We start from the raw sequence: 57,671 nt of genomic DNA, 5'->3' as shown, positions 1-57,671 counted from the left end.
CTGAACAGAATGCTCCCCTGGCCCGTGCCGTAATCGGTGGCCTGATTATCGCTACCCTCTTTACCCTTTTTGTGGTGCCTGTTGTGTATGCAGGTCTGTATAAAGGTAAGGCAAAAGCGAAAGTAAGCTTATTGGAAGACCAGGAAGAAAACACCCATGTAGTGGCCTAAAACAAAACCTAAAATATAACTGACATTTAAAAAACAATTAAATATTATGAAAAATCAACAAAATCTTCGCCGAATCGGATTATTAGCTATCGTCTTGGTAGTCGTCGGGATTTTTGTGATAAGCTGCACCGGTGGTTCTGCTGAGCCTCCTGCTACTGCCAAATCTGAAGGAATAACGGTGAGCACTACTACCATCAGTCAGCAAAAATCAGGCAGAACCCTCATGCTTTCTGCCGAAGCGCGTCCTTACCAATCAGTAACGCTGTATGCCAAAATAAGTGGCTATCTACAAAAACTGTACGTAGACAAAGGACAAGATGTAAAGGCGGGCCAAACTATTGCCATCATCGAGTCGCCGGATTTAGAGCAGGAGAAACTGGCGCTAGAGGCCGACTTGAAACAAAAACAAAGCTATTTGCAAAGAGTAGAATCATTATTGGCTAAAAAATATGTAACCGACCAGGAAGCAGATAAAGCCCGTGCAGATGTAGAAATGGCCAAGGCAAGAGTAGACGCACAAAAAGAGAAATTGTCTTATACCACTATCAAAGCACCTTTTGCCGGAAATGTATCGGCGCGTTATGCTGATGTAGGTGCTTTATTACAGGCTGCCACTTCTTCGCAAAGCAGTGCTTTGCCTGTAGCTACTATCTCTCAGGTAAATCGTTTAAGGATTACTATCTTTATTGAACAGGCTGATGCCGGAACAGTTCGTCCGGGAACACCTGTGGATATGTTGGTACCGGGTTCAGCAGATACACTGCATGCCAAAATTACGCGTATGACAGGTGAACTCGATGCCCGTACCCGTATGATGCTGGCAGAAATTGAGTACAACAATGCGAATAATCAAATTTTAGCTGGTAGCTTCCTGAAAGTATTGATTCACTTACCGGCACAGGAATTTATCAGCATTCCGGCTCAGGCATTAGTAGTAAAAGGAGATAAATATTTTGCCCCTATCATCAAAGACAATCGTGTGTATTACCGACCAATTAAGATTGGCGCAGGCGACGGACTACAATACAGAGTCTACTCAGGTCTGAATGAAGGAGACGTTGTAGCACTCAACGTCGGTAATTCATTGATTGATAGTTCACTTGTAAAAGTGGCAAACAAACCGGTAACGAAATAATGAAAAAAATACTATTATTTTTAAGTACGCTGTGCTATGGGTTAAACCTTTCGGCACAAACCAAAGTACTCAATTTTCAGGAAACCCTGCAAATGGCTATACAGCAGAATGTAGGTATCCGCAAAGCACAGAATACTATTGAGTCGGCTAAGTGGGATGTATACGGCAGCAAGAATATGTTTCTGCCCAATGCTACTTTTAACGGAGGTTTCAACTTTCAATCAGGAAGTAACTTATTGACTGTGGCAACTCCCTCATTGGTAGCCAGTACATTTACAGGTCTGAGCTTTCAGGCCAATAGTAATTATGTGCTAGCTGATGGAGGTGCCCGTAAATCGCAGGTACAGGTTTCTGAAAAAATAGGAGAAGCCGCCAATTCTCAGTTAAGGTTCACCCGTCAACAAGTAGTGAATGACTTGAGTCTGGCTTTTTTACAGTTATCATTAGACAGAAGACTGATTGAAATTACTACCCAGAACTGGCACCTATCGCAAGAGCGTGATACAATTTTAACGGGCCTGGTAAAAGCAGGTTTGAGACTATCCAATGAACTATTTCAGCAACAAGCGCAAACGCGACTGGATGGGCAACAGGTAATAGCAGCGAAAAACGCTTTGCAAAACCACAAGATTTTCCTAATTCGTCGTTTAAACCTCCCGGCAGGAGATTATGATTTTCAGGAGTTACCCGAAGAAGGGTTAACTAATTATTCAGGTCAGGATTTAGTGGCTTCGGCTTATACCAAACGTTATGATTTGTTGACATTGAAACAACAACGAGAAGCCATTGCGCTTAGAGCCCCGATTATCCAGTCTGCCTTAAAACCTCAATTAGTAGCGTCAGGAGGATTTACTACTGCCGGAAGACATTTGTTTCAGCAGAATATCAATGGAAACGATGTATTGAAAACCATTGAGCAGCGAAACATTGTCAGACAATTGGGGAATCAGATTAACGTGTATGCAGGTTTAAACCTGGTCTGGAATATATTTGACCGTAACCAAACCAAAACTGCGCTGGCTAAAAACCGGATTGAAGAAGCCAATCGTGAATTGGATATAACCGACAAACAAGACCAGATACGCGCCGAAATAAACCAGGCCCTGACCGACTACGAAACTGCTCAACAACAATTTACTACCGCCCAGGCACAGCTATCTGCCGCACAGGCAGCGTTTGAATTACAGGAGGGTCGCTTCCAGAATGGCTTAGCCCCTTTGGTAGATTTATTTGTGGCCCAGAGTGCATTGGCCTCAGCTAAAATCAATGTAGCACGGGCAGGTATTCAGTTACGTTATCAACAGAAACTCATACAGTTTTATGTTGGGGATGGACAGGAATAAGATAATACGTTTATATTCAAAGGGAAGCAGTTGCTTCCCTTTTTTATTGCTGATATGTTTAAGATTATTCCTTTGTCAGGACAAGACAACTCAATCATTCCCCAACAGTTTGATTATATCAAAAATCTCCTCAAACCCTTTGAAAGTACCATCCAAAACCGGAAATTTAGGGAACGCCCGGCCAGACGCCGAGTATTGCATTACAATTCACATAAACACTATTATTATGCCAAATATAAAAGGAGACGGAAGCCTATTTAAAAGAGCAATTGGCTATACTTCCCAACAGGTTGCCAAAATAGCAACCACTAAAAAGAAGCCAGAAAAGGTTACCAATATGGTGGGAACCTTTTTGAAAGAAAACAACATCGGAAGCCTGTTTAAAATAGCAATTGGCTATATATCAGTAAGTTATCAAAACAGCGACTACTAAAAACGGGACCTGAAAAGGTTACCAATTGGTGGGAACCTTTTTGAAAGAAGACAGTACCAGAAGCCTGTTTGAAAGAGCAATTGTCTATATATCAGCAAGTTATCAAAACAGCGATTACTAAAACAGAGCCGGAAAAGGTTACCAATACGGTAGGAACCTTTTTGAACGAAAGCAACACCGGAAGCCTGTTTAAAAGAGCAATTGGCTATACTTACCAGCAGGTAGTTTCGGAGTGTTATTGAGGTCTACTAACAAGCACTCCTAAACGCCTCATTATCAAGATTTATCTAAATTTCTTTGAAGTTTCTACTATTGAACTTAGATTTAAATATTAGTGCTATGATTTTTCTTTATATTCACACACCTTACGATTTCAGAAAACCAATCAACCTTAATTATTTAATTCAACGATGAAAAAAGTTCTTTTTTCGTTGCTACTCGCATCTGCAAGTGCGGTGGCACAAAATACGGCTTCTTCAAAAGACGGCTCACCACCTTTGGTAACTTTTACCGACCAGCAGATGCGTGATAATATGATGCAGCAATTAGGCATCAAACGCATGAGGCCGGGCTATAGTGGAAATGAATCTGACCCGAATCATGCCAACTATGATGAATCAAAGGCAAACCCCTGCCCTACTTTACCCGATGTTCTGGTACTTAAAAACGGCAAAAAAGTAAGCAATGCCGATGACTGGTGGAATAAACGCCGCCCGGAGTTAGTAGAAGATATAGAAAGAGAATTGTATGGCAGACTTCCGAAAAATATACCTAAGGTAACCTGGACAGTTAAAATCACGGATAAGGAGGTTGTGGGTAGAACGCCAGCCGTGGCCAAGCAATTGATAGGTCATGTCGATAACAGTGAGTTTCCCTTAATCAATGTTGATATTAATATGATGCTGGTTGTGCCTACCAATGTAAAAGGCCCGGTTCCGGTATTGATGATGTTTGGCAGGCCCTCATTTCCTGCACCTGCACAACCGAGTCCTGAACACATGGAAAAGCTTAATGCCTCATTCAAAGAGATGATGATTAAGCATGACCCATCTTTGAAAGCCATATTCGACCAGTATCCTGCCTATACACCTGTCACCCGATTACCCGGCCCGAATTTCTTTGCACCGGCTACTAATGGAGAATCTCCTTCAACTGAACAATTGCTTGCCGCAGGTTGGGGATATGTAACCATTGACCCATCAAGCATTCAGGCCGATAATGGAGCAGGTTTAACCAGAGGAATTATCGGCTTAGTAAATAAAGGTCAGCCTAGAAAACCCGAAGACTGGGGTGCCTTAAGGGCTTGGGCCTGGGGAGCAGCACGTGCCCTTGATTATCTGGAGACCGACCCATTGGTTGATGCCAAACGAGTAGGTATTGAGGGTGTATCCCGTTATGGCAAAGCAGCTTTGGTTACTATGGCTTTCGAACCACGTTTTGCTATAAGTCTGATTGGTTCATCGGGTAAAGGAGGAGCTGCCCTACATAGGAGAGTATTTGGTGAGGGGGTTGAAAACCTAAGTGGTGGATTCCATTACTGGATGGGTGGCAACTATATGAAATATGGAGCAGAAGAAGCAGACTTCGGCAAAAAAACGGGTTGCGATTTACCTGTCGATTCGCATGAACTTATTGCTCTTTGCGCGCCAAGACCGACTTTTATCAGCTATGGTCTCCCCGAAAAAGGCGATGCTAAATGGCTCGACCAACAAGGGAGCTACATGGCGACAGTAGCGGCAGGCGCGGTATTCAAATTATTAGGCGTTAAAGACATAGGCGTTTCTAATGATTATCTGACAGAAAAAATGCCCCCTTATAATACAGATATGTTAACCGGACAGCTGGCCTGGCGCCAGCATGATGGCGGCCATACCGATTGGCCGAATATGCAACATTTCATTCCTTGGGCAAGTAGGGTTCTGAAATATGAAAAGTAAGCTTTCATTATGTTAGATATAGTTAAGCAAAGCCTCTGGAACCAGATGGGAGCAAGCATAGATATGCTTGAAGATTCAATTGTACTTTGCCCTGAAGAAGAATGGGATACAGATCTGAAATTCTGGTATCAGGCTTTTCATGCCTTGTTTTTTCTGGACTATTATCTAACCATGGAGCCAAAGGATTTTATCCCGCCTCAACCATTTACCGAATCAGAATTTGAGGATAGAATGCCTGAAAAAACTTATATAAAAACCGAGCTGCTTAACTATTTATATTTTTGCAGAGAGAAAGGCAAAAATCTTATAGAGCATCTGACAGAACAACAGTTAAAATCCCGGTGGATCAATTTATCAGGTTCTATGAATTATTCAGTTCATGAAATAATTCTCTATAATATACGGCATCTGCAACACCATGTAGCACAATTGAATTTACACTTGCGGCAAACTATTAAAGATGCTCCTGAATGGCTTTTTCAGGCAAAATGAGGGTATGATTGAATCAATCATACCCTCATTTTGACATATAGATTCTTAATCTGTTCGTTTCACTTAACTACTATCTTATACTTTAACAGTGTCGGGATAAAATCCCACTAATTGGGGTACATATATCAATTCGGGATAGGATATTTTTGTAATAAAAGACTTTACTATGAAAAAGCTAAAAATTACAATATTTCTAACTCTGACCTTAGGTTTAGGAATAGCCCTGTCCAAACCTACACCCTATTTCGGTTTACCTGCTCCGGGCAACGAAGCACAGGTTTTTGCTAAAGGAATTGTAAGTGCTGATGCCCTAGAACATAGTGCCCCGGCTATTTCGAAAGAAAATGATGTGGTACTCTGGTGCTTGTTAGATAGCCCCATGTATATATTGGAATCCAGAAAAGTCAATGGGAAATGGACAAAGCCTGCGCGCCCATCATTTTCATCAGAAAACTCTGATGATGTCTACCCCAGATTTTCGCCTGATGGTAAAATACTCTATTTTTCTTCACGCCGACCACTACCGGACGGTTTTCCAAAACTGGAAGATATGTGGATATGGAAAGTAGAAAAAACGAAAGATGGTTGGGGCAAACCAGTTCCCTTAGACCCATCTGTTTGCAATGGTGCAGCTTATGCACATTCTATTACCTCTTCCGGGCATTTGTATTATTCATATAGAAAAGCCGGAGCCAAGATGCTTGATATAATGGCTGTTTCGGTTAATACTCCCTCCGAAAAGTTAGTTACAGCAAATCTGAATACTGAGAATTATGAAGATGGCCCCTTAATTTCTCACAAAGAGGACTTTATCATATTTGAGTCAGACAGGCCTGGTAGCTTAGGTGGAACTGATTTGTTTATCTGTTTCAATCAAAATGGTCAATGGACAGAAGCGATTAATATGGGTACAAAAATAAATACCGAAGCTTACGAACGGTTTGCCGGGCTTTCGCCTGATGGTAAATATCTGTTCTGGGGTAGTTCCAGAAATGCCGATAATAATATCTATTGGATTGATGCCTCGGTAATTGACGAACTACGGCCCGGCTATGTATCAAAAAACATCCCTGCCAAGCGGGCACATCATGAGTTAGTTTATGATGAGAAAAGTAATACTGTCATGCTTTTTGGGGGAAGCTCACCCATTGACGGTGGCAAGACTATTCCGTTCTTTAACGATGTGTGGTCATACAATGGCAAAGCCTGGAAAAAGGTAGGAAATATAGGCGATGAACGTAGCGGTATGAAAATGGCTTATAATACCAGACAACAAAAAATCTATTCATTTGGTGGTTTTGCTAACAATAATTCATTGGCTGATCTTCGGGTTTTCGAAAAAGGGCAATGGATAACAATCAATGAATTGCCTGAAATGAAAGCTACAGAACCCGGTTTTGTATATGATAGTAAAAGAGACAAATTTGTTTTATTTGGGGGAATGGCAGACCGGGATTTGTTCAATAATGCAACCTACGAATGGGATGGGAAAACCTGGAAAAAATTTGAGGGTATTTCTCCACAAGGCAGAAGTAACTTTGCTATGATTTATGATGAAAAACGAGGCAAGACTGTCTTATACGGAGGTATGAACGATGGTATCTGGGAATTTGATGGCAGTAGTTGGGTAAATATCAAACCTGAGGGCGAAAATCCCGGGGAAAGAATAGCGGCAGGTTATTGCTACGATAGCAAACGAGGAATGATGATATTTTCAGGAGGTATGTCAAACGGCAAAAGAGTAAACGATACCTGGGGATGGGATGGCGTGAAATGGCATAAATTATCAACAATGGCTCCTATGAAACGAGCAATGGGGTATATGGTATATGACAAAAAACGCGATAAAGTGGTGCTGTTTGGTGGCAGAATAAGCTGGCCTATTGATGAGAACGATACATGGGAATGGGATGGTGAAACATGGAAGAAAGTCTTGTAGATAAATAAATATTGTGAAAAGAGAAATTAGTTCAGTAAATAATGTGTAAGTATATACGAGAGGGTGGCATAGTTTTTTAGGCTTTAAGGTAAGTTAAGCGTATTGACAATAAGCGTTTAATTACAGCTTATTTATTCCACATAATACTTAAAATTTACATTTATGAACCTTAAAAGAACCTTTGGAGCTATACTTACTGTGTTAGGTATAGTTGGTCTTATTTATTCAGCTATGATATTTGTTAATACCTCAGGCGGTGCTAAGAATATCAAGTCTCTGATTATTTATGGTATTATTGGCTTTATCTTTTTCCTTTCAGGTATCAATCTGATACGTACCACTAAAGACGAAGCCTGACGACTGTTATTATAATTTACTAGTCTAATACCTCGAAGGTATAATTGAAAGGTCTCATAGTCTATTGATTATGAGACCTTTTTCGTTTGTGCACTACATCTTACTTTTTGTATAAGACTAAAGCACTAACTTTAAGTTTTATCTTTTAAAGCATTGATCAAAGTATTTACTTAAATATTCCTACTTAGGTTATTCCATTTATCTTGCTTTCACTGATACAACTATGTTTTCTTTGATTAATAGTTAATTATTCCGAAAATATACTTTATTTGTACCCCTGGTATCTCAAATTATAATGTGAAGTATCAATGAATTCTTAAATATTACACGTTAATGTATAACCTATTCTCAACTCTGCCAACAGTTGAAAAACGGGAGTGAGCTTGCATTGGGAAAACTAATCAAAAAGTACTTCAGTCTCCCATACAAGCTTCACTACCATTAACAATCCTCTTAAAAACTACCCCTCATGAATAGACGGACATTTGTACATACAGGTTTTCTTTCGGTTTGTTCAGTATCCTTTTTTACAATTAATACTCTCCCTGCAAAATTTGAGACCAAACCAGCTTGGCTATTGGAATGGATAAAGATACATGACCAACAAATCTCGAATTTTAAATTGATTAAAGTAACCGATGTTAAAAGCAAGTATTTCGGAGGATATATGGATGGTGTAGAAATACCGAATCCGCATTCAACCAGTAGTTTTGTGATGAAAGCCTGTATGTTGATTTCCTGTCCTGAATCAGCCTATTATCAATCAAGAAAAGTATTGCGTGACGTGGAAGATGCCGCTAATGCCATGCTCAAATTCCAGCATGCAGATGGTACTATTGACCTATTGGCTACTAACTTCCATTCAACACCCGATACTGCCTTTGTACTAGAAAATATAGTCCCGGCCTATAAATTTCTTAAGCAATCTCAGACAAAAGGTTCAGAGAAAGCATTGGAGCTACTGCAGAATTTCTTAAAAAATGCAGGTGAAGCGCTAATTACAGGGGGTATTCATACTCCTAATCACCGATGGGTAGTGTCGGCGGCGCTAACCAAATTAAATGAGCTATTTCCCGACAAACGTTATACTGATCGAATTAATCAATGGTTAGCCGAGCATATAGACCTTGATCCGGACGGACAATACACCGAAAAAAGTACCAATACTTATTCCCCTATCGTCAATCGTTCGCTAATAATTATGGCGAAAGGTCTCAATAAACCTGAATTATTAGATGCTGTCCTGAAAAACCTGGAGATGACGCTTTACTATGTTCATCCGAACGGTGAAGTAGTTACCGAGGCCTCTAACCGTCAGGATAAAGGTACTATAGGCAATATGTCTAAGTACTACTATTGCTACCGCTTCATGGCTATTCAAAAAAACAACGGCGAAATGGCCGCCATGTGCCGACAAATTGAAAAAACAAGCACAAAAAATGAATTGGCTGGTTATCTCGATTACTTTTTAGAAGATCTTTCTTTATGGAAAGAACTACCTGCCGATAGACCTTTGCCAACCAGTTATGCGAAAGCCTTTCCGTATTCAGGTGTAGTTAGAATCAGAAGGGGCAACTGGGATTCTACAATTTTATCAAATAATCCCGGTTGGCTCACTTTTCATAAAGGCAATGCAGTCTTGCAGGCCATGAGGGTAGCGGCATCTTTCTTTGGTAAAGGACAATTCCAGTCTGAAAAAATAGAAAAAGAAGGGAATGCCTGGGTATTAAGAAGTCATCTGGATGGGCCTTATTATCAACCGCTCGATAAAGACAAAATCTCTGCCGATGGTGATTGGGAAAAAATGCCAAGAACGCTCAGGAAGCAAAGCGAAATCCAGGAACTTGATACGAGCATAAAGATTCAGGAAACCAATAATGGTTTAGAAATAGAAATCAATATGGCGGGAACTGAAGGCGTTCCCGTTTCACTCGAATTGATTTTCAGGCCGGGTGGGACATTCACAGGAGTCACTAATCATCTTACCACTCCTAAAGCCTTTCTTTTCTCAGGTCAGAATGGTTCTTATTCTGTTGGAAACGATACACTAAATTTTTCATCGGGCAGAGTCGAACATAAAAATATCCAGTTGCGAGGCGCATTACCTGCAATGGATGCACCAACTGTGTATGTAACAGGCTTCACACCCTTTAAACATACCATTAAATTATCATAAATCTGATTCCATACTTAAACTTGATTACTTGTGTTTACCTTATTTGGCATTTCGATAATTTGATTCCATTTTCCTAACAGCATTTTTCCCGAATTCTTCATCTGCAGGGCATAAAATCTTAAAAACGGCCAATCATAATATCAAATGTAACGAGTAACAAGTAATAAATAAAAATATCCAATGATAGCACAGGTTTTTACCCTGCCCAATTCTCTCTATCCAGACTTCTGAATTGGATGGCCTCTGCCAGATGTTCAATGCGAATTTCTTCCGAATCTGCCAAATCGGCTATGGTACGTGATACTTTCAATATCCTGTCATAAGCTCTGGCGGATAAGCCCAGACGTTCCATCGCCTTTTTCAATAAGGCTTTGCCTGCTTCCCCAATATCACAGATTTCTTTTACCATTTCAGGTGGCATCATGGCATTGCAATGAATATCCGGAAAATTTTCAAAACGTTTTGTCTGGAGTTCACGAGCTTTTACTACCCTTTCTCTTATAGTTGAAGAAGATTCATTTTTTCGGGTAGAAGATATCTGGTCAAAACTTACGGGCGTAACCTCTACATGCAAGTCTATTCGATCTAATAAAGGACCTGAAATTTTATTAAGGTATTTGCCAACGGTGCCGGGTGGACAGGTACATTCTTTCTCCGGATGATTATAGTAGCCGCAAGGGCAAGGATTCATGCTAGCTATCAACATGAAATTGGCCGGAAATTCAACCGCTTGTTTTGTGCGGGAAATGACCACCTTTCTTTCTTCTAAAGGCTGGCGCATTACCTCTAATACTGTTCGTTTAAATTCAGGTAATTCGTCTAAAAACAAAACGCCATTGTGTGCTAATGAGATTTCGCCAGGCTGAGGGAAACCGCCTCCCCCTACCAGAGCTGCATCAGAAATGGTATGGTGGGGAGCCCGGAAAGGTCGACGGGCAATCAAAGATGCTTTTACTCCCAATTTTCCTGCCACCGAATGAATTTTGGTCGTTTCCAGAGCTTCATGTAAGGTCAAAGGCGGTAATATGGATGGTATACGCTTGGCAAGCATGGTTTTACCTGCACCCGGCGGACCAATCATGATTACATTATGGCCGCCCGCTGCTGCGATTTCCATCGCTCGCTTGATATTCTCTTGGCCTTGAACGTGCGAGAAATCAGCTTCATAATCATTAATGGCACTATAAAAAATATCTCTGGTATCAGTAACTAATGGTTCTATTGCTTTTGCTCCCGTCAGAAAATCAATAGCTTCTGTTAAACTCTCTACCCCTATCACGTCTAAATTATTTACTATAGAAGCTTCAAGCGCATTTTCAACTGGAAGAATAAAACCTTTCAACTTAGTACGACGGGCTTCTATGGCAATAGGTAAAACTCCTTTGATAGGTCGAAGCATACCATCTAGCGCCAACTCACCCAAAATCACATATTCTTCTAAATTTTTAGCAGGCTTGATATGGTCTCCGGCTGTCAGTATGCCAATAGCCATTGGCAAATCATAGGCCGAGCCCTCTTTACGAATATCAGCCGGAGCTAAATTAATAACAGTCTTTTGTCGGGAAATCTGGTAATTACAATATTTAAGAGCAGCATCAATTCTTTGTTGACTTTCTTTCACAGCTCCGTCTGGTAGCCCTACAATCGCCATACCCAAGCCTTGCATGACACTTACTTCAACTGTTATCAAGGTGGCATTTACCCCATACACAGCAGCACCAAAGGTTTTTGATAACATATAATATTCTATTTGTTCTACTAAGTTAAAACTTCCAATCAGTATTTTACAAAACTACAATATTTCGTCTATTCGTATTTATTCCTTTGCAAAAAGTATGATTAACATCTGCCTTATATTTTCCTTTTGTAGAAAATTGATGTTAAAATAAGTTCAAACGAATTTTCGTCCAATTTTATATTGATAGCCAGCATGAATCCCTGAGGATTCGGTTACTTTTCCCGTCTTGAAAAAAAATATACTTGTCTACTTATATGTAGAATAGCTTTTAAAAAGACAATTTAACCCACTATCTATAAATAAAAGAATCCCTCACTAAGTGAGGGATTCTACTCTACTATCAAGATCTTATTGTTCCCAACGCCAGTCTTTACCGATAATCAACTCATTTTTGAGGTTTTGTTTGATCAAAAACTCTCTCGTATCATTATCGTTCATTTTCTTTACTGGTAGCGCATCTGCATTGGCTAAAGCGTAGAGCATCATGGCAGTAAAGCGTACATTATTGTTGATTTGCTTTTTGTCTATCAAATCAAAACGGTCGCAGTTGGCATGATAGCAATTATAAGCTTTTATAGGGAAGCTGCCTGATGGTGAACATACCGGAACACCTTGTATCATAAATGGCTGATGGTCTGAATGCAGGCCTGCCGAATTAGGATTAGTATTGGTAAAGGTCGAATCAATATTTTTGATTTTTTTACCGATTTCATCAAAGAACGAACGTAATTCAGGGCGGCCCATCGCATTAAATCCTTTGGCATTGTTTACCATATCTAGATTCATCATTAATTGAACCTGATCTAGTTTACCCTCATCTTTATATTTTTTCACCAGAGCTTTAGAGCCTAACAAGCCTTGTTCTTCACCCATAAACATCACAAACTCTATCGTGCGTTTTGGTTTTAATTTTAAAGCCTGAAAAACCCGGGCCACATCTAATACCGTAAAAGAGCCAATACCATTATCCATCGCCCCGGTAGCCAAATCCCAGGAATCCAAATGACCACCAATCACAATTTTATCGTTGGCATGTTTTCTGGAACTACCCGGTAGCGTAGCAATCACATTTCTGGCTCTGATAGGTCGGCTGAAATTCTGCATATCAATCACGGCCCAGATATTCTTTTCTTCGTTCATCCACTTGCGGATTGACTTCCCGCTCTCTACCGATACACATACGGCAGGAATAGGAATTAAAGCTCCCGTAACCGAAGCTGTTCCGGTCAATAGTACCCCTCCCTCCACTGCATTAGCAATAATTACTCCGGCCGCACCATACTTAATAGCCAAAGCTGTTTTTTCAGAGCGGTGCAAGTTTTTCTTACCCTTATTTTCCGGTGATTGAAGATTGATATTGAATAATGCTATTTTGCCTTTTACTTCATCTTTTACTTTCTCAAAATCAGCTTCTATCCCATCGCCACAATCAACAATAGGGCCTTTAATATGTGACGATACCGGAGAATGCGCCAAAGCCACTACCTCTACATCGCGAAAATTATCGCTTCCCTTAGGTACAATTGCTAAGCTTACCGTATCTCTTGCCCATGATTCTACTTCGAAAGGCATATATTTTACATCGGTATAGCCATATTCTTTTAATAGTTTGTAAGCAAAGTCTTCTGCCTTTTTTCCATTCGGGCTGCCTGTTAGTCGATGGCCGATTGTAGAGGTGGCTTCTCCCAGAGTTTCGTAGGCACGTCCCCGACTTAAAACGTCTTCATTAATTTTCGCAAAAAGGGCTTCCAGATCGTCAGCCGGAGAGGTAAACGCCGAAAATAAGGCAATGCTAATACCCAGTGTTAAAAATAAAATTCTCTTTCTCATCTCCCTAATAATTATGTTGTTGGGCCAATTTAGTTTAGGCATGTAATAATAATGTAAAAATCGTTATTTTTTTCATTCTAAACAAAATGTGCCTTTATTTTGGTCATTGTTAATCTTTTTCAAGATTCAACTCTTTAAAAATATTGAACAGCCTTCTTACAATCTTTCAAAAAGGTTCCCACGATATTGGTCACCTTTTTGGGTTCTGTTTTATCTAACTATCTGGAAACTACTCCTGTCATTGGTCAAATAGGTTCCCACCATATTGGCTACCTTTTCTGGTGGTCTGCGAGTGGCTGGTACTCGGAAACCATCACTGCCCTCTTCCAAAAAGGTTCCCACCATAATGGTAACCTTTTTCGGTTTCGTTTTTGTGGCTGCTCCTTGGAAACTATCGCTGTCCCCCTTTCAAAAAGGTTCCTACTATATTGGTAACTTTTTCCGGTCCTGATTTCGTATTTGGTACCTTTCCAGACTCCGAAACTACCTGCTAGTAAGTTTACTGCATGTCAATAGTTGTTATGCGGATGGCCCGTTGTGAATTGTTGTCCAAGACTAGGCGTCTCCGACTGAGCGTCCCAACTGGGCGTCCCCTAAATTTCAGATTTAGAATTGTGTTGTCAAAGTATTTGGAGAAGTTTTTAGTATAATCATACTGTTGGAGAGAGGGGATATAGTGAAGGAGCGGACAGCTAGCCTTGTTAGACGAACTTCAAAAATTTCCCTAAAGTCACCGTCGGAACTAAAGTTTCGACAGATAATACTTTTTTGTTTAATAGTTTATTTTAATCCTTTGTTTATATATACTATCAATGCTTTGTTAGGTGATTTTGCATTGCTTTGTTAAATGCTTTATCAGATTTTGACAGGGTAATTGTTAAAAATAAAGGATTGTATAGTTTAATATTTTTTCATTAATTTTTGCCTGCAAGATAATTTCCAACAATATTGGCAAAAAAACGCTTTCTTTGTTACCCTTCCCCATCAGGCTTAGGCTTCTATTAAAAACAAGTTTCAGAAGATTTGAATGATTAGATAATATGAGTATTAAACAATTAATGAAGCACGACGGTATTGCTACACCCATCGTACAAACACAACCTAAAGAATTATCGATTCACGGGCATACCCGCATTGATAATTATTACTGGCTTAATGAAAGAGAAAATCCTGAAGTATTGGCCTATCTGAATGCAGAAAATCACTACCTGGATCAGGTAATGGCACCAATAAAGCCTTTTGAAGAAAAGCTTTTTCAGGAAATGAAGAGCCGTATTAAAGAGCAGGATGAGTCGGTGCCCGTAAAAGATGGCAACTATTTTTACTATGCCCGATTTATTGAGGGAGGTGAATACCCGATTTATTGCCGCAAAAAGGGAAGTTTTGATGCGCCAGAAGAAATTCTGTTAGATGGTAACAAGCTAGGCAAGAATAAAAAGTACTTCAATATTGGTGGCTATGAAATAACAGATAACGAAGAAATAATGGCCTATGGGGTTGATACCGTAAGTCGCAGGAATTATACAGTAAGATTCAAAAACCTGCAAACGGGTAAACTATACAAAGAGCAGATAAAAAATACTGAGGGCGGTAGCTATGCCTGGGCAAGTGATAATAAGACCTTCTTTTATATTTTAAGAGACCAACAAACGCTATTGGGCTATCAGGTCTGGCGACATATTTTAGGGACTGATGTAAAAAGTGATGTATTGGTTTATGAGGAAAAAGACAATCAGTTCTATATGGGATTGGGCCGAATGAAATCGAAAAAGTATATTGCCATTGGTTGCGATCATAACGGCGTCTCTACTGAGTACCGATTGTTAGATGCTGCAAAACCAATGGGTGAGTTTAAGGTATTTTCAGAAAGAGAAAGGGGACATGAGTATAGTATCGAGCATTTTGAAGATAAATTTTATATCAAAACCAATCAGGATAAAGCTATTAACTTTAAACTGATGGAAGTAAAAGAAAATCAGGTAGCAGATAAAACTAAATGGAAAGAAGTGATACCCCATAGAAAAGAAGTTTTGCTTGAATCTATCGAGGTTTTTGAAAATCATCTCGTGTTGCAGGAAAGAAAAGAGGGCTTGATTCAACTGAGAGTTATTAATCAAACAACCAAAGAAGAACATTATGTAGATTTTGGCGAGCCTGCTTATGATGCCTACATTGGTGCCAACCACGAGTTTAATACCAATATTCTGCGGTTCATTTATACCTCATTGACTACCCCTGGTTCGACTTTTGATTATAATTTAGATACCCAAGCTAAAGAATTAAAAAAAGAACAAGCAGTAATTGGTGAATTTAATAAAAACAATTATGTGTCTGAAAGAGTTTTTGTTATTGCAAGAGACGGAGTCAGGATTCCCCTATCTATTGTATATAAGAAAGGCACACAACTTGATGGCAAAGCACCACTGCTACAGTATTCGTATGGTTCTTATGGATACTCTACAGATGCTACCTTCAGCTCTGTTCGTTTAAGCCTGCTCGACAGGGGATTTGTCTATGCTATTGCGCACATCAGGGGTGGTCAGGAGATGGGTCGCGAATGGTATGATAACGGTAAAATGTTTAAGAAGATCAATACCTTTAACGATTTTATCGACTGCTCTGAATTTCTGATTGCCAACAAGTATTGTAGCCCGGATAAACTATTTGCGATGGGTGGAAGTGCCGGCGGATTATTGATGGGTGCCATTGCCAATATGAGGCCGGATTTGTATAGAGGAATAGTAGCCTCGGTTCCGTTTGTAGATGTAGTAACAACGATGCTGGACGAGAGCATTCCCTTAACAACAGGAGAATTTGACGAGTGGGGAAATCCTAAAAACAGAGACTCTTATGAGTATATGCTTTCGTATTCACCTTACGATAATGTGGAGAAAAAAGACTATCCTAATATGCTCGTAACCACTGGTTTACACGACTCACAGGTACAATATTTTGAGCCTGCGAAGTGGGTTGCCAAGTTACGTACGTTTAAAACCGATAGCCATTTATTATTGATGTATATAGATATGGAAGCAGGTCATGGTGGAGCCTCCGGACGCTTTGCTTCCTTGAAATTAATTGCGAAAGAATATGCATTTATTTTAGATTTAGCCAATATTTTGGGCTAAAACATTTCTGTACTTTTATTAGTTTATGTTTTTGGCTATTAAAAACACACTGTTAAGGTTTCAATTTTACCGATTAATCATATTCGTAAAAAAAATGAACCTTTTTTTTAGAAATTTATAACATTTTGTTTTTTCTTTGCCAAATATTCCGAACAGATTGTGACCCAAAATGCTTTATTTAGTCCAATTTTTACATTGTTTTATTTGATATAACATAAAAATTCCCCAACATGAAGAAGGCAATACTATTATTTGCGGCGTTATTTACAATCTCGCTGGCGTCGCAAGCCCAAGACACCTGTAGAGTTTGTAAACCATATAAGTGGGAAGTCGGTCTCCTACTCGGCGCTAATCAATATTTTGGTGATATGCACTGTAGCAAAGCATATCTTTCAGAAAACCGCCCAATGTTTGGTGCGTTTGTGCGCAGACACTTCGGTAACTATTTTGCATTAAGAGGTCAGGTAATGGTAGGTGCTCTCGCCGGAAATGATTTGGATCAACCTGAAGGAAGATGGGATTACCGTCGTCTTAAATTTAGTTCTTCATTAATAGAGGTAGCTGTACTAGGTGAGTTGTATCCTTTTGGGGAACGTTTTTACTATTGTGACGGGACATTCAAGAAAACAGTAAAACCTTATATCTATGGTGGTGTTGGTGGCGTGTTCACTAACCCGACTTTTGAGGTTCAACCAGGTGGTGCCTTCCCTCCATTGCAGCGATTAATGGATGAGGACAGAGCCAATCTGAAAAAAGCAGCTTTCATGTTACCATTCGGCTTAGGTGTTAAATGGAATTTAGCTGAAAGATGGACGCTTGGTTTAGAAGCCGGCTACCGTTATGTTTTCTCTGATTACCTGGATGGTACACACGCCTCTACTACAAGTTTAGAGACTGGTGTGCCTAAAAATGATGGTTATGCAGTAGTAAACTTATTAGGTTCATATAGATTTGGTGATAAAGATAGCGACAAAGACGGTGTTGTTGACCGTTGTGATGCTTGTATCAACGAAAAAGGTTTACGCAAATTCCAGGGCTGTCCTGATACTGATGGTGATGGTATTCCTGATAAAGATGATGCTTGTCCTACTCAAGCCGGACCAATGGCATTACAAGGTTGCCCGGATACTGACGGTGATGGTATTGCTGATAAAGATGATGCTTGCCCTACAGTAGTTGGTCCTGCTTCATTACAAGGTTGCCCTGATAAAGATAAAGATGGTGTAGCAGATAAAGATGATGCTTGTCCGGATGTACCAGGTTTGAAAGCTTTGAGAGGTTGTCCTGATACAGATGGTGATGGTATCACAGATAAAGACGATGCTTGTCCAAACGAGCCTGGCCCTGCTTCATTGAATGGCTGTCCTGATTCAGATGGTGATGGTGTAGCTGATAAAGATGATGCTTGTCCTAACCTGGCAGGTGTAGCTTCTGCGAAAGGTTGTCCTGACAAAGACGGTGACGGCGTAGCTGACGACAAAGATAAATGTCCTGATTTACCAGGATTACAAACTAACGATGGTTGTCCTGAAGGATACGTAAATGGTATAGCTCCGGGTTATAGAACATTGAGTGGTTGTATGATTTCTAAAGCTGAGCTAGACGAATTAAGCTTTGCAGCACAAGGTATCGAGTTCTACAATGGTACAAACAAATTGAAACCAAGTTCTTACAAAAAGCTGGATCGTGTTTGTTCATTATTACAAAGATGCCCTGATAGCATTCTTAATATCGTAGCTTATAACGATGGTTCAAGCACTTCTGCAAATCTTCGTTCAGCTAAATTACGTTCATGCGCTATCTACGCTTACTTCCTGAAGAAAAAATGTATCAGCAAAGCACGTATGACTTATGAAGGAAAACCAGATGAAGACCCATCTTCTTCTTACATGACACCAGACGGCAAAAAAGCTAATACCCGTGTAGAATTCCAATTGAAATAATCTTCAGATTTGAGTTATAATAGAAGAGCAGAACCAAAAAGTTCTGCTCTTTTTTATTCTCTAATATATCAACTTCAATATTTTTATCTTAAAATTTTTCCATTGAAAAACCACGAATTAGCACAAACTTTGCCATTAAATAAAAACAGGAGTAGCATTTTCGGGAAAAGTTGTAACTTTATGCTAAAAATTCGCCACGCTTAGGTTACTTCAATTATTTTTTCACATTTATTTCATCAAAAGCATGAAACTAAATCTAAAACATACGAGCGTCTATATTTGTCTGGGAACAATCTTATTATTCGCCTCTTCTTGCACCGCTCAATTAGACATTGTTAATCCTACCAGCAAATGTCTTGAAACCAAGTATACTTTCTCGAGACAAGGGAAAGTTGAACAGCAATTCGTTAAACAATATGATGCACAGGCAAGACTACAGAACGAAACCAATACTTATTCGAGTCAGTTCTCGGGTAACTATACCGAATCATATGCGTATGAATATGATACTAAGGGCAACAATACCAAGATAACTTATAGCCATAACAATGTGGTGAAAAAGGTAACCAAGAAAGAATACAGCCTCCTGGGGCAGCTGACGCAGGAAGTTATTTCTACTGATGGCATTTCGAGCCCTCTTACCAGAACCTTATTTACTGAATCAGGATCAACACAAATCTTTTATGATAAAGATGGTGTTACCGAGACTGTCAGAGAAATAATCGGCCTTGATTTGAATGGACAGGTTATTACCAAAGAAGTAGTAAGTGCCAATGGCGTGTTAGCTTTCTCAGATAAATATACTTATGCGCTTCTGGGTAAAGTAAGCCGCTGGGTACATTATGATGCCGCCGATAAAATGACTACCATTACCAATTACGAGTATAATTCAGGCGGTAACCTGACTAAGGAAACTACTACGCGCAATGATGTTTTATTTGCCTCAACCGTTAATACTTATAATGCTCAGGGGGTACTAGAAAAGAGAACCCGCCTGAATGGCAACAATCAGGTTGATTACTACTTTACTTACGAACACAATAGTAAAGGATTAATGGTAAAAGAGAACTATTTTTACAATAATCAGATTTTAAGTACAAGAGGCTTTGAGTACGATGCAAAGGGCAATCAGGTAAAAGAATTATTCTCTGACTCAAAGGGTACAACAACCTCTTTGAAAGAATGGGAATTCCTATGCAATTAAGCCTTGGGTCTCATACATTTTTATTGACAGTTATTTAGAAAATTAACCAAAATGGTAAAAGAAGGTATTGATCTGGTAGCTGAAATAGCTCGCCTGAAGAAAGAGAAGAACGCTGTTATTTTGGCGCACTATTATCAGGTGGCTGAAATTCAGGATATTGCCGATTACATAGGCGATAGTTTGGGCCTTTCGCAACAAGCGGCTAAGACAGATGCTGATATGATTGTTTTTGCAGGCGTACGTTTCATGGCCGAAACCGCAAAAATATTGTCTCCACAAAAGAAAGTGGTACTGCCTGATATGAACGCAGGTTGTTCATTAGAGGAATCTGCCCCGGCTGATGTATTTGCGGCTTTCAAAGCAGAACATCCTGACCATATTGTCATTTCTTATGTAAACTGTTCGGCTGCACTAAAAACACTGACCGATGTGGTTTGTACAAGTAGCAATGCCGTGAAAATTGTTGAGAGTTTCCCGAAAGACCAGAAGATTATCTTTGCCCCTGATAAAAACCTGGGTGGATATATTAACCGCGTAACAGGCCGCAATATGGTATTGTGGGATGGTGCCTGTATGGTTCATGAGACTTTCTCAGGCAAAATGATTCAGGATTTAAAAGATAAGCATCCGAATGCAAAAGTTGTGGCTCACCCTGAAAGCGAGCAACCTGTTTTGCAATTGGCTGACTATATTGGTTCGACAACAGGTTTATTAAAACACGTAATCAATAGCGCAGATAAAGAGTTTATTGTAGCTACTGAATCAGGTATTTTGCACCAGATGAGAAAAGCTGCACCAGATAAAAAATTTATTGTGGCACCTACTTCTCGCAATGGTCATGCCTGTCAGGCTTGTTCTGATTGTCCGCACATGAAACTGAACACAATGGAAAAACTCTATTTGTGTTTAAGAGACGAAACACCGGAAATTACACTGCCGATGGATGTAATAGAAGCAGCCAGAAAGCCTATCGAAAAAATGCTTGAGTTATCGGCTAAGTTTGGTTTGTAATAAAACTAAAAGAAGCCTAATGAATTAATGATATGATTAGATTTCAATTGCATCAATACATTGTGTTGATGCAATTACTCTAAAATGGTCATTGAGTATACTTCTAAATTAGAATTGACAATACATAGGGAATGATAAAAAGCAATAGGATTCCTGATACAAAAAAAATAATAACTGCTCTCTTTCTTGTATAAGTACTTGATTCTTCAATATCAATAGTATCAATAGGAGGGAATTGGCGATGAATGATATATAGGAAAATCGCATAAGGACTAAATAAAATAACTCCATTGAAAATTATAGACACCAGGTCTCTTCTAAGTGGAATAAATGCAAAATTCAACTTGAATTGTAGAGTAGCCAAAACTGTCAGAATAATTATGTAATATATAGAAAGAATTCCTCCAAATACGAATTTATATTCTCTTTTGGCATAGGCCTCGCCATGTTTTTTAAGTAAAAAACTATAAGAAAAATTTCTTAGAAGTAAGAGGAATTTCATGGTTTTTATGTTAAAACTTAAGTTACTGATTATTCTCAATTAGTTGCTAAACTTCGATTTACAAAATTTAGCAACTAAGTTATAGAATTATTCATTGTTATTACTGACAAACTTGCGTACCAACTGCTATCCCTATAGAAACAATACCTGTGGCCACGGCTACCCACGGAGCTGCAAATACACCAGCTGCTACAAGTCCTGTTACTCCAAGAGCAGTTTGTGCTAAATTCCATCCATCTTCATTCCATTGAAATCCATCTTCTGAAATACCCATATAAAGTTGAACTCCATCTATAAGCACTCCTGCAATACCAACTGATTTCCCAACCGCAGATGCCAACGGGAAAAAATCATTCACAGCCCCTCCGGTTGCCCTTGCTAAAGCATCCGCTTTATCAAGTGTCCAGCCTGTTATATTAGTTGCCAATCCGGTAGCATACAATGCATCTGAAACTTGGCTATTGAATGAGCCTCTATCTCCGCCAGCTCTACATGCTGCTGTTTGAATATTGTAACTTCTTAATGGGTATTGTTGTACAAAATAGTAAGTTGTACTATTACCATCATTACCACCAGTAGTATAGTTACCAAAATCAGATGGGTATCCATTGCTAGGTGTATCGTTAGTGCAGACTAATTCACTTACAGTATGTAAAGTAACTGTAATTTCAGCACAATTAGGACCACAAGAACTTCCGGAAACTGTTTGATAAGTAATAGTTACTTGATTACACTGTTTTACTTTAGCATTAGAAGCCTGATTTAAATTAAATAATTGCTCTGGTTTCCCATTTTTGTAAAGTACTCCCTCTTGCAAAGTATCATTCCAATCAGCCTTCAGAATCCAGCCATCAAAATTACTACTTCTTAAAATGGGTTCATTAGAATTAATTTTAAACCTGTCGTATGCAATTTGAATCAATTGATATTTTACTTTATTTTTTTCCTTATAAACAATAAAGAATTCTACCATTGGATGAACATATTCCTTGGGCATCTTTTCTCTATAGGCTGTATTATCATTAAAATAAACAATACCAGGTCTATTCTCATCTTCATATTCCATTGGAATTGAAATAAAGACTTTTTTGATTTATCTATTAGATTTATAGCTTTCTCCCAGTTTACCTTTCTTATATAATTCCTATGACCAGCATCTTTTTTTACTCGCAGCGCAGATGTATTAAATTCTGGTTGACTGTAAAACCATTTTTTTGCCTCTTCTACAGATAAAATCTCTAATTCTTTATCTAACAAAATGTCTTCAATTAAAGACTTTTCACAGGATAAAGTACTGATTCCTCCCGAAATCAATAACAAGTTTTGAATGAATTTTCCTCTTTTCATTGAATTTAAAATTAAAAGTCAAGCAATAATTATTTATTAAGTTTATGGAAATACTTTAGTATAAAATATATTTGTGCAATTGAGGAAATAATAAATAGTAGTTTGTTGTGTTTTTGGATTATAATTTAAACTTTACCCTATTTGGAATTGATACTCGTTGAAATAAAATTATTGGCAATCAAAGCAGAGAGTCATAGCAAAATATATTTCAAAAATAATTAAAATTTATTAATTATTCATATACCATATAGAGATTCATATAAAATTAATAATCATTAAAATTTATTGATACCTATAGTTAATAGATTGCTTACAAAACTCGAAGTAGCCTTTGGCACGCAATAACTATTTTAAACTTTTATTTTTTAAAAACCTCTTACAATCTTGGCACTCTCCTATCCACTTTACTCTCACGAATATTTCATGGACAAAGCGCTTGATTTAGCCATACAATCGGGCGAAGCAGGAGAGATTCCTGTGGGTGCTATTGTGGTTGCTGGGGGCAGTAAAATTATCGGAAAAGGGACTAATCAGACTGAACAACTCAATGATGTCACGGCCCACGCCGAAATCATTGCCATTACAGCAGCCGCACAATTCCTTGGCGGCAAATATCTGAAAGACTGCACTTTATACGTAACACTCGAACCCTGTGTAATGTGCTCCGGGGCTTTGCAATGGACACAGATTGACCGCATTGTGTATGGAGCCTCTGATCCTAAACGGGGTTTCGCAAGGGTTTCTCCTAACATTCTTCATCCTAAGACTACTGTCGTAAAAGGTATTTTAGAAAAAGATTGCGAAATGATAGTAAAGAATTTTTTCAAGAATTTGCGAACATAATTTTTGCCGTTAGCGTTTACCCTTAGTGCATGGCTGAATATTATGACTCTATTAGAGAGTCAAATTTAAATCATGCTTCCGGGCCGCATTAAACACACTATTATATTCAACATTTAAAACTTACTTTAGAATATGGCATACACACTCGATCCGCTCCCATACGCAAGTGACGCACTGGAGCCTCATTTTGACAAGGCAACTATGGAAATCCACCATGACCGTCACCACCAGGCTTATGTAACCAATCTGAACAATGCCATTGCAGGTACAGAACTGGAAAGCCTATCATTGAAAGAATTATTAGCCAATATCAGCAAACATCCGGCACCAGTAAGAAACAACGGTGGCGGACATTTCAACCACGATTTATTCTGGAATATTCTTTCACCAAATGGCGGCGGAACACCATCAAGCACTTTAGGTAAAGCAATTGATGATGCTTTCGGTTCGTTTGATGCCTTTAAAGATGAGTTCAAAAAAGCGGCTATCGGGCGTTTTGGTTCAGGTTGGGCATGGTTAGCCGTGGACGACCAGGAAAAACTCTTTATTACTTCTACTCCTAACCAGGATAATCCATTGATGGATGTAGCTGATAAAAAAGGTATTCCGGTATTAGGATTAGACGTATGGGAGCACGCTTATTATCTGAAATTCCAAAACAAACGTCCTGATTATATCGATACTTTCTGGAATGTAGTTGACTGGGATGCCGTACAAAAACGTTTCTCAAACGCCAAAAGAGGTATTCCTAACGCTTAAAGATAATTTGGCTTGATTATAGAGAGATGCCCAAGGGCATCTCTTTTTGTTTAAAATATACGAGTTAAGAGGAGACGATTATAAGTAGTTAAGCGTTATATTCTTTTTTAAAGCATTCTTAACTACTTTTGCATGGAAACTCCTTTTTAATGATAAAAGGATACATCAAAATCATTTTTCAGATTTGATATGTCATTCACTTTCAAAGATAAAACCATATTGATTACCGGTGGTACGGGCTCTTTAGGAAAAGCCCTTACCAGGCATATTTTGTCGAATCATCCGGAAATAAAGAAATTAATCATTTTTTCAAGAGACGAGCAGAAGCAATTCGAAATGGCGCACGAGTATCCTGACAGTAAATACCCGCAAATGCGGTATTTTATTGGCGATGTGCGTGATTTCGAACGCCTGAAAAGAGCATTAAAAGGCGTTGATTTTGTTATTCATGCAGCGGCTATGAAGCACGTGCCTATTGCAGAATATAACCCGATGGAATGTGTAAAGACCAATGTATTAGGGGCAGAAAATGTGATTAACGCCTGTCTTGAAACAGATGTAGAGCGTGTAGTAGCCTTATCGACCGATAAAGCCTGTGCACCAATCAACTTATACGGAGCCACTAAACTGGCATCTGACAAGCTATTTGTGGCGGCCAATAATATTAAAGGTTGGAATCCTATCAGATTTTCGGTAGTACGCTATGGCAACGTAATGGGCTCAAATGGTTCCGTGATACCTTTCTTCCTGAAGAAAAAGAAAGAGGGCATTATTCCGGTTACAGACCCTACTATGACCCGCTTTAATATTTCTCTGCAAGGAGGGGTTGACATGGTGATGCATGCGTTGGAACACGCCTGGGGCGGAGAAATATTTATTCCTAAAATTCCATCCTATCATATTCTTGATGTAGCAAAAGCCATCGCTCCTGAGGCTGAGGTAAAAATTGTAGGCATCAGACCCGGCGAAAAAGTACATGAAGAGATGATTACAGAATCAGACTCTTTCCTTACCTACGATTTAGGTAAATACTATACCATTCTCCCTTCGACGCATAAATGGAAAATCGAAGATTTCATGGCAGAGTTTAATGCTACAAAAGTACCTGTAGGTTTCAAATATACTTCAAATCATAATACAGAATGGGAAACTGTTGAAGATTTGAGGGCCCTGATTAAAGAACACGTTGATCCAACTTTTGAAGTTTAACAGCAAATGAATAGCATTCCATACGGAAAACAGCACATCACTGACGAAGACCTGGCGGTTGTAGTAGAGACCCTCAAAAGTCCTTTTTTGACTCAGGGGCCTAAGATAAAAGAGTTTGAAGACGATTTTGCGAAATATATAGGTGCAAAATATGCAGTTGCCGTAGCAAACGGAACAGCCGCTTTGCATTTATGTGCTCTGGCTCTGGGCGTAAAAGAAGGCGATAAAGTAATTACTACACCGATAACCTTTGCCGCATCGGCCAATTGTGTTCGTTATTGTGACGGAGAAGTAGTGTTTGCTGATATTGATCCTGAAACCTATCTGATAGACATCAATGCGGTCAGAAATCTACTGGAAAGTTCTCCTAAAGGTACTTATGCCGGAATCATTCCTGTTGATTTTGCCGGAAGAGCCGTGAATCTGGAAGAATTTAGAAAACTGGCAGATGAATATAATCTCTGGATTATTGAAGATGCCTGCCATGCACCCGGTGGATATTTCATCGATTCGAATGGTGACCAACAATGGTGTGGCAATGGCAAATTTGCTGATTTAGCTATCTTCTCTTTTCATCCGGTTAAACATATCGCCAGTGGTGAGGGTGGGATGATAACTACCAATGATGAAAAACTTTACCAGAGTCTGCTGCAATTAAGAACCCACGGTATTACAAGGCTAGAGAATCAATATATCAACAGCATTGAGTTTGCCGGAGGGATTGATAAATACCCGGGCTGGTATATGGAGATGCAGAATTTAGGTTTCAACTATCGGATAACCGATTTTCAGGCAGCGTTGGGAAGTAGTCAGTTGAAAAGGGCCGATGAAGGATTAGTCAGAAGAAGAGCAATCGCTGCCCGTTATGCGGAAGATTTTAAAAATATTAGTGGTATTAAGGGCCAGTCAGGCGTTGTGGAAGGGCACGCTTACCATCTATATATTATAGAGGCAGAAAACAGACTTGGGCTTTACAATTATTTAAGAGAGCATAAGATTTTTGCACAAATCCATTATATCCCTACCCACCTAATGCCTTATTATCAGCAACTAGGTTCAAAAGTAGGCGACCAACCGATAGCCGAAGAGTATTATAGACATTGTATCAGCTTGCCAATGTACCCGACATTGACTGACGAAGAGCAAAACTATGTCATTGAGACCGTAATTAATTTTTTAAAATCTGAATAACATTGGAAGAGAAGAAATATATCACACCACAGGAGGAGTTCTGGGCAGGAGAATTTGGTAACGACTACATCAACCGCAATCAAAGTGCCGAGTACCTGGCTTCTAACCTTAATTTTTTCGTTAAAGCTTTAAATCAGGCAGGAAGACCAAAATCATTGATTGAATTTGGAGCGAATATAGGCATGAATCTGAAAGCCATTAAAGCCTTATTTCCTGATATCCAATTAGGCGGTATAGAAATTAACGCCGAAGCAGCCAAAGAATTAGGAAGTGTGATAGGTGGGGAGAATGTATTTCATGGTTCTATTTTCGATTACGAAAGTGCAGAGAAATTTGAAGTAGCATTGATAAAAGGTGTGTTAATTCACATAAATCCTGATATGTTGCCTGTTATTTATCAGAAATTGTATGATGCTTCGGGCAGGTATATATTGGTTTGCGAATATTATAATCCTGCTCCGGTTACCATCAACTACAGAGGTCATAGCGACCGCCTATTCAAACGTGATTTTGCCGGAGAAATGTTGGAAAAATTCCCTGATTTGAAGCTGGTTGATTATGGTTTTGTCTATAAAAGAGACCCGGCTTTCCCTCAGGATGATATTACATGGTTTTTAATGCAAAAAATCGGATAGTTTAATTATGGGCAATATAGTTATCATTCCGGCACGTGGAGGAAGCAAGCGGATTCCCCGAAAAAATATCAAAGATTTTTGCGGACTACCCATCATTACCTATTCCATAAAAGCTGCACTTGATAGCCAATTGTTTGATGAGGTAATGGTATCAACCGATGATAAAGAAATTGCGGAAATAAGTAAGCAATATGGTGCAGTCGTACCATTTTTTCGTTCAGCAGATAATTCAAACGATTATGCCACAACAGCATCTGTTTTGACTGAGGTATTAGATAAGCACAAAGCTCTTAATAAAAGTTTCCAATACGCCTGTTGCATCTACCCTACTGCTCCATTTGTAACAGCACAGAAATTGAAAGATGCCTATCAATTATTAATTGATAAAGACTTTGATACGGTTTTACCTATACAGCCATTTTCTTTTCCTATTCAAAGAGCTTTCTATAAAGAAAATGATAAAGTCAGATGGGTTGAGCCAAACCATGCCTTGACAAGGTCGCAGGATTTACCGAAGACCTTTCATGATGTAGGGCAATTTTACTTTTTTAATGTGAATGTCTTTCTGCAAACCAAACAATTACTAACTGCCAATTCAGGAGGAATAGAAATAAGTGAATTAGAGGCACAGGACATCGACAATGAAACCGACTGGAAATTGGCCGAAATGAAATTTAGATTAATTAATCCATGAGAAAATACGCTATCTTACACACACAAATATTTAGTTCGGGTAAATACAGTATCGTTCCACTTCGGGATGAGGACAAGTACGACATTATGAAATGGCGTAATGAACAAATCTATCATTTACGTCAAAACGAACCTCTGACAATCGAAAAACAGGAATGGTATTTCAGTAACGTAGTTGCTCATTTATTTGAGCAGGAAAAACCAACACAGATACTTTTCTCTTATCTGGAAAACGATGTCTGTATCGGCTATGGTGGCTTAGTCCATATTAATTGGGTTGATAAAAACGCTGAAATCTCATTTATCATCAATACTGCTCTTGAAAAAGATTTCTTTGAATTTCATTGGACAACGTATCTGAGCCTCATAGAAAAAGTTGCCTTTGAAGAGCTTAATTTTCATAAAATATATACTTACTCTTTCAATTTAAGACCTCACTTATACCCAATTCTTCAAAAAAACAATTACCATCAGGAAGCCATGCTTCATAACCATTGTTTGTTTGAAGGTAAATTTAAAGATGTATTCTTTCACGCAAAATTCAACCTTATCAATATCAGAAATGCAAGAGAAGATGATTTGCTTTTGTATTTTGACTGGACAAATGATGAAGGAGTAAGAAAGCAATCATTTAATAGTGAGCCTATTGTTCTGGAGAATCATGAAAAATGGTTTCATAAAAAATTGGCTGACCCGAATTGCCTGATGCTTGTCTTTGAAGATGCCCAACAAGTCCCAATCGGGCAAGTAAGATTTGAAAGCAACGAAGAGCAGAAAATAAGTGTTATAGGAATATCGCTGGATAAAAATTTTAGAGGACAGAAGTTAGCAGGTAAAATATTAGCCTTGGCATCTACCTGGTTTTTCAAAGAGAATCCTGATTATACCATACAGGCCTTTATAAAAGCAGAGAACAAAGGTTCTATCAATGCTTTTAGTAAAGCTGGTTTTACGTTCGAAAAAAGTTTAGATTATCAAGGGATAGATTCCGTATTATATACAAGAACTAATCGATGAAAATAGGAAATTATCAGATAGGGCCTAATTATAAACCTTTTATCATAGCAGAAATGAGTGGGAATCATAATCACTCATTGGAGCGGGCATTAAAGATTATTGAAACTGCTGCCAAATGTGGTGCTGATGCTTTAAAGCTACAAACTTACACGGCCGATACCATTACCATTAACCAGAGAGGTGGTCTTTTTGATATAAAAGATGATACTTCTTTATGGAAAAACAGAAATTTGTACGAGCTATACCAGGAGGCACACACGCCCTGGGAATGGCACGAAGCGATGTTTAAGTGTGCGGCAGATAATAAGATTATTTGTTTTTCTACCCCATTTGATAATACGGCAGTAGATTTTCTGGAAAGCCTTGGTACGCCCGCACATAAGATTGCTTCTTTTGAAAATAACCACTTCCCTCTACTGAAAAAGGTTGCTAAAACCGGTAAACCGGTTATTATGTCAACCGGGGCAAGTACATTGGCTAATCTTGATGAGGCAGTAGCTGTATTGAGAGAAAATGGATGTAAAGATTTAGTGTTATTGAAATGCACAAGTAATTATCCGGCTAGCCCTGAAAACTCAAATGTTCGTACAATTCCACATATGCGGGATTTGTTTCAATGTGAAATCGGGCTGAGTGATCATACAATGGGAATTGGAGTACCTTGTGCTGCGGTTACTTTAGGCGCTACAGTGATAGAGAAACATTTTTGCCTAAGCCGTGCTGAAGGTGGTGTAGATTCAGCCTTTTCATTAGAGCCGGAAGAGCTCAAATCACTAGTGATTGAAACCGAACGTGCCTGGCAGTCCTTAGGGCAGGTACAATACGGCGTACAGGAGTCTGAAAAAAAAAGTCTTTTATTCAAACGTTCTATCTATGTGGTAAAAGATATAAAAGCAGGCGAACTATTTACGGAAGAAAATATAAGGGTGATACGCCCGGGAGATGGTATGGCACCTAAATATTATGAAAGCTTATTAGGGAAAGTAGCGAGCATGCCATTTAAAGCAGGAACTTCATTGAATCTTTGAATTATTTGGCCTGTAACCTTGAATAGGTGAACAGTCCAGACCTACCCGAAAAGTTGCTATTTTTCATTTATTAGAATAGTACAATTTGCCAGTAAATAAAGATTTTATAAATTTTATTAATATTTGTATTAACATTCGCATTAAATGATATAACTTGCACAAAAAACCACAATTTTTACTGAAATCCTTTTTATATGAAGAATATAGTTTAGTTGCTGACTCTTACGCTTAGGTCGATTTTCTTATATTAGCGCGTTAAATATCTTTTACTTCGTTTTCTATTTAATCTAATGAAAGGAATTATTCTTGCTGGAGGCTCTGGTACACGTTTGCACCCCCTTACCCTTGCTGTTAGTAAGCAATTAATGCCAGTGTACGATAAACCAATGATTTATTATCCGCTGTCTATACTAATGCTGGCAGGTATCCGGGAAATTTTGATTATCTCTACCCCGCATGATTTACCCCACTTCAAAAAGTTATTAGGAGATGGAAGCCGGATTGGCTGTCAATTCAGCTATGCGGAACAGCCCAGCCCGGACGGATTAGCACAAGCTTTTATAATTGGAGAAGATTTTATTGGAAACGATAGTGTAGCGTTGGTATTAGGTGATAATATTTTTTATGGTAGTGGCTTAAGTAAATTACTTCAAAATAGTACAAATCCAGAAGGAGGTGTAGTGTTTGCCTATCAGGTTCATGATCCTGAAAGATATGGAGTTGTAGAATTTGATGAAAACAAAAAAGTAATATCTATTGAAGAAAAGCCAGCACAACCTAAGTCTAATTTCGCCGTTCCAGGTTTATATTTCTATGACAATAATGTAGTAGAAATTGCTAAAAACATTAAGCCCTCTCCTCGTGGTGAATTGGAAATAACAGATATCAACCGGATATATCTCGAAAATGGCAAACTAAATGTAGGAATCATGAATAGAGGTACTGCCTGGTTGGATACGGGTACTTTTGCTTCATTGATGCAGGCGGCTCAGTTTGTACAGGTAATAGAAGAGCGCCAAGGGCTTAAAATAGGTTGTATTGAAGAGGTCGCCTATCGGATGGGTTTTATTGATTCTACACAATTAAGAAAGATTGCCGAACCATTAGTAAAAAGTGGCTATGGTCAGTATTTATTAAATCTTAATTTAGAATAGTGCTTTATATTTTGTGACGCATCATTTATGATTTGTCCCTTTCATGTTATTTAATTAAATTTGCGAGCGTTTGTTTATAAAGTGTGTTTTTACAATTAAGTCATGACCTACTCTAAAGTTTTCTATAAAGTTATCATTCTATTAGTATTCAGTTTTTTTGAAGTAGCCTATTCACAGACTCCAACCAATCTTCCTTCGAGTGTTGATAATCTATCTGATAAACAAATTGAGGCTTTTTTAAAAGAGGCAGAATCAAGAGGGCTTAGTGAAGCTCAAATTGAAGCTGCAGCTCTAGCTAATGGCTATTCCGCACAGGATATTGCCAAAGTAAGAGAGCGAATCAACCGACTAAAAACCGGAACAACAGAAGTAAAGGCTAATACACAGGGAACAGCCAAGCTAGAAAACGTTACACGTGAGCAGATTGGCGAAGTAGCAGAAAGAACTCCAATAGCTGTATCTGATAAGCAAGAAGTGGGTAAAAGATTAGAAACCTTTGGTAGTCAGTTATTCAACAATAAGAGTCTTACCTTTGAGCCTAATCTTAGGCTTCCAACACCCAAAGGCTATATTTTAGGGCCTGATGATGAGATTAAAATCGACATCACCGGTTATGCCTATCAGCATTATGACGCCAGAATCTCACCAGAAGGTACTGTAAAAATTGAAAACCTCGCTCCTATCTATGTAAATGGTAATACCATTGAACAAGCGAAAGCAAAAATTATTGAGCGCTTGAAAACCATTTTTGCAGGTTTAAGAGATGGCAGGTTAAACGCAGATGTTACGCTTGGTAATGTAAGAAGTATAAAGGTTACTTTAGTAGGCGAAGTTAGTAATCCAGGCACCTATACTATATCCTCTTTAGCAACTGCATTTAATGCACTCTATTTATCTGGTGGTCCAAATAGTAATGGTTCTTTCAGAAATATTCAGATTTTTCGTAATAATGCTTTAATCAAAAAAATTGATGTTTACGATTTTCTTCTAAAAGGAACATTGGAAGATAACATAAATCTTTTTGATCAGGATGTGATATTAGTACCACTTTTTCAGAAAAAAGTAAAGATCACTGGTGAAGTAAAAAGAAGTGGCATCTTTGAATTGAATGAAAACGACGACTATAATACTTTATTGAATTACGCTGGTGGTTATACAGAGCAAGCGTTTACCTCTACAGTTAATGTTCATAGAAATACAAAAACAGAGAAGAGACTGATCACATTTGACCCTCAGGTCAATTCGAATTTTGCAACACAAAACGGTGACCAGTTCTATATAGGTACAATATTAGATCGCTTTGAAAACAAAGTGGAGGTATTGGGAGCAGTATTCAGACCAGGAGAGTTTGCATTAGGAGATAAAATAAAAACTGTTAAACAATTGATTGAAAATGCACAGGGATTGAGAGAAGATGCTTATATAAACAGAGCTATATTGGTAAGACAGCAAGAAAATCTTGACCCAATGTATTTGCCTATTGATTTAGGTAAATTAATGAAAGGCGAGATTCCTGACGTAGACTTAAAAAGACAAGACCAACTGCTTATCAAATCAATTGTCGAAATAAGACAAGAGAGAAAGGTTGATATAGAAGGAGCTGTTAATAATCCGGGCAATTATTCCTATGCTGAAAATATGTCGATTAGAGATATTATTCTATTGGCTGGTGGTTTTAGTGATGGAGCAACATCTAAAAGAATTGAAGTTGCCCGTAGATTATATAATGATGAGTCGAGTGGTAAATCTGTAGAGATTATTCCTGTCAATATATCAAAAGACCTGAATCCGGCTGAAGGCGGGCTTAAATTAATGCCTTTTGATAAGATATTCGTTCGTAATCTTCCTAATTATGAGGTACAGCAAACGGTTTTCATTCAAGGAGAAATAAATTATCCTGGGGCTTATACCATAGAAAGTAAAAACGAGAGATTAAGTGATCTTATAGACAGAGCCGGGGGGCTTCGCTCAGAAGCTTATATCAACGGCGCAAGATTGTATAGAAATGACAGACTTGTCTTTGTTGATTTTGATAAGGCTTTAAAAAATAAAAAAACAGCATCAAATTTATTGCTTGAGAATGGCGACAGAATAGAAATTCCTAAAGAAAGACAAACTGTTACAATTAGTGGCCAGGTACTTAATCCTACGAGAGTTGCTTATCAGCCCAGTTTTTCTTTTGAAGATTATATTGCACAAGCCGGCGGCTTTACAGACAGTGCTTTCGTAAAGAAAACCTATGTTCAATATGCTAACGGGAGTACAGACAGAACCCGTAGCTTTTTCGGGATAAAAGTTTTCCCTAAGGTTCAGTCCGGGATGTCAGTATATGTTCCAACCAGAAACAGAGTACGAATGAGCCCGGCAGAAAGAATTGCCATCGGGACAGGATTCGTTTCATTATCTGCTGTACTTTTAACGCTTATCAGGCTTTTGTAATTGTAATTTGCTTTTTCAATACTATAGCAGAAATAAAAGCAAACAATAATTCAAAGTTTACTTCGAAGAGAAATGCAAGAAAATAGTAAAGAATACACCAAGATTAACCTGCAAGCACTTTTCAAACTATTTTGGAAAGAAAAAACTATCATAATAATTATTACCTCAATTGTCCTTTTACTAGGCACTTTTTATGCTTTTACAGTTCAGGAACAATTTGAATCAGAAGGTAGAATTTTACCTGAATTACAAGCAAAGGCTACCAAGTTCGGCAATCTGGCTGGGCTTGCGGACCTTGCTGGAGTAGATTTAGCGAACCTTGACGCTACGGAAGCAATCCGTCCCGATTTATATCCTGATGTATTAAGAAGCACTCCTTTCTTTTTGGCTTTATTTAATGAAAAAATAATAACCAAAGATAATCAATCCGTTTTGTTTGAAAAATTTTATCATGAATTAATAGAAAAAGGAGATGAAATTGAAAAAAAGTATATGGAGAAACCACCAGTAAAAGAAAATGGATTTCTATTAATGAATCAAATAACTGAAAATAGAATTAAGGATTTAAAGAAAAGAATACGGTCCGATATTGATAAAAAAAGTGGGATAATAACTATTTCAGTAAAAATGCCAGACCCTGTAGTTGCTGCTAATGTTGCACGTTTTTCTATGGCTTATTTAACTGAATATGTAACCAATTATAGAATTAATAAGGCAAAAAAAGATTTACACTTTTTAGAAGAGCGTGTCAATACTGCAAGAGGCAAGTTTTATAGCAATCAGACAAAAAAGGCGCAATATGGTGATCAATTCCAACTACCTACTATCCGACAGCAATCAGCAGATTTGCAGCGTGAACGTATTGAATCTGAATACAGACTTTCTTCTAATTTTTATAATGACTTATTAAAAAAATTAGAAGAGGCAAAATTAAAAGTTCAACAAGAAACACCAGTTTTCCAGATTCTTGAGCCACCTCTTGTACCAGCCCGCAAAAGTGAGCCAAGAAAAGCGCTTATTCTTTTTGCAAGTACTGTTTTTGGTGGTTTAGTATCTTTAATCGTCATTCTTTTACATAAAGGAAATTATAAAAAAATTTTACACTAATTAAAATGAGTTTAAACAACGTTCATATTACCATCGTTGGTCTCGGTTATGTTGGCTTACCGCTTGCCATTGAATTTGGCAAAAAATATCCTACAATAGGCTTTGACATAAACAGCCAACGGATAAAAGAGCTAGAGGAGAAATTTGATAGAACAAAAGAACTGACTTCTGATGAAATTAATCAAGCTACAAATTTATCCTTTACAAGTGCGATTGATACTTCAATTTTACCGGAAAATAAAAAAAGGGTTTTTATTGTAACTGTACCCACACCAATAGACCAATTTAAAACACCAGATTTAAGACCTCTAATCTCTGCTAGTAAAACGATAGGCACATTAATAAGAAAAGACGATATCGTTGTTTATGAATCTACAGTTTTTCCTGGGTGTACTGAGGAGGTATGTGTTCCTGTACTTGAAAAATATTCTGAACTAAAATATAATAAAGATTTCTATTGCGGTTATTCCCCTGAAAGAATTAATCCTGGAGACAAATTAAACACTTTGACTACCATTTTAAAAATCACTTCAGGTTCAACTAATGAAACTTCTCAATTCATTGACTTATTATATAATTCAATTATCAATGCCGGGACTTATAAGGCTTCCAGTATAAGAGTAGCTGAGGCGGCTAAACTGATAGAAAATTGCCAGCGGGATGTTAACATTTCTTTTGTTAATGAATTAGCTTTAATATTTGATAGAATGGGAATAGATACAAATGATGTATTAGAAGCGGCAGGAACAAAATGGAATTTTCTAAAATTTAAACCGGGTCTGGTTGGTGGTCATTGTATAGGTGTCGATCCTTACTATATGATTCATAAAGCAGAACAATTGGGCTATTATCCAGAGGTAATAGGAGCAGGAAGAAGGATTAACGATAATATGGGGGTTTTTGTAGCAAATAAATTAATAAAACTTATGATTAATAACGGTTTGCCAGTGAAGAACTCCAAAGCATTGATTATGGGATTTACTTTTAAGGAAAACTGTCCAGATATTAGAAACACCCGGGTTATTGATATTTATAAAGAATTAATTTCGTTTGGAATAAACACTGATATTTATGATCCATGGGCGAGTATAGAGGAGGTCAAACATGAATATGATCTTACTCTTATTCAAAAAATAGAAAATGAATACGATGCCATTATTTTGGCTGTAGCACATGAAGAGTTTTTGAGTTTTAGTTTGCCTAAACATCCTCAATCAGTTGTTTTCGATATCAAGGGGGTTTTAAGCCCAGAAGTGACAGACTATAGATTATGATTATCCCATGAAAATTCAAATGGTTGACCTTAAAGGTCAGTATGAAAAAATTAAATATGAAATTGATAATGCAATTTTAAATTGCATCAATACATCTCAATTTATAAAAGGTCCTGTTGTAGCTGAATTCCAAGAAGAATTGGAAAGATATTTAGGCGTTAAATATGTTATTACATGTGGTAACGGTACTGATGCTTTACAGATTGCACTGATGGCGTTAGACCTGCAACCAGGTGATGAAGTTATAATACCAGCTTTTACCTATGCAGCCACAGCTGAAGTCATTGGTTTATTACGTTTAACTCCGGTTCTGGTTGATATTAATAAAGACTCCTTTAATATTGATATTAAAAGTGTTGAAAACGCAATAACACCTAAAACCAAAGCTATTATTCCTGTACACTTATTTGGGCAGGGAGCTGATATGGAATCTCTTCTGAAAATTGCAGAAGAAAAGAATATCTTTATAGTTGAAGACGCAGCTCAGGCAATTGGAGCTAGTTATATTTTTAGTAATGGTGATCGTAAGAGGCTCGGTACTATAGGAGCTATCGGATGTACTTCTTTTTTCCCATCAAAAAATCTTGGATGCTATGGAGATGGTGGAGCATTAATGACCAATGACCCACTCTTAGCAGAAAAAATCAGGAGCATTGCTAATCATGGCCAACAGATACAATATATACATGATATTATTGGGGTTAATTCTCGTTTAGATGCGATACAGGCAGGGATTTTGTTACCAAAACTTGCAAGATTAGATGAATACAATAAAGCAAGAATTGTGGCAGCCGATTATTATGATGAAAATTTGAAGGCAATTGAAGACATTATAGTCCCATTCAGACTGGAAAATTCCACACACGTATTTCATCAATATACCATTAAAGTAAAAAATGGGAGTCGGGATAAACTAAAGGATTTTTTGAAATCAAAGGGTATCCCATCAATGATATATTATCCAAAGCCATTACATCATCAGAGTGCATATATGAATATTATTAATATAAAATCTGAATTAGAGTATTCCGAAAATATTCCTAAAGAAGTTCTTTCTTTACCTATACATACCGAGCTCGACTCAATCCAGCAAGATTTTATTATTAATGCAATTAAAGAATTTTTTCATAAATGAGCATATTTATTCATGAAACTGCCATAGTTGATGAAAATTGTCAAATTGGGGAAGGGACAAAAATTTGGCATTTTTCTCATATTATGTCAAATTGCCAAATTGGGGAAAACTGTAATTTAGGGCAGAATGTAGTTGTCTCCCCACAGGTAATATTAGGAAACAATGTTAAGGTACAAAATAATGTCTCTATTTATACCGGAGTAACTTGTGATGATGATGTTTTTCTTGGACCATCAATGGTTTTCACTAATGTAATTAATCCTAGAAGTAGTGTAAATAGAAGAGGGAATTACTTAAAAACAAATGTTGGTAAAGGAGTTACAATAGGAGCAAATGCAACAATAGTTTGTGGAATTGAATTAGGGGCATATGCTTTTATAGGGGCAGGGGCAGTAGTTACTAAAGATGTTAAACCTTACGCGTTGGTAGTTGGAAATCCAGCCAGACAAGTGGGTTGGATGAGTGAATATGGACATAAGCTTATTTTTGATAAAAAAGGTTTGGCGTTATGCACTGAAAGTAATGAATTATACAAATTAAATGGAGGTTTACTAACGAAAGTATTAAACAAATGAATAACGATAGAAAAATAAAGTTTGCTGTGTTGGGCTTTGGTCATATTGGGCGAAGACATGCTGAAATGATTTCAAATAATGATGAAAGTGAATTAGTTGCTATTGTAGATATAAAATCAAAAAGTGACTTTGAGAATATTAATTCATTTAATGTGCCTTATTTCAATTCTCTTAAAGAACTCTTTGAGTCTGCAATAGACATTGATGTAATAAATATAGCTTCACCGAATGGATTTCATTATGAGCATTCTCTTCAGGCTTTGGAAGCAAGAAAACATATTGTGGTAGAAAAGCCAATGACTTTAAGAAAACAGGATGCAGAAAACATTATTTTTAAAGCCTTGAATGTTAATAAAAATGTTTTCGCTGTAATGCAGAATCGTTATTCCCCTCCTTCTCAGTGGTTGAAATCTTTAATTGAAGAAAAAATATTAGGTAAAATCAACTTCGTACAACTGAGTTGTTATTGGAACAGAGATGAGAGATACTATTTAAAAGACGGTTGGCATGGCAAAAAAGATTTAGATGGCGGAACATTATTTACTCAATTTTCCCATTTCATTGATATTATGTATTGGTTATTTGGTGATATAACATCTATTAACAGTAGATTTAAAGACTTTAACCATCAAAACCTTACCGATTTTGAAGATACAGGAAGTGTAACTTTCGATTTTTTAAATGGAGGATCAGGATCATTTAATTTTACAACCTCAGTATGGAATAAAAATCTTGAAAGTAGTATGACTATAATTGCAGAAAATGGATCTGTAAAAGTAGGAGGACAATATATGGACATTGTGGAATCTTGTCATATTAAAGATTATCAAATGCCAAATCTACCTCCTACAAATCCTGGAAATGATTATGGATTTTATAAGGGTTCTGCGGCAAATCACCATTATGTAATAAAAAATGTTGTTGATGTACTTAAAGGCCGTGCAACTATTACTACAAATGCTTTAGAAGGTCTTAAGGTAGTAGAAATAATTGAAAGAATTTATAATGCGGTCGATGCAAATAAGTGAGAAAAATTAATAAATCATTATTGATTACATTAGGGGGTACTGCCATTGCAGCTGTGGTACCTATTGTTTTTACACCTATTATAGCTAAATTATATTCAAGTTCCAGCTATGGAGAATATGCATATTTTTTAGCGACAAGTAACGTTATATGTGTTTTTTTTGCGGGCAAGTATGATATGGCTATTTTAATTCCGCGAGATGAAAAAGAAGCCAATAATGTTTTTTCCTTATCGGTTTTATTATCAGGCATAAGTCTCATAATTTTGTATATTTTTATTGTATTAACCCAAAATTTTAATAGCATATGGAAAGCAGAGATAAGCGATAATATTTTTTTATTACCGATTGCTACTTTTTTTTCCGTATTAAATCAGATAATTTTAACCTGGAAAGTTCGTCTTGGAGAGTTTACTAAAATATCGATAAATAAAATTGCAAATTCTTTATCTTATGCTTTTTTGGCCATAATCTTAGTTAAAATTGGATTTGAGAAAACTGGTTTAATTTTTTCCTTAATTTTAAGTATGGCATTCACAACTTTTTTAGTGGGCTTTACTAAAATAAAGGAAGTTTTTTTTTCAACGGGTAGCCTGAAAGATATAATCTTAGCTAGTAAAAAATATATCAATTTCCCGAAATATAATATTCCAAGTTCATTTATTGAAACTTTGTCTTTGCAATTACCAATTTATCTTATTACATACTTATATGATATAGGTATATTGGGACAGTATGCTATGGCTCAAAGATTAATTTTGTTACCAGTAACTTTTGTTATTAGTTCCATTGTTCCGGTTTTTCGTCATAGTGCTGCCAAAGAAATACATGAAACTGGCAGGTGTATAAAAAGTTTTAACTCATATTTTGTAGGTTTAACTATTTGCGCTTGTATTATTTTTCCAATACTTTATCTTTTAATATCTTTTTTCTTAGAAGATATCTTAGGAGCAAAATGGCTTCTATCAATAGATTTAATGAAAATTTTAATTTTTAGCGTTTTTATAAGATTTATTACAAATCCCTTAAGCAGCGTTATCATTTTGAAGGAAAAACAAAAGCTTGATCTTATTCTACAGATTTTTCTAATTCTCGCTGTAGGTAGTGCATTTTTTATCGCCTATTTAAGAAAAGCTAATATAACTGACTGTATTTTATATTTTGTATTTGTTTACATACTGAAATATATAATTGAATTAATAATAGCATTCAATCTGGCACGAAAGTATGAAAGTATTAATAGTTGACTATGGTGCAGGAAACATAGGGTCAGTTCAAAATATGTTAAAATATATTGGTCTAACTCCAATTGTAAGTAATGACTCAAAGATAGTTTCAAACTTTGACAAGATTATTTTGCCAGGGGTTGGATTATTTTCTACAGCTATGAAAGAAATTGAGAGGCTGAACCTGATTGACTCTCTAAATGAAGCGGTACTCGTCAAGAAAAAAAGTTTTCTTGGAATTTGCCTGGGAGCACAATTGATAAATCAATTTAGTGAAGAGGGAAATAGTGCAGGTTTAAGTTGGTTAGCAAATAATGTGGTTAAATTTAAACAGGAAAATCATTCTTTAAAAATTCCTCATCTAGGCTGGAATAATATAAAAATTGTCGAAAATAAAACAAGCCCGCTTTTAAATGGCCTAAATAATAATTCAAGATTTTACTTTGTCCATTCGTATCATATAGATGGTAATTCAGAAGATACAGTTTTGGCTTATACTGAACATGGTTATTTCTTTCCTTCAATTGTCAATAAAGAAAATATTTTTGGCGTACAATTCCATCCTGAAAAAAGTCATCAATATGGGTTAAAACTTTTGGAAAACTTTTTAACAATTTAAAATGCCATATCAAAGAATATTGCCGGCACTTTTACTTGATGGAGGTGGGCTTTATAAAACTGTCAAGTTTAAGTCTCCTAAATATATAGGTGACCCGATAAATACGGTTAAAATATTTAATGCAAAATTTGCTGATGAGTTGTGTATTTTGGATATTGGAGCTTCAGTAAAGAATAAAATTAACTATGATTTAATTGGTGATATTGTTTCTGAGGCTTTTATGCCAATTACTTATGGAGGTGGGATTAAAACACTTTCTGATGTAGAAAGCTTATTTTCTTTAGGTGTAGATAAAGTTTCTATATCAAGTGCTGCTTTCCAAAACCCTAATTTGGTTAAAGAGGCTGTAAATATATATGGTACACAAAGCATAATAACAGTTGTTGATTATAAAAAGACTTTTTTTAAAGGGATTAAAGTATATATCAATAAAGGTAATACAAATACTTCATTTGATCCAATTGCTTACTGTTTATTAATGCAGGACTTAGGAGTTGGTGAAATCATTCTTCAAAATATAGATAGAGATGGAACATTTACCGGATATGATTTAGATTTATTATCAAAAGCAAGCAGTTTATTAAGTATTCCAATTACCGCTTTAGGAGGAGCATCATCTTATAACGATATTAATGAATTATTTAATATAAATGTTTCCGGAGCTGCTGCAGGAAGTCTGTTTTCTTTTGCAAGAAATAATAGAGATTCCATATTAATTAATTACCCACAAGAATCTGATATACCACGTTTAAAAATTTGATTTTATGCAATACAAGATTTGCAAGAAATGTGTAATGGATGAAACCGATCCTCTAATAGAATTTGATGAAGCTGGAATTTGTAACTATTGCAGAGATTTTGAAAAAATTGGTTTTAGACAGCTAACAGACGAAGAGATCGAGCAGAACTTATTATCCCTAAAGCAAAAATTAGCTTCAGCTAAAAAAGGGAAGTATGATTGTATCATTGGCCTTAGCGGTGGGGTAGATAGTTCTTACGTTGCACTTTTAGCGAAAAAACTAGAGCTTAATCCATTATTAGTTCATTTTGATAACGGATGGAACTCAGAGCTTGCAGTTAAAAACATTAATAATATCGTAAATAGTCTCCAGTCAGATTTGCATACATTAGTTGTAGATTGGGAAGAATTCAGAAATCTTCAAAGAGCATACTTTGATGCAGGTGTTGTTGACATAGAAGTATTAACAGACCACGCAATAATTGCAACAATCTATAAGCTCGCTGAAAAGTATAGAATAAAGTATATCCTTAGTGGGACTAATATTTCTACTGAATTTGTATTACCTAAATCATGGGTTCATTCAAAAATTGATTTAAGCAATTTGAAAGACATAGTTTCAAAAAATAGCAGACAATTGCTTAAAACATATCCAACAATCAACTCTCTTAAAATTAAATTATATTATGAAAAGCTTAAAGGAATACGTAAAATCCAACCGCTGAATATAATTAATTATAATAAAGAACATGCCATTAAAGAATTAATTGATGTTTTTGGCTGGAGGAATTATGGAAGAAAGCATGGTGAATCAATATTTACAAAGTTCTATCAAAATCATATTTTACCAACAAAGTTCAATATAGATAAAAGGAAAGCTCATTTGTCTTCGCTCATTTGTTCAAATCAACTTTCCAGAGAAGAAGCATTAATGATTCTAAATGAACCTCTTTATGATAAGTCCGAGCTTGAAACAGATTACGGATTTGTAAGAAAAAAACTTGGATATTCAAAAGCAGAATTTGATGCATATCTTGAAAGACCACCATCTTCGCATTTTCTTTATAAATCAGATTTGACATTATTAGCAAAGATTCACAAAATAAAAAGAAAATTACAGTGAAATTAGTATATCTTTTATCAAATGGAATTGAAGAGAAAAACGGAATTTATAAGAAAATAATATCTCAAATAGACGCCTGGAAAGATAAAGGAGTCGATGTTATTGTATACTGTATTACAAGCTCAAAAGATTCTAAAAATGATTTCGGTGTTTCCAGAATTTATCACTATGATTCTAAAAACATAATTGGTCGTTTATTTCAATATATTCAGATATATAAAAAAATTTATACCGATTTACTATTAGATAATCCCGATCTGATTTATTGGCGTTTTGAACCTGTAAAACCCGGCCTAATCCGAATAATTCGTAAGTTCAAAACGGTTGTAGAAATCAATACAGATATTTTATCTGAATATAAATACTCATCCTTAAAAAGTGTAAAAAACTTTATCAGATATTTACTTTTTAAAAGATTTAATATAGCCTTTAAAGAGATAAAAGGGTTTGTAGCTGTTACCCATGAGATTGCAAGAAGGTTAAAAGAATTCTATCCATTTATTAGCTCAATAGCCGTTGTTCCCAACTCCATTGATTTAAGAAAATTCACTACCTTAGAAAATGAGAATCAGGATAAAACCCCTGTTCTTACTTTTTTAGGCTCCCCAGGATATGATTGGCATGGAGTGGATGAACTCGTAAAATTTGGAAAAGATCTTAATGGGCAAATAAAAATCAATATAATTGGTTATGAAGCAATGCCCGAGATAGAACATTATGAAAATATAATTTTTCATGGTTTTCTTGATAAAAACAATTATATTAATATATTAAAAAAAACTGACATTGCAATAGGGGTATTGTCTTTATACAGAAAAGAAATGGATGAGGCTTGCCCTCTAAAAGTACGTGAGTATCTCGCATATGGTATTCCAATGATACAAAGTCACAAGGAAACCATTTTCTTGCATAAAGAAAATAAAGGTCCGGATTGGTGTTTATTATTACCAAATGAAGAAAACTCATTGATAAATAATAAAGAGTTGGTCATGGATTTTATATTAAAGAATAAAGGTAAAAGATATAGAGATGAATCCGTATTACGAAAAATTGACTCTAACTGTGTAGAGGATGAGAGATTAGCGTTCTTCTTTAAAGTATTAGAAAATAACTAACAAATGTGGATTCGATTTATATATATATTATTTGTATTGAGTTTTTTAAACGCACTATTTAGAAGGTATATAGGTGAACTTAATTTTAATTTTTTCTTATATATATTATACTTTTTTACAACTGTATTTGGGCTTCTCTCACTATTCAGCTTTCGGCATTCTCTAAGAGAATTCAAAGCTATTTTTATTGTAACCGCATTTTCTGTTATATATGTCCTAAGTGTATCTTACACAATTTCGAATACTTCTTATGATAAAATTATCCTAATTGGTCTATTACCCTTTTATGTATTGTGTGCACTGGGAGCCGTCCATATTGATAGAGATTTAAAACTTTTATTTAGCGTTTGGTTCTGCGTATTGACACTTTATACAATTTACGCTATCTATATACTAATTCAAGAAAATTTCATATTTTCCACGTTTTATAAGAGACTTGATATTATTGATTATTTGACTTACTCACTTTTGGCACTGTCATTTTCATTATATTCATTGATTTTTAGTAAAAATATACTTTTTAAGCTTGGAACGATAGTATTTTTCTCATTCTCTCTTATTTCGGGAGCTAGAGCCCCAGTGGTATTTTTTCTATTATTGCTATTTTATTGGATAGTAAAGAAAAGAATGTACTCTTATGTTTTTATATCAATGATTTTAATCACCGGATTGTTCTTTTTATACTGGGATGAGCTAAACATGTTGATAGAATTTGCTTTTATTAGATTCAGTAGTTTTGGAGAAGACAATTCAACATCTGAAAGGGTTTCATTTCTTGAGAAATCTTTAAATAGCTTCTTAGAATATCCCTTATTCGGCCAAGGCATAAATAGCTCTGGATTAATACTTATTGGTATAGATGAGAAAGAATATCCTCATAATTTTTTACTTGAAATTTTAATTGAAATTGGAATTTTAGGCATTATACCAATGCTTTGTTATCTTCTTTTAATGGTTGAACCTCTTTTATTCAAAAGAAGAAAGTTTAACAATATGCAACTTTTTCTAAGTGCGATTTGCATATTCATTTTTGCTAATTTTATGAAATCATTTTCTATTATTGACCTTAAATATTTACTTTTTTTCTTAACGTATTTTGCTTCTTATAATAAACTATATCTTTAATTTGAATCAATTAACGTCTACCAATATATGAATAACTTGAAAATTTCTTTAATATTATCTACACTAGGAACCCGTAAGAATGAGTTCATACGACTTATAGATAGTCTAGTCAATCAAAAATATAAGAATTTTGAGTTTATAGTAGTATCCCAAGATAATCATAATATAATCAATACTATATTAAGCAATAGCCCACTAACATTTTTACATATAAAAAGTAATTTAAAAGGTCTTTCACGTGGTAGAAATATCGCGCTAAAAAAAATAAGCGGAGACCTATTTTGCTTAACAGATGATGACTGCTGGTATCCTGATGATGCACTCCAAAGAGTTAATGATTTTTTTTGTAAGCATGAAAATATTGATGTCGTATCATATCAGATTTTTGACCCCGAATCAAACCTTTATTATAAACAATATCCATTACAACCTTTTAAGTTAAATATTTTAAATGTTACAAAATGTAGTTCCATTGAATTATTTATAAAAAATAGTAATAAAATAAATTCAATCAGCTTCGACGAGTCTTTCGGTTTAGGCGCAGAATATCCGGGTTCTGAAGAGATTATTTTTTTGGCCGATTTGTTAAAAATTAGATGTACAATATTCTATCTGCCTGAAATTATTGTTTTTCACAATATAAAAAATCTTGCCAGTAGTAAGTTTAATAATAAAAGGATGCAAACTGCACTACATGTTTTTGTTAGACTTTATAGTAGGCCGTGGGGTATATTTTTATATTATATGTTCTTTTTAAAATATTTAAGAAAAGTTGAAAATAAAATATCTTCACTTTTTCTTAAATTTCCATAATTACGTTTACTTTAGCCAAAATACGTATTTTTTTAATTCATTAGTATGTTATGTAACTAATGAATTAAAATAGAACAGACGAAGAGTAAAAAGTGATACAAAGTTATGCAACTGACTCTTATCTTTCTCTGCTAATACGTCTACGAACTATTTATATTTAAATTAACGTTCCCACTTCATGTTAGAGCGATTCGAGAGTAGCGTACTTCGCTAAATATGTTTGCAATAAAAATAGAAAATTATTTAGTATATATTTAAAATCAAATGATTAAATTAGATATTATAGCAGGAGCAAGACCTAATTTCATAAAAATAGCTCCTATAATTGCAGCTATTCAAAAAAATGCTGTTCAAAAAATTCAATACCGTCTAATTCATACCGGACAGCATTATGATAAGAAAATGAGTGGCTCTTTTTTTGAAGAATTAAGAATTCCTGAGCCAGATATAAATCTTGGAGCAGGAGGTGGAACACAAGCCGAACAAACAGCAGCTATTATGATTGGCTATGAAAGGTTGTTACTGGATAGGCCTTCTGATATTTGTCTAGTTGTTGGTGATGTAACATCAACAATGGCATGTGCAATAGTTGCTAAAAAAATGCATATGAGAGTAGTTCATGTTGAGGGAGGTATACGCTCTTTTGATTTGACTATGCCTGAAGAAATTAATCGAATGGTTACAGATAGTATTAGTGATTATTTTTATACAACCAGCGAGGTGGCCAATCAAAACCTTAAAAGCTATGGGATTCCTGATGATAGAATACAATTTGTTGGCAATACAATGATTGACACATTATTAGAAAATATCTCAAAATTTGTAAAACCCGATATTTATCAAAAGAAGAATTTAACACCGCAAAATTATCTAGTACTTACACTTCATCGCCCTGCTAATGTGGATCAGGAAACACACCTAAAGATTTTATTAGAAGAAATAATTTCAAATAGTGAGAATCTACCTATAATTTTTCCAGTTCATCCTAGAACTGCTAAAAGTTTAAAAGCGGTTAATCTTGCTAATCAGAATATTTACACCTGTGAACCTCTTAGTTATTTGGAATTTAATTATCTGGTAAAAAATGCTAAAGCAGTAATAACTGATTCTGGTGGTATTACAGAAGAAACTACTATAATGAATATACCATGCCTTACCTTGCGAAATACTACAGAAAGGCCAGAAACCGTAAGCTTCGGGACTAACGAACTGATAGGTACAAATCCGGGAAATATTGGTCCTGCTCTAAAAAAACTGTTTTCTGGAACCTGGAAAAGGGGAAGTGTTCCCCCTCTTTGGGATGGTAAAAGTGCAGAAAGAATTGTAGATCATTTATATAGTTTATATAAATAAAATACTTGTACTCAAGAATTCCTGAGTTAAAGCTAATTATTATTGTGATTTTAAGAAAAGCTGATATTTGCGCTTAAATTGCCTCTCAGATTTTATAAATTCATATTAGTTTAGCATAAAAACCGATCTACGAAAAGAAATTTTATATAAATAGGTAAATTTTAAAATGCTAAAATTAAATAATAAACTGTGAGAATATTACTAATTCATCAATATTATAATGGAATTAATGAACCCGGTGGTTCAAGATGGAGTGAAATAACAAAGACTTGGTCTGAACTTGAAAATGAAATAGTAGTTCTTTCAGGAATGGTTGATTATACCCAAGGAATTAAACGTGATATCTATAAGAGAAAGATATTCTTAAAAGAAAACCCTGAAAAAAACATTATTGTAGTTCGTTGCCATGTTTCAGAAGCCTATAATGTAAATTTTCTTGGTCGATTATGGGCGTATTTCTCCTTCGTTTTTTCTAGTACATTTGCCGGTTTATTTAAAATAAGTGGAAAATTTGATATAATAATAGTTACATCTCCACCATTGTTTGTAGGTATTACCGCCTATATAATTTCTTTAGTAAAAAGAACTCCCTTTATATTTGAAATAAGAGATTTATGGCCTGAATCTGCCATTGATACAGGCGTGCTCACGAATAAATCGCTCATTAAATTTGCTTATTGGTTCGAATCTTTTCTTTATAAAAAGGCAAAACTCATTAATGTCCTTACACCTGCGTTTAAGCAGAATCTAATCGAGAAAAAGAATGTCTCTGAATCAAAGATTAGTTATATTCCTAATGCGGCAGATTTTTCTTTGACAGAAAGTCTTGTAGAGAATTTTGATGTTAAAGCTTATCGGAAATCTTTGGGAATTGACAATAACTTTGTCATAGTTTATGTAGGCGCGCACGGTGTTGCAAACCATTTAGTTCAAATACTTGATACCGCTGAAAAATTAACAGATACAAATGTACTATTTATGTTAATCGGTGATGGTATGCTGAAACAAGGATTAATAAATGATGCTCAGAATAGAAACTTAAAAAATGTTCGTTTTATTGATTCTGTTCCAAAAAAAGATATATTTAAATATATCCTAGCTTCTGATATGGGAACCTCCGTTTTGAAAAAAAATGACACTTTTAAAACGGTTTACTCAAATAAAACTTTTGATTATATGTCCTGCAAGAAGCCAATTTTAATGGCCATTGATGGTGTTTCAAGAACCTTAGTTGAAGAAGCTGAAGCAGGTGTATTTGTTGAGCCCGAAAATGCATTTGATTTTGAACAAAAAATAAGGTATTATCTTAATAATCCACAAATTGCTATAAAACAAGGCAACAATGGATATGTATATGCAAAAACATATTTTGACAGAAGTGTACTAGCCAAAAAATATATAAAGATAGTTGAACAATGTATCTGAAATTAGTTAAACCATTCCTAGATTTTAACTTAGCGACCCTGATTCTTTTAAGTCTTTCACCAGTCTTAATCATAATAATAGTATTACTCAGTATAGCAAATAAAGGCTATCCATTTTTTTTTCAACTAAGACCTGGAAAGGATGAAAAGGTATTCAAATTAATTAAGTTTAAGACTATGAATGATAAAAGAGATGAAAAAGGTGAGTTATTATCAGATTCAGAACGGATAACAAAAATTGGAAGAATTATCAGAAAGACTTCTTTAGATGAGTTTCCTCAGCTAATCAATGTATTAAAAGGAGATATGAGTCTGATAGGACCAAGACCGCTTTTGATAGACTATCTAGCATTATATAATCAAGCACAAAAAAAAAGACATCTAATAAAACCGGGAATAACAGGTTGGGCGCAAGTAAATGGACGTAATAATATATCATGGACACAGAAATTTGAATATGATATTTGGTATGTAGAGAATATTTCACTAAAATTAGACCTAAGAATAGCACTCTTAACTTTAAAAAAGGTGTTAAAATCAGAAGGAATTAATTCTTCTCCAACTACTACTATGGAAAAGTTTACTGGAAATTAAAATTAACTTATGCTATTATATGGAGCTAGTGGACATGCTAAAGTAATTTGCAGCTGCTTAGAAGCATGTGAAATAAAAATTACTGGATTATTTGATGATGATCCGAAAGTACTGTACTGGGATAGTCATCCTATTATGGGAAAATATGATCCGAAAGTATACCAGGTAAGCCCATTAATTATTTCTATAGGAAATAATCTAATCAGAAAAAGAATTAGTGAATCCATATCTCATTCTTTTGGAAAAGTGATACATCCATCAGCAATTTTAGATAGAACTTTGGCAATAGGTGAAGGTACTGTTATTTTTCATAGCGCCATTATTCAGAGAGGTTCAAAAATCGGAAAACATGTAATTGTTAACACGGGCGCTACCATTGACCACGATTGTTTTGTCAGTGATTATGCCCATATTTCTCCAAACGCCACATTATGTGGTAATGTACATATTGGAGAAGGCACCCATGTTGGCGCCGGAGCAGTTGTAATTCAAGGTATTAAAATTGGCAAAGAAGTTATAGTTGGCGCAGGTTCAGTTGTAATTAGAGATATCCCTGATTACGCAATAGTTGCAGGTAATCCAACAAAAAGAATCAAGTAGTATGGAAGAAAAAAAAATATGGCTTTCCTCACCCCATATGGGTGGCAATGAATTTGAATTTGTAAAAGAAGCATTTGAATCCAATTGGATAGCTCCTTTAGGACCAAATGTTGACGGATTTGAAAAAGATATATGTAATTTTACAAATGTACCATATACTGCTGCATTAAGTTCCGGTACGGCAGCTATTCATTTGGCTCTAATATTGCTCAAAGTAAAAGCTGGAGATGAGGTTATTTGTTCAAGCTTTACTTTCTCCGCCACCTGCAATCCCATTGTTTATCAGGGTGCTACTCCAGTTTTCATTGATTCGGAAAAAGAAACTTGGAATATGGATCCAAATTTTTTAGAGGAGGCAATACAAGACAGAATATTAAAAGGGAAAAAACCTAAAGCCATTATTTTGGTCCATCTGTATGGAATGCCAGCTCAAATTCTTGAGATAATCTCAATTGCAAATAAATATGAAATACCACTTATAGAAGATGCAGCAGAGGCATTAGGTTCTACTTTTAAAGGACAACACCTTGGAACATTTGGTTTTTTTGGAATTTATTCATTTAATGGCAATAAAATTATTACTACCTCTGGCGGAGGTGCTTTAGTTTCAAGTGAAAAAAAACTAATCGAAAAAGCCCGGTTTTTAGCTACGCAAGCCAGAGACTCTGCACCCCACTATCAACATTCAGAGATAGGGTATAATTATAGAATGAGTAATATATGCGCCGGAATTGGAAGGGGTCAAATGTTAGTATTAAAAGACAGAATTAGCATGAGACGAGCAAATTATGAATTCTACGTAAATCAATTTCATAACATTTCATCAATTGAAGTTTTGCCCGAACCATCTGGTGATTTCTTTTCGAATCGTTGGCTAAGTTGTGTACTATTTAAAAATTACGAGGAACGTGAAAGGATAAGATTGGTTTTAGCAAAATGGAATATTGAAGCTCGTCCTTTATGGAAGCCGATGAACTTGCAACCAATATTTAAGGATATGTCTTTCTATGGAAATTATACCTCTGAAAATCTTTTTAATCGTGGCTTATGTCTTCCTTCCGGCTCTAATTTAAGTCAGGAAGATTTAGAGAAAACAAGTTCTGTAATTATTGATAATCTATTTGGTAATGCCAAATAAAGAATACTTAGGGTGCTTAATACACAATGGAAAGTACATTCTTTAATGTGTCCAAACCATAAAGACAAATGCATTTAAGTTATTTAGGGAATTCTTGTTAAACACAAGTAACTAAGTCGGGAAATCTTACAGAGTGTAAGTAATTAACTATCAGGATATTATAGTAAAAATGACCCCGAAAACTACGAATTTCTTGGAGTTTCGGGTTTTTTGATATATTTTAAGGTATCTCACATCCTAAAATAAAATGCAAAATACTCTATTTCCATTTGATAGTCCAATATTTCCTGAATATCATTTTTTCAAGAATTGCACTGAACTTGGTCGGATTTACGATGTAACTCCATGTCAGGGACTGGAAAGCCTGCTTCCTGCCAAGAAAAATCCTTCAGGTGCTCCTTCTTATCTACCAAGACAAGATACTATGGGCTGATGTTTTTAAAGCATTATACAGGCCTAAGTGATGAAAAACTGCTTGCTGCCTTTCAGACTAACTGGAAAGTTGGGGAAGTCATCAGAGATAATGCATTAGTAAGTCGCATTCTTACCTTTCTTGCCAGACATTGTGATATGCAGAAGATTCAGCAGGTGTTGATTAAGGCTTGGAAAGGGAAATTGGAGAGTACAAATATTGTATTGATGGATGCGACGTGTTATGAGGTACACATGCGCTTTCCTACTGATGTCAAACTCCTGTGGGAGTCGTGTTACTTTCTCTGGGAAGAGCAAATTCCGGCACTAAGCAAGCTTTCAAGAAGCAAAACGCCTCGTTCAAAGTTCAAGGAGCAAAAGATAAAGCAGTCTGTCTTTTTCAAAAGAAGGAAAGTTAGTATTAATGCTACCAAAAGACGTAGAAAAGCACTCCTATATCTATTAGAAAAAGGCATAAAGACTTATCAAAAACTATTAAACCAAACCAAAGGTATTCATCTTTCAGAGTCGATAGCACAAAGATTCAAAACAATTAAGAAAGTCTATCTGCAACAACTTTACCTAATTGAAAACAATACTACTAAAGTTAGAGATAGAACCGTAAGCTTATCTCAACCCTACATAAGACCTATTGTCAGAGGAAAGGAAAACAAACTGGTATCAAAGTATACATGATGTAGGTAGACGGTATTAAAATTGTGGAGCATCACAGCTATAATGCCTTTAACTAAAGTACCAGACTTAAAGCATCTTTCTATAAGCATAAAATTATCTTCGGAGAATGTACCCATCTGGCTGCTGACAGGATTTATCCTGCCAATGCCAATCGTCGTTTCTGTAGTTCTAAAAACATTCAGACCAACTTTGTATCAAAAGGGAAAACTTCCCCTGATAAAAATCTTAATCTAATGAAGGCTATTCTGAACAAAGAGCGAAGTACACTTCTGGAAGGTTCCTTTGGAACAGAAAAGGAACATTACGGACTCAAAAGGATAAGAGCCAGAACACCTAATACACAAAATGTGTGGTTATACTTTGGTATATTCACCGCTAATGTTGTCAGACTATCCAAAAGAACACCGAGAGAACTCAAATTAGCGGCTTAAAACCACTCACAATAGGGCTTCATGGGAGAAGACCGTCTACACAAATCCGATGACCTCAAAATCTATACTAAAAGTTGTTTAAAACAAAGACTACAATCCCTGAAAATAGAAAAGCCAATCTTTTACAAACTGGATTTTCTATATAGCTCCTCGTTTTAAATCAATTATCAAGGATGGCCTAATTCTTTTTTTATAGTTTGGTCACTATAAAAGTAGCCTTAGTTGTATTGTTACTATTTCCGCTCTTTTAACCCATTATTCGCATTAGATATAATTATATAGACTCGTTGGATGAAATTAAATAGGAAAGTCTAATCTAACCTTACATCTACACTATAAAAAGCCTTGCAAAACTGACTTGACAGAATAACTGCTAGCTTATATTACATACTCGACAAATGCCGGATGAGGATATGCGTTCTATAGTACATTATTAATAAGAACCTTATCTTCTTTGGCTACAAACCTATCTTGGACTCCTTCTACAAATTAACTATTACAATCATGACCTATATAGTTTTGCTTTTTACAATGTATATATCCATTCTTCTTTGTATTTTTACTATGGCAATGACTATATTTCATCTTTATTTCTTTTTGAACAAAGATAATTATAGTATTACTTTTTAGGACTATCAAGATTTAAACAATCCCTGATTCTTTAACCATTAAATAAAATTTATAAGTTCTCTTTGAATTTATAAGATACTTGTTTTACTTTTATATTTAATTATAAGAAAACACAAAATTTAAGAATAAAAATGAAAAAAAATGTACAACTTTTGGCACTTACTCTTAGTGTAGGGATGAGTATGTCTGCCTTAGCGCAAAAAGATAATGTCGGTATAGGTACTACTAAACCTGACCAGTCTGCGATTTTAGATGTTCAGTCAAGCGATAAGGGGCTTTTAATACCTCGATTGACAAGTAAGCAAATAAATGCAATTTCCCTTCCAGCTAAAGGGCTTTTAGTTTTTCAAACGGACACAGAGAAATCTGGTTTTTATTTTTATGATGGTGAAAAATGGTCTCCATTAAAAGAAAACAAAGAAAATTCAATAGCAACAGGAGATGTTAATGGGTGGTCCTTAAGTGGGAATGCAACAGCTGTAGCAGGTATAAAAGCTGCCGCAACTGCAAGTAGTTTTATTGGGACTCCATCAGGAATTCCTATCAATTTTAAGATTGGCACTTCAAAAGCTGGTTCTATTTCAACTACCGAAACGTTACTTGGTTTTGAAGCTGGATTATCTAATGTAGGTGGAGGTAATACGGCAATTGGATATAGAGCTTTAAAAGCTAATACAGTAGGTGTTTCTCCAGCGGGGGGAGCTAACCTAGCTATTGGTTCTAATGCTTTGGAAAAAAACACTACCGGGTATTCTAATATTGCTATCGGCAATAGTGCATTAGTTAATAATATAAATGGCCAAAGTAATGTTGCTCTTGGTGCTTTCAGTTTATTGAGCAATACTTCTGGAAGCCAGAATTTTGGACTAGGGAAACAAGCTTTACTTACTTTATCTACCGGATCTGGTAATACCGCTATTGGTAATGACGCATTGTACACAACAAATGGTAGTACAAATACAGCGATTGGCTTTAGAGCCGGATATTTAAATACCGGTTCTGGAAACGTTTTTCTTGGGTATCAAGCAGGTAATAGTGAAACTGGTTCTAATAAACTTTATATTGCAACTTCAAGTACTGCCAATCCACTTATTAAGGGAGAATTTGATAATAAAAATCTTAAAATAAATTTAGGGGCAACAAAATCAACAACTGTTGGTTTCTTAGCAGTGGGCAATTTTGAAACTACTTTTGTTATGCCAACTAATAACAGTTATCGTTTAATAGTACAGGATGGAATTATTACTGAGAAGATAAAAGTCGCTGTAAAAGGTTCTGCTGATTGGGCGGATTATGTTTTTGAACCCTCTTATGAATTAATGCCATTGGAAAAGGTTGAATCCTTTGTAAAAGAAAACAAACACTTACCTAATGTTCCTTCAGCAGAAGAATTGTCAAAAAATGGTTTAGATGTTACTCAAACAAGTGCAAAGTTGATGGAAAAGATTGAGGAGTTAACGCTCTATATGATTGAAATGAATAAAGAGATTAAAGCTTTGAAATCAGAAAATGCTGATTTGAAAAAAACAATAGAGAAAAAATAATATACCTGAAGATTGTCTAATCTTAATATTTTTAGGTCTTCTTTTAATGGGCTATTGTTTTTTCAATATTTTAGCGAATGAAGAGTTCAGAAACAGGTCAAAATTCGGTCTATTTCTGGGCTCTTCGTTTTTTGAATAGAATATTAAGGAAAAACACTCTTCCTTTTATATCAAAGAAGCAGGTGTAAATGACAGGAAAGAATGAAAGATCGCAAAATACATCAATATCCAATAATTTAGAGAGTTTATTGGCCGTTAAATTCATTCTGCTAATCCGTTATGATAGTAAATCAGACTGATTAACTGTTAAAAAAATATTGCAAGTAAGGGTTAGTTATTGTACAAAAAGTACTCAAAAAGTGAATTAGAGATTGTTAAAACCTATTTAAAGCTTGTTAATAATTTTAAAGATGGTTAACAGAGCGTAGTCTTGTTTAGCCGAATCATTCTAGGCGTTCAAGAAAAGACTTTAAAAGATTACCTGATATATTTAAGTATTATCAAAAATGTATCATAGATTATTTCTGAAAATTAACTCAAACAGTTTCTAATATTTAGCTTATTAAAAGCTATATTTCAGGGCTAAATTTATTCAGTCTATAGTGATATAACATAAAGCTGTATATTGAAAGACCAAATCGACTGCATGAGTGAAATGATTTGTTTTTGAAATATTTTTTCTAGTTTTCATATGTCATTACTTAAATCAATATCGCTTCATCTTTACTGCAAGGGAATTTTATTTTTTCTTCTTAGTATTTCTTTTAACTCGCTTGCTCAAGGATTGTGTGATTTGACTAACGGTGCAGAAGCCGGAGGGTTTGATGCACCTGCTTATGCATGTATTGGTGAAAGAATTGATGTTAAGGACAAGTCTGGTGGAATGGACATAAAGTATATTTTTGGCTACTCAGGGCAACCAGCTTCACAACTTCCATCTATTCCATCAGAGTCAGGGCCAAATTCAAATTGGGAGTTCTTAGAAAGTAAGCAATTTTTAATATTACAATATGGCACTAAAAATGGGAAGCCAATGTACGCCTGTAAAACAGTTGTTGTGCAAAAAGGAATTGACTTTAGTTATAACCTCTGTAATGTAGGGGTAATTCCTGGTGATACTAAAATAAGTGGTAAGTTTAGTTTACAAATTCCTAAGCAGAAGAAAGAAATGCCAGGATATACAATTAAATATAACCTGGGGGCTGTTATAGATATTGGTGTGCCATATACAAATTTACCTTTTAATAGTTCTGCTCAGCAAATCGAAATGCCCATTACATTGAATGTATTTGCTATAGATATGAATGGAAAAAAGATATGTGAAAGTAAGGAAGTTATTTCTGGAGTCCAAAGCAACCCTTTTAAACCTCAAATCACTAAATTGGAGGTTATTGAACCCAACAAAGCAATGCTTACCTTAACAGGTGCAAAATCAGGAACTAAATATTCACTATATCGAGCAGAAAATAATCGGGACTATGCTGCATCAAAAACAAAAATTGATGAATTATATGCGGGCACTATCCTCGTAGATCTTCCTGATTCTTCGAAATCGTATTGTTTCATGGTGGAAAGGCCTACCAGTTGTGGCGATTGGGAGGAAACTCCGGATGTATGTACTATATTGTTGGATACAATAGATAATCAGATTACAAAGAATATTTTAAATTGGACTAATCACCCTGATTTAATTTTTAATACTATCCTCCCGCCTTCCATGGCTTCCAGGAGTGTTACTCCTAAATTGTTAAAAGAAACAGTCGGAGAATCTAAAGTTTCAATTCCACTGAGTGGCTCTTATCCCCCTTACACTGACGACATTAATTGCAAAAAAAACTATTGTTATCAGGTATCAGCAGAAATAAAAGATTCTTATAGTTCATTGAATTACAATGCAATCTCGCTATCACTGAAGCGATGTGTTAATCAAGGAGGTATCAAGCCGCCCCCAATAACGGATTTGCTGACCACTGTTGACAATCTATTAGTAAATGTTAATTATAGCGACAATTCCGGATGGTTTTTAAAAAGAGACTCCTGTCACTTGTTTCAGAATATAAATGGCATTTATACTAAAATAAAGAGTGTTGCTTTCCAGGATAATTTTAGTATAGCTAGTCTTTTTCCAAATGAGCAAAGTTATTGTTTTAAAATAGGATATACAGATGAATGCGGAAATAATTCTAAACTCTCTCCTGAAATTTGCACTATTTTTCTTGATTTCGATGGAACATCTTTATTTTGGACTAGTAATTTGCCCTTTTCTCCAGATCCGATTCAAAAGTATGAAATTGAAGAGGTAAGTAACTCTCCATCAATTATATCAGTAAAAAATGGCGCTGAGCATAAAGAAGAGTTAGATTTATCTTTCCAAGAAGAAAAAATTAAATATCGCGTTAGAGCGGTAGACAGTAATTTAAAACTCAGTAATTCAAATATTATTGAAGTTTCCCCTGAATTCAGGCTATATATTCCCAACGCATTTACGCCTAATGGAGACACATTTAATCCAACCCTTAGTGTCTTTGGTAAAAAAAATATGATTTCAGAGTTTAAGCTTGAGATTTTTGATCGTTGGGGAAGACAATTGATAGTTTTTCATGATAAGGACTTTAAATGGGATGGTACCATAGACAATAAGCCTGTAGAATCTGGAATTTATGCTTTAAAGATTTCTGCTCACCTGGTCAATGGCAACACATATTTGCTTAACAATAATTTGGTAATCTTAAGATAGTAGTAAAAAAGGAGCAACCTAACTAAAAGTTGGCACGAAATAGATTAACTACTTAATTTTATTTAATAAGGCTGTTTAAACTTTTATTTTTTATTGATTTTACGGAGAGAAATAACTGAGAATGTCATAAAATGGAGTGTCATCCAGTTTTTAACTGAAATCAAACTTAAGGAATTCTTTCTTATCGTAAACAATTAATTATCAGTATAATATGCAAAAGATAAACCCGAAAACTGCCAATTTCTTGGAGTTTCACGGTTTTTGTTGTATTTAATGTACATGATGCCATAAAATATTAGGCAATCGGAACGCTGACCGATTGCATTATTCTCTTCCATTACGGAATGTTTTTTTTATTTATTTCCTCTCTTTGAAGTAATTATCAAGGATAGCCTAATTTATGCTGCTAATGAATTTAAGGGATAGTTTATTACAACAGCTAACTGGTGTAAAATGCCATCGGGATTAAAAGAGACTGCCCTCTGAAAATGGATTTATACCTCAAAAAGGAGGAGGACAGGTTGAAGGGTCAATTGTTTGGTGCAATTTTTATAGAAGATCAGCCAAAAGCTATGAAATAACAG

Annotated in this window: 51 protein-coding genes (1 of these 51 cut by a window edge); 45 read left to right on the top strand and 6 right to left on the bottom strand. The window is 35.8% G+C overall.

Annotated features, from left to right (window positions below; translation table 11 throughout):
- From D0T08_RS05685 to D0T08_RS05645, 10 genes are all read left to right on the top strand, one after another.
- Positions 1–170 carry the 3' end of an efflux RND transporter permease subunit gene (locus tag D0T08_RS05685; RefSeq protein ID WP_116981640.1) on the top strand. Its footprint begins 3,046 nt before the window's first position, so 170 of the gene's 3,216 nt are visible here — the last part of the coding sequence; its start codon lies beyond the left edge, outside the window; it ends in the stop codon at positions 168–170.
- Between the two features lie 46 nt (positions 171–216).
- Positions 217–1,305, top strand: a complete 1,089-nt coding sequence (locus tag D0T08_RS05680) for an efflux RND transporter periplasmic adaptor subunit (protein ID WP_116981639.1) — start codon at positions 217–219, stop codon at positions 1,303–1,305.
- Positions 1,305–2,648 (top strand): TolC family protein, encoded by a 1,344-nt coding sequence (locus D0T08_RS05675; protein WP_116981638.1) that lies wholly within the window; start codon positions 1,305–1,307, stop codon positions 2,646–2,648. Before D0T08_RS05680 ends, D0T08_RS05675 begins: the two co-directional genes overlap by 1 nt.
- 226 nt (positions 2,649–2,874) lie before the next feature.
- Positions 2,875–3,081: a hypothetical protein gene (locus D0T08_RS05670; protein WP_116981637.1), complete on the top strand. Its 207-nt coding sequence runs from the start codon at positions 2,875–2,877 to the stop codon at positions 3,079–3,081.
- A gap of 68 nt (positions 3,082–3,149) precedes the next feature.
- On the top strand, positions 3,150–3,323 hold the full coding sequence (locus tag D0T08_RS27535; RefSeq protein WP_158561205.1) for a hypothetical protein: 174 nt from the start codon (positions 3,150–3,152) through the stop codon (positions 3,321–3,323).
- 168 nt (positions 3,324–3,491) lie between these two features.
- A complete protein-coding gene (locus D0T08_RS05665; protein WP_116981636.1) occupies positions 3,492–5,018 on the top strand; it encodes an acetylxylan esterase in 1,527 nt (508 codons plus the stop codon).
- A gap of 9 nt (positions 5,019–5,027) precedes the next feature.
- Positions 5,028–5,510 carry a DinB family protein gene (locus D0T08_RS05660; protein WP_116981635.1) on the top strand — a complete coding sequence of 161 codons (483 nt, stop codon included), beginning with the start codon at positions 5,028–5,030 and terminating at the stop codon, positions 5,508–5,510.
- Between the two features lie 166 nt (positions 5,511–5,676).
- The gene (locus D0T08_RS05655; protein WP_116981634.1) at positions 5,677–7,449 is read left to right on the top strand and encodes a PD40 domain-containing protein; all 1,773 of its coding nucleotides are present in this window, start codon (positions 5,677–5,679) and stop codon (positions 7,447–7,449) included.
- A 162-nt stretch (positions 7,450–7,611) separates the two neighbouring features.
- A complete protein-coding gene (locus D0T08_RS05650; protein ID WP_116981633.1) occupies positions 7,612–7,806 on the top strand; it encodes a hypothetical protein in 195 nt (64 codons plus the stop codon).
- A gap of 469 nt (positions 7,807–8,275) precedes the next feature.
- Positions 8,276–9,982: a hypothetical protein gene (locus D0T08_RS05645; protein ID WP_116981632.1), complete on the top strand. Its 1,707-nt coding sequence runs from the start codon at positions 8,276–8,278 to the stop codon at positions 9,980–9,982.
- Positions 9,983–10,178: 196 nt separating this feature from the next.
- Here the strand turns inward: D0T08_RS05645 and D0T08_RS05640 are convergent, their stop codons facing one another.
- The 3 genes from D0T08_RS05640 to D0T08_RS28050 form a co-directional block, all read right to left on the bottom strand.
- Positions 10,179–11,720: a YifB family Mg chelatase-like AAA ATPase gene (locus D0T08_RS05640; protein WP_116981631.1), complete on the bottom strand. Its 1,542-nt coding sequence runs from the start codon at positions 11,718–11,720 to the stop codon at positions 10,179–10,181.
- A gap of 348 nt (positions 11,721–12,068) precedes the next feature.
- The gene (locus D0T08_RS05635) at positions 12,069–13,550 is read right to left on the bottom strand and encodes a M20/M25/M40 family metallo-hydrolase (RefSeq protein ID WP_116981630.1); all 1,482 of its coding nucleotides are present in this window, start codon (positions 13,548–13,550) and stop codon (positions 12,069–12,071) included.
- Positions 13,551–13,760: 210 nt separating this feature from the next.
- A complete protein-coding gene (locus D0T08_RS28050; RefSeq protein ID WP_255413508.1) occupies positions 13,761–13,895 on the bottom strand; it encodes a hypothetical protein in 135 nt (44 codons plus the stop codon).
- Between the two features lie 695 nt (positions 13,896–14,590).
- Between D0T08_RS28050 and D0T08_RS05630 the strand changes: the two genes are divergently transcribed.
- The 4 genes from D0T08_RS05630 (at position 14,591) to nadA (ending at position 20,836) form a co-directional block, all read left to right on the top strand.
- Positions 14,591–16,678 (top strand): S9 family peptidase, encoded by a 2,088-nt coding sequence (locus tag D0T08_RS05630; RefSeq protein ID WP_229238907.1) that lies wholly within the window; start codon positions 14,591–14,593, stop codon positions 16,676–16,678.
- Positions 16,679–16,908: 230 nt separating this feature from the next.
- On the top strand, positions 16,909–18,621 hold the full coding sequence (locus D0T08_RS05625) for a DUF6089 family protein (RefSeq protein ID WP_116981629.1): 1,713 nt from the start codon (positions 16,909–16,911) through the stop codon (positions 18,619–18,621).
- A gap of 244 nt (positions 18,622–18,865) precedes the next feature.
- Positions 18,866–19,825, top strand: coding sequence for a hypothetical protein (locus D0T08_RS05620; protein ID WP_116981628.1), 960 nt, complete (start codon positions 18,866–18,868; stop codon positions 19,823–19,825).
- A gap of 51 nt (positions 19,826–19,876) precedes the next feature.
- Positions 19,877–20,836 carry a quinolinate synthase NadA gene (gene nadA / locus D0T08_RS05615; protein WP_116981627.1) on the top strand — a complete coding sequence of 320 codons (960 nt, stop codon included), beginning with the start codon at positions 19,877–19,879 and terminating at the stop codon, positions 20,834–20,836.
- Between the two features lie 103 nt (positions 20,837–20,939).
- Here nadA and D0T08_RS05610 read toward each other — a convergent pair whose 3' ends face one another.
- From D0T08_RS05610 to D0T08_RS05600, 3 genes are all read right to left on the bottom strand, one after another.
- Positions 20,940–21,338, bottom strand: a complete 399-nt coding sequence (locus D0T08_RS05610; protein ID WP_116981626.1) for a hypothetical protein — start codon at positions 21,336–21,338, stop codon at positions 20,940–20,942.
- Positions 21,339–21,438: 100 nt separating this feature from the next.
- Positions 21,439–22,335 carry a hypothetical protein gene (locus D0T08_RS05605; RefSeq protein WP_158561204.1) on the bottom strand — a complete coding sequence of 299 codons (897 nt, stop codon included), beginning with the start codon at positions 22,333–22,335 and terminating at the stop codon, positions 21,439–21,441.
- Entirely contained in the window at positions 22,305–22,685 is a 381-nt protein-coding gene (locus D0T08_RS05600) for a hypothetical protein (RefSeq protein WP_116981624.1), read from the bottom strand. The genes D0T08_RS05605 and D0T08_RS05600 overlap by 31 nt, the downstream gene beginning before the upstream one ends.
- Before the next feature lie 381 nt (positions 22,686–23,066).
- Here D0T08_RS05600 and D0T08_RS05595 point away from each other — a divergent pair, with 381 nt between their 5' ends.
- The 31 genes from D0T08_RS05595 (at position 23,067) to D0T08_RS05440 (ending at position 57,087) form a co-directional block, all read left to right on the top strand.
- Positions 23,067–23,528 (top strand): nucleoside deaminase, encoded by a 462-nt coding sequence (locus D0T08_RS05595; RefSeq protein ID WP_255413512.1) that lies wholly within the window; start codon positions 23,067–23,069, stop codon positions 23,526–23,528.
- Between the two features lie 132 nt (positions 23,529–23,660).
- A complete protein-coding gene (locus D0T08_RS05590) occupies positions 23,661–24,287 on the top strand; it encodes a superoxide dismutase (RefSeq protein WP_116981622.1) in 627 nt (208 codons plus the stop codon).
- 189 nt (positions 24,288–24,476) lie between these two features.
- On the top strand, positions 24,477–25,496 hold the full coding sequence (gene pseB / locus D0T08_RS05585) for a UDP-N-acetylglucosamine 4,6-dehydratase (inverting) (RefSeq protein WP_116981621.1): 1,020 nt from the start codon (positions 24,477–24,479) through the stop codon (positions 25,494–25,496).
- Positions 25,497–25,502: 6 nt separating this feature from the next.
- Positions 25,503–26,687: a UDP-4-amino-4,6-dideoxy-N-acetyl-beta-L-altrosamine transaminase gene (gene pseC, locus D0T08_RS05580; RefSeq protein WP_116981620.1), complete on the top strand. Its 1,185-nt coding sequence runs from the start codon at positions 25,503–25,505 to the stop codon at positions 26,685–26,687.
- 2 nt (positions 26,688–26,689) lie between these two features.
- Positions 26,690–27,322: a pseudaminic acid biosynthesis-associated methylase gene (locus tag D0T08_RS05575; RefSeq protein WP_116981619.1), complete on the top strand. Its 633-nt coding sequence runs from the start codon at positions 26,690–26,692 to the stop codon at positions 27,320–27,322.
- A 7-nt stretch (positions 27,323–27,329) separates the two neighbouring features.
- Positions 27,330–28,016: a pseudaminic acid cytidylyltransferase gene (pseF, locus tag D0T08_RS05570; protein ID WP_116981618.1), complete on the top strand. Its 687-nt coding sequence runs from the start codon at positions 27,330–27,332 to the stop codon at positions 28,014–28,016.
- A complete protein-coding gene (locus D0T08_RS05565) occupies positions 28,013–29,032 on the top strand; it encodes a GNAT family N-acetyltransferase (RefSeq protein ID WP_116981617.1) in 1,020 nt (339 codons plus the stop codon). Before pseF ends, D0T08_RS05565 begins: the two co-directional genes overlap by 4 nt.
- Complete coding sequence (gene pseI / locus D0T08_RS05560) at positions 29,029–30,060, top strand: pseudaminic acid synthase (protein ID WP_116981616.1); 1,032 nt, start codon at positions 29,029–29,031, stop codon at positions 30,058–30,060. The genes D0T08_RS05565 and pseI overlap by 4 nt, the downstream gene beginning before the upstream one ends.
- A gap of 290 nt (positions 30,061–30,350) precedes the next feature.
- Positions 30,351–31,214 (top strand): glucose-1-phosphate thymidylyltransferase RfbA, encoded by an 864-nt coding sequence (gene rfbA, locus D0T08_RS05555; protein ID WP_116981615.1) that lies wholly within the window; start codon positions 30,351–30,353, stop codon positions 31,212–31,214.
- A gap of 102 nt (positions 31,215–31,316) precedes the next feature.
- Positions 31,317–33,653, top strand: coding sequence for an SLBB domain-containing protein (locus tag D0T08_RS05550; RefSeq protein ID WP_116981614.1), 2,337 nt, complete (start codon positions 31,317–31,319; stop codon positions 33,651–33,653).
- Positions 33,654–33,725: 72 nt separating this feature from the next.
- On the top strand, positions 33,726–34,760 hold the full coding sequence (locus tag D0T08_RS05545; protein ID WP_116981613.1) for a Wzz/FepE/Etk N-terminal domain-containing protein: 1,035 nt from the start codon (positions 33,726–33,728) through the stop codon (positions 34,758–34,760).
- Positions 34,761–34,765: 5 nt separating this feature from the next.
- A complete protein-coding gene (locus D0T08_RS05540) occupies positions 34,766–36,034 on the top strand; it encodes a nucleotide sugar dehydrogenase (protein WP_116981612.1) in 1,269 nt (422 codons plus the stop codon).
- 7 nt (positions 36,035–36,041) lie between these two features.
- Positions 36,042–37,169: a DegT/DnrJ/EryC1/StrS aminotransferase family protein gene (locus D0T08_RS05535; RefSeq protein WP_116981611.1), complete on the top strand. Its 1,128-nt coding sequence runs from the start codon at positions 36,042–36,044 to the stop codon at positions 37,167–37,169.
- On the top strand, positions 37,166–37,744 hold the full coding sequence (locus D0T08_RS05530; RefSeq protein ID WP_116981610.1) for an acyltransferase: 579 nt from the start codon (positions 37,166–37,168) through the stop codon (positions 37,742–37,744). Before D0T08_RS05535 ends, D0T08_RS05530 begins: the two co-directional genes overlap by 4 nt.
- Positions 37,741–38,772: a Gfo/Idh/MocA family protein gene (locus D0T08_RS05525; RefSeq protein WP_116981609.1), complete on the top strand. Its 1,032-nt coding sequence runs from the start codon at positions 37,741–37,743 to the stop codon at positions 38,770–38,772. The genes D0T08_RS05530 and D0T08_RS05525 overlap by 4 nt, the downstream gene beginning before the upstream one ends.
- Positions 38,769–40,016, top strand: coding sequence for a lipopolysaccharide biosynthesis protein (locus tag D0T08_RS05520; RefSeq protein WP_116981608.1), 1,248 nt, complete (start codon positions 38,769–38,771; stop codon positions 40,014–40,016). Before D0T08_RS05525 ends, D0T08_RS05520 begins: the two co-directional genes overlap by 4 nt.
- Positions 39,997–40,614 carry an imidazole glycerol phosphate synthase subunit HisH gene (gene hisH / locus D0T08_RS05515; RefSeq protein ID WP_116981607.1) on the top strand — a complete coding sequence of 206 codons (618 nt, stop codon included), beginning with the start codon at positions 39,997–39,999 and terminating at the stop codon, positions 40,612–40,614. The genes D0T08_RS05520 and hisH overlap by 20 nt, the downstream gene beginning before the upstream one ends.
- Before the next feature lies 1 nt (position 40,615).
- Positions 40,616–41,374 (top strand): HisA/HisF-related TIM barrel protein, encoded by a 759-nt coding sequence (locus D0T08_RS05510; protein WP_116981606.1) that lies wholly within the window; start codon positions 40,616–40,618, stop codon positions 41,372–41,374.
- A 4-nt stretch (positions 41,375–41,378) separates the two neighbouring features.
- Positions 41,379–42,476: an N-acetyl sugar amidotransferase gene (locus D0T08_RS05505; protein ID WP_116981605.1), complete on the top strand. Its 1,098-nt coding sequence runs from the start codon at positions 41,379–41,381 to the stop codon at positions 42,474–42,476.
- Positions 42,473–43,591, top strand: a complete 1,119-nt coding sequence (locus D0T08_RS05500; RefSeq protein WP_116981604.1) for a glycosyltransferase family 4 protein — start codon at positions 42,473–42,475, stop codon at positions 43,589–43,591. The genes D0T08_RS05505 and D0T08_RS05500 overlap by 4 nt, the downstream gene beginning before the upstream one ends.
- A gap of 3 nt (positions 43,592–43,594) precedes the next feature.
- On the top strand, positions 43,595–44,716 hold the full coding sequence (locus D0T08_RS27910) for an O-antigen ligase family protein (protein ID WP_116981603.1): 1,122 nt from the start codon (positions 43,595–43,597) through the stop codon (positions 44,714–44,716).
- Positions 44,717–44,743: 27 nt separating this feature from the next.
- On the top strand, positions 44,744–45,529 hold the full coding sequence (locus tag D0T08_RS05490) for a glycosyltransferase family 2 protein (protein ID WP_116981602.1): 786 nt from the start codon (positions 44,744–44,746) through the stop codon (positions 45,527–45,529).
- Between the two features lie 264 nt (positions 45,530–45,793).
- Entirely contained in the window at positions 45,794–46,882 is a 1,089-nt protein-coding gene (wecB, locus tag D0T08_RS05485; RefSeq protein ID WP_116981601.1) for a non-hydrolyzing UDP-N-acetylglucosamine 2-epimerase, read from the top strand.
- Positions 46,883–47,071: 189 nt separating this feature from the next.
- The gene (locus D0T08_RS05480; RefSeq protein ID WP_116981600.1) at positions 47,072–48,307 is read left to right on the top strand and encodes a glycosyltransferase family 4 protein; all 1,236 of its coding nucleotides are present in this window, start codon (positions 47,072–47,074) and stop codon (positions 48,305–48,307) included.
- Positions 48,298–48,900: a sugar transferase gene (locus tag D0T08_RS05475; protein ID WP_116981599.1), complete on the top strand. Its 603-nt coding sequence runs from the start codon at positions 48,298–48,300 to the stop codon at positions 48,898–48,900. Before D0T08_RS05480 ends, D0T08_RS05475 begins: the two co-directional genes overlap by 10 nt.
- 9 nt (positions 48,901–48,909) lie before the next feature.
- Positions 48,910–49,500 carry an acetyltransferase gene (locus tag D0T08_RS05470; RefSeq protein WP_116981598.1) on the top strand — a complete coding sequence of 197 codons (591 nt, stop codon included), beginning with the start codon at positions 48,910–48,912 and terminating at the stop codon, positions 49,498–49,500.
- Position 49,501: 1 nt separating this feature from the next.
- On the top strand, positions 49,502–50,638 hold the full coding sequence (locus D0T08_RS05465) for an aminotransferase class I/II-fold pyridoxal phosphate-dependent enzyme (protein WP_116981597.1): 1,137 nt from the start codon (positions 49,502–49,504) through the stop codon (positions 50,636–50,638).
- A gap of 432 nt (positions 50,639–51,070) precedes the next feature.
- Entirely contained in the window at positions 51,071–51,745 is a 675-nt protein-coding gene (locus D0T08_RS05455) for a hypothetical protein (RefSeq protein ID WP_116981595.1), read from the top strand.
- A 92-nt stretch (positions 51,746–51,837) separates the two neighbouring features.
- Complete coding sequence (locus tag D0T08_RS05450) at positions 51,838–52,176, top strand: transposase (protein WP_116981594.1); 339 nt, start codon at positions 51,838–51,840, stop codon at positions 52,174–52,176.
- A gap of 761 nt (positions 52,177–52,937) precedes the next feature.
- Positions 52,938–54,350 (top strand): hypothetical protein, encoded by a 1,413-nt coding sequence (locus tag D0T08_RS05445; protein WP_116981593.1) that lies wholly within the window; start codon positions 52,938–52,940, stop codon positions 54,348–54,350.
- Between the two features lie 691 nt (positions 54,351–55,041).
- Positions 55,042–57,087: a T9SS type B sorting domain-containing protein gene (locus D0T08_RS05440; RefSeq protein ID WP_116981592.1), complete on the top strand. Its 2,046-nt coding sequence runs from the start codon at positions 55,042–55,044 to the stop codon at positions 57,085–57,087.
- Positions 57,088–57,671 lie beyond the last annotated feature (584 nt).

Source organism: Emticicia sp. C21, from assembly GCF_003418935.1.
In the GTDB taxonomy this organism is placed as follows: domain Bacteria; phylum Bacteroidota; class Bacteroidia; order Cytophagales; family Spirosomataceae; genus Emticicia.
Note: the sequence above shows the minus strand (reverse complement) of the source record. Positions and strands in the feature narration are given on the sequence as shown.

Bases quoted from the DNA above. Each gene is read 5' to 3' on its own strand.
- D0T08_RS05465 (WP_116981597.1), top strand. From the start codon at position 49,502: ATGGAAGAAAAAAAAATATGGCTTTCCTCACCCCATATGGGTGGCAAT.
- D0T08_RS05490 (WP_116981602.1), top strand. From the start codon at position 44,744: ATGAATAACTTGAAAATTTCTTTAATATTATCTACACTAGGAACCCGT.
- D0T08_RS05650 (WP_116981633.1), top strand. From the start codon at position 7,612: ATGAACCTTAAAAGAACCTTTGGAGCTATACTTACTGTGTTAGGTATA.
- D0T08_RS05640 (WP_116981631.1), bottom strand. From the start codon at position 11,720: ATGTTATCAAAAACCTTTGGTGCTGCTGTGTATGGGGTAAATGCCACC.
- pseC (WP_116981620.1), top strand. From the start codon at position 25,503: ATGAATAGCATTCCATACGGAAAACAGCACATCACTGACGAAGACCTG.
- D0T08_RS05530 (WP_116981610.1), top strand. From the start codon at position 37,166: ATGAGCATATTTATTCATGAAACTGCCATAGTTGATGAAAATTGTCAA.
- pseI (WP_116981616.1), top strand. From the start codon at position 29,029: ATGAAAATAGGAAATTATCAGATAGGGCCTAATTATAAACCTTTTATC.
- D0T08_RS05535 (WP_116981611.1), top strand. From the start codon at position 36,042: ATGAAAATTCAAATGGTTGACCTTAAAGGTCAGTATGAAAAAATTAAA.
- D0T08_RS05630 (WP_229238907.1), top strand. From the start codon at position 14,591: ATGAGTATTAAACAATTAATGAAGCACGACGGTATTGCTACACCCATC.
- D0T08_RS05565 (WP_116981617.1), top strand. From the start codon at position 28,013: ATGAGAAAATACGCTATCTTACACACACAAATATTTAGTTCGGGTAAA.
- rfbA (WP_116981615.1), top strand. From the start codon at position 30,351: ATGAAAGGAATTATTCTTGCTGGAGGCTCTGGTACACGTTTGCACCCC.
- D0T08_RS05550 (WP_116981614.1), top strand. From the start codon at position 31,317: ATGACCTACTCTAAAGTTTTCTATAAAGTTATCATTCTATTAGTATTC.
- D0T08_RS05620 (WP_116981628.1), top strand. From the start codon at position 18,866: ATGAAACTAAATCTAAAACATACGAGCGTCTATATTTGTCTGGGAACA.
- D0T08_RS05505 (WP_116981605.1), top strand. From the start codon at position 41,379: ATGCAATACAAGATTTGCAAGAAATGTGTAATGGATGAAACCGATCCT.
- D0T08_RS05680 (WP_116981639.1), top strand. From the start codon at position 217: ATGAAAAATCAACAAAATCTTCGCCGAATCGGATTATTAGCTATCGTC.
- D0T08_RS05665 (WP_116981636.1), top strand. From the start codon at position 3,492: ATGAAAAAAGTTCTTTTTTCGTTGCTACTCGCATCTGCAAGTGCGGTG.
- D0T08_RS05475 (WP_116981599.1), top strand. From the start codon at position 48,298: ATGTATCTGAAATTAGTTAAACCATTCCTAGATTTTAACTTAGCGACC.
- D0T08_RS05445 (WP_116981593.1), top strand. From the start codon at position 52,938: ATGAAAAAAAATGTACAACTTTTGGCACTTACTCTTAGTGTAGGGATG.
- pseB (WP_116981621.1), top strand. From the start codon at position 24,477: ATGTCATTCACTTTCAAAGATAAAACCATATTGATTACCGGTGGTACG.
- D0T08_RS05670 (WP_116981637.1), top strand. From the start codon at position 2,875: ATGCCAAATATAAAAGGAGACGGAAGCCTATTTAAAAGAGCAATTGGC.
- D0T08_RS28050 (WP_255413508.1), bottom strand. From the start codon at position 13,895: ATGGTGGGAACCTTTTTGGAAGAGGGCAGTGATGGTTTCCGAGTACCA.
- D0T08_RS05600 (WP_116981624.1), bottom strand. From the start codon at position 22,685: ATGAAAAGAGGAAAATTCATTCAAAACTTGTTATTGATTTCGGGAGGA.
- D0T08_RS05590 (WP_116981622.1), top strand. From the start codon at position 23,661: ATGGCATACACACTCGATCCGCTCCCATACGCAAGTGACGCACTGGAG.
- hisH (WP_116981607.1), top strand. From the start codon at position 39,997: ATGAAAGTATTAATAGTTGACTATGGTGCAGGAAACATAGGGTCAGTT.
- D0T08_RS05545 (WP_116981613.1), top strand. From the start codon at position 33,726: ATGCAAGAAAATAGTAAAGAATACACCAAGATTAACCTGCAAGCACTT.
- D0T08_RS05470 (WP_116981598.1), top strand. From the start codon at position 48,910: ATGCTATTATATGGAGCTAGTGGACATGCTAAAGTAATTTGCAGCTGC.
- D0T08_RS05610 (WP_116981626.1), bottom strand. From the start codon at position 21,338: ATGAAATTCCTCTTACTTCTAAGAAATTTTTCTTATAGTTTTTTACTT.
- nadA (WP_116981627.1), top strand. From the start codon at position 19,877: ATGGTAAAAGAAGGTATTGATCTGGTAGCTGAAATAGCTCGCCTGAAG.
- pseF (WP_116981618.1), top strand. From the start codon at position 27,330: ATGGGCAATATAGTTATCATTCCGGCACGTGGAGGAAGCAAGCGGATT.
- D0T08_RS05440 (WP_116981592.1), top strand. From the start codon at position 55,042: ATGTCATTACTTAAATCAATATCGCTTCATCTTTACTGCAAGGGAATT.
- D0T08_RS05510 (WP_116981606.1), top strand. From the start codon at position 40,616: ATGCCATATCAAAGAATATTGCCGGCACTTTTACTTGATGGAGGTGGG.
- D0T08_RS05605 (WP_158561204.1), bottom strand. From the start codon at position 22,335: ATGCCCAAGGAATATGTTCATCCAATGGTAGAATTCTTTATTGTTTAT.
- D0T08_RS05635 (WP_116981630.1), bottom strand. From the start codon at position 13,550: ATGAGAAAGAGAATTTTATTTTTAACACTGGGTATTAGCATTGCCTTA.
- D0T08_RS05645 (WP_116981632.1), top strand. From the start codon at position 8,276: ATGAATAGACGGACATTTGTACATACAGGTTTTCTTTCGGTTTGTTCA.
- D0T08_RS05675 (WP_116981638.1), top strand. From the start codon at position 1,305: ATGAAAAAAATACTATTATTTTTAAGTACGCTGTGCTATGGGTTAAAC.
- D0T08_RS05660 (WP_116981635.1), top strand. From the start codon at position 5,028: ATGTTAGATATAGTTAAGCAAAGCCTCTGGAACCAGATGGGAGCAAGC.
- D0T08_RS05655 (WP_116981634.1), top strand. From the start codon at position 5,677: ATGAAAAAGCTAAAAATTACAATATTTCTAACTCTGACCTTAGGTTTA.
- D0T08_RS05625 (WP_116981629.1), top strand. From the start codon at position 16,909: ATGAAGAAGGCAATACTATTATTTGCGGCGTTATTTACAATCTCGCTG.
- wecB (WP_116981601.1), top strand. From the start codon at position 45,794: ATGATTAAATTAGATATTATAGCAGGAGCAAGACCTAATTTCATAAAA.
- D0T08_RS05540 (WP_116981612.1), top strand. From the start codon at position 34,766: ATGAGTTTAAACAACGTTCATATTACCATCGTTGGTCTCGGTTATGTT.
- D0T08_RS27910 (WP_116981603.1), top strand. From the start codon at position 43,595: ATGTGGATTCGATTTATATATATATTATTTGTATTGAGTTTTTTAAAC.
- D0T08_RS05455 (WP_116981595.1), top strand. From the start codon at position 51,071: ATGTTTTTAAAGCATTATACAGGCCTAAGTGATGAAAAACTGCTTGCT.
- D0T08_RS05525 (WP_116981609.1), top strand. From the start codon at position 37,741: ATGAATAACGATAGAAAAATAAAGTTTGCTGTGTTGGGCTTTGGTCAT.